The following is a 56,928-nucleotide window of genomic DNA, read 5'->3' as shown; positions in this document are numbered from 1 at the left end:
AACAACGCCGCTTACAACAACGTCGATATCAACGTGACCAAAGCCAACCACGCCCCCGCCGTACAACAGCACGGCCAGGTACTGGCCGCCGGCCAGACTCTGGTCGGGGAGAATGGCGCCGGCGCACTCAGTGTGTCTTCCAGCGGTGTGGGCGTGCAGCTCAACATCAATGCCAGCAACAACCAGGGCAGCAGCGTGCAACGCCTGGCCCAGGGTGGCTTGCTGCAGAACTCGACGCTGCTCGGCAACGGTAACCTGGTCAACAACGTCACCAGCCTGAACGTTGTCATGCGTGAGAGCGTGCCTACAGCGGCTTCGCTCAGCGGTAGCCTCGACCAGCTCAAAGGTCTTCGCACCTTCGGATACTGATCTACGCTCAGTCTCATCGAAAGTAGTTGGAAGGGACGGCAACTCCATGTACCGATCTTTTACGCTCAGAGCTTTTGTGTGCTTGACTGCCTTGGCCCCAGCCACAGCACTTTACGCAGCCGCCGACCCACAGGTCGAAGCGCTGAAACAGGAACTGATTGAACTCAAACGCCGCTATGAGGCACAACAACAGGCACTGATGGTGCTGGAGCAACGTGTGCGCCAGGTCGAGGAGACCCCTGCTGCAGCGCCGCCCAGACGCCTGGTCAGGTCTCCCGCCGAGGGGGTAAAAGGTGCGCAAACCGTCGCTTCTGGGGCTCCGGGCACTACAGGTAGCTCCTACGGCCAGGCGCTGACGGCCGACTCCCAGCCGGCGCAAAGCGTTACCAACCTGTATGACGAAGCCAGCGGATTCTTTGGCGGGGGCAAGTTCAGCTTCGAAACCGGCCTCACCTATACCCATTACGATACCCGTGCGCTGACCCTCAATGGCTTCCTGGCACTGGACTCGATCTTCCTCGGCAGCATCAACCTCGACCGGATCAAGGCTGACAACTGGACCCTGGACATGACCGCGCGCTATAACCTGGCGCAGCGCTGGCAGTTCGATATCAACGTCCCAGTGGTCTACCGCGAGTCCACCTATTCGTCTGGCGGTGCAGGGGGGGCCGGGGCAACCACTTCCGATGCCACCGTGACCCGCGACCCGGAAATCGGCGATATCAACGTCGGAGTGGCCTATAAATTCCTCGACGAGGACGAAACCTGGCCGGACGCTGTGGCTACCCTGCGAGTAAAGGCACCGACCGGCAAGGACCCCTATGGCATCAAACTGCGCGAAGTGGACGGCAACAACAACCTCGCGGTACCGGAAAGCCTACCGACGGGCAACGGTGTATGGTCGATCACACCGGGCATCTCACTGGTCAAGACCTTCGACCCGGCTGTGCTGTTCGGCAGCCTGTCCTACACCTACAACATGCAAGACTCGTTCAGCGACATCAGTCCACAGGTGAACAGCAAGGTGCCGGGTGACGTCAAGCTCGGCGACTCATGGCAGATCGGCGGCGGCATCGCCTTTGCCCTGAACGAAAAGATGAGCATGTCGTTCTCGGTGTCCGACCAGTTCGCCCGCAAGAGCAAGATCAAACCTGATGGCGGCGACTGGCAATCGATTTCCAACAGTGACTACAACGCCGCCAACTTCAACATTGGCATGACCTTCGCCGCCACCAACAACCTGACCATCGTACCCAACCTGTCCATTGGTCTGACCGATGATGCACCTGACTTTTCCTTCAGCCTGAAATTCCCTTATTACTTCTGATAGTTGCCATCGGCCGGGGCTGTGCGAACAACCCCGGCTTTGGTTACCAACCTTGTAATCGACCGCCTTCCCTGCCCTGGCCTGTTATCATCAAGCACAGATGCATGACGATTTAATGGCAAAAGGGAAGTTTTTGTGAAGAACCTGTCCGACCACCCACGCACCCGGTTTGCCGCTTTGGCGGCCCTGGTGTTGGTGATCCCACTGGGTACGCGCGCCATGCTGGGTTGGTCCAACCCGTTCGGTTACCTGTCCGACCTCGCCCTTGGCAGCCTGTTGATCGTGCTGCTACACCGCAGGCCGTGGTGGCTTGCGCTGCCCGTGCTGCTGGCCTGGGCGGCGCTGTGGGTGGCCTCGGCCGAACTGGTAAGCGCAGTGGGCCGACTGCCCACCAGCGCCGACCTGAACTACCTGTTCGACCCGCAATTCATGGAGAATTCAACCGGTGGCGGCCTGGCCCATGCCTGGCTGCCCTGGGCCCTGGGTGGCGGCTTGCTGGCTTGGCTGGCCTGTGCGTGGCGCAGCCGTGCACAGGCCAGCCAGCCACTGCCGCGCACGGCCTGGGCCATACCCGTACTGCTGTTTGGCGCGCATTGGGGCAGCCAGCAGTTGCTACCTTCCGATGCCGACCAGTGGCGGCAATACAACCTCCCCCACCAGTTGATGTCTGCCGGGGTCGGTAACCTGCAACGCCAGGTCGAAGGCTGGATGGGCCGCACACAAACCTTCACCCCGCTCGCCAGCAGCGGCCTGACTCAATCCGACCTGCATGGGCAAAGGCTGCTTGCCGGCCCGGGAAGCGCCCGCAACTTGCTGGTGATTACCATGGAAGGCATCCCCGGCGCCTACCTGCGGCCTAACCGCCAGGCGCTGAACAGTCGTTTCAATGAGGACTTGATGCCCAGGCTCAGCAAGTGGGCCGAGCGCGGCATGAACACCCCAGACTACGTGCTGCACACCCACCAGACCATCCGTGGCCTGTATGCGATGCTGTGCGGCGATTACGACAAGCTGGCCAATGGCACGCCCAAGGGCGTGGAACTGCTGACCCAGAACGAACGCAACCAGGCCTGTCTGCCGGCACAATTGCGCCAGGCCGGTTTCACCACCCACTACCTGCAAGGCGCGGGCCTGCGCTTCATGGCCAAAGACCGCATCATGCCGCACATCGGTTTCGATTCGGTGCATGGTCAGGAGTGGTTCAGCAACAAGAACTACCTGGACTTCCCATGGGGCAAGGATGACCGCGCCTTCTTCGAAGGCGCCCTGGGCTATGTGGGCCAGTTGCAGAAGCAGGACAAGCCATGGATGCTGACGCTGCTCACCGTGGGCACCCACCAGCCCTATTCGGCGCCGGCCGAGTACCTCAAGCGCTACGACACACCGAAACAGGCAGCGGTCGCCTACCTGGATGACGCGGTCGGGGCATTTCTAGACAATCTCGAGCGCCAGGGCGTCCTCAAGGACACACTGGTGGTGCTGACTTCCGACGAGTCCCACGGCATCGATGGCGTGCGCCTGGCCTCGTCCTGGGGCTTCAACCTTACCCTGGCGCCAGAGCAGGCCCAACTGCCAACCATCAAGCGCGGTACTTACGGTCACATCGACCTGGCCGCCTCGCTGCTCGACTACTTCGCACTGCCCATTCCTGTCGCGCTTGGCGGCCGCTCGTTGTACCGCGACTACGACAGCGGCCGAGAGATGATCTCTTACACCAACGGCATGCTGCGCTACCACAACGGCCAGGGCCTGTTCACCGAATGTGACTTCCAGCAGCGCTGCCGGCGTTATGCCAGTGAAGGCTTCATCGCCGACCAGGCCCGCTACCTCGGTCCGGCCGACAGCCTGCTGGGCCAGCAGATCAGCGCCCTGGCCGGGGTGCTCGACCAATCCTTGCTGCAAACCCCGCTCAACCTGCGTTACCAGTTCGGCGGCCCTTCACCGATCAAGTTGCGCAAGCGCATTCACGATGACTGGGCCGACAACCTGATTGGCGCCCAGTACCTGGAAATGCCTGAAGGCTCGCACACCCGCGTGCGGGTCAAGGTACGCTCGCTGGACCCCAAACGTGTGGCCTATATCCGGCTCAAGGCCAAGCAGTTGGAACAAGACGTGCCGCTGGGCCTGCCAGAAGAGGTGAAGGTCACCGCCGACGCGCCCCTGGAGATGGAGTTCAGCTTCGACAACCCGACCGAGCGCAAGGCGTTTTCCTTCCATTTGCTGGGCTATGGCGGCGGCAAGGTAGAAGTCAGCGACTTCAGCGTAATCACCGCCCTGCCTGGCGAGGATGACGGCGCCGATGAACTGGCCGAGGGGCATATCGCCCATTCGGGCTGAGCCGGTACCGCTCATCGCCCGGCCACCGGTGCCTGTCGATTCGACCCGGTCGTACTCGACCAAGGTGTGAATCCCCAGCGAGGAGACAGCACCATGAGCACCAGCGCAAGCAGGCACCCGGTGGTTTCCCGCAGCCAGTGGCTGGCGGCTCGCCAGCAACTGTGGCTGCACGAAAAAGCGTTTACCCACCACCGCGACGCGCTAGCTGCAGCCCGTCGCGCCTTGCCTTGGGTAAAGGTCGAGCAGGATTACCGCTTCTTCGGGCCAGACGGCGCGTTGAGCCTGGCCGACCTGTTCGCAGGCCGCAGCCAGTTGCTGCTTTACCACTTCATGTTCGCCGAGGGCTGGAGCGAGGGCTGCCCCGGCTGCTCTTTTCTGGCCGATCACTTTGACGGCGCCAACCTGCACCTGGCACACCACGATGTGTCGCTGGTGGCGGTGTCTCGGGCGCCGTATGCCGAATTCCAGGCATTTCGCCAGCGCATGGGCTGGCAGTTCCCGTGGTATTCGTCGAATGGCAGCGACTTCAACGAGGACTTTGGCGTCAGTGTCGGCCGTGAAGGCCAGCGGCAGTACAACTATGAGCCGTATGAGGGCAATGAAAGCGAGCTGCCCGGCTTGAGTGCATTTTTCCGCGAAGCCGACGGCAGCGTCTACCACACCTACTCAACCTACGCCCGCGGGCTGGACATACTGGTCAACACCTACAACTTCCTCGACATTGCGCCACTGGGGCGCAACGAAGGTGGGACCATGGACTGGGTGCGGCACCATGACCGCTATGAAGGGCACCCGGAAAAGCCTCACTGTTGTCACAGATGATGCAGGCAACACGCACCTGTGGAAACGGTTTTACCAGCGAACACCGGCAGAGCCGGTGCCATCCACCGCGTTGGTTTCTTCGTGGGCATGCCCGCAGGGTTGGCATTAACGCTGATGGTTGCCCGCAAAAACGCGTGCATATTTACCACATGTTGCACCGGGACGGGTTCGAGGGCGTACTGGCCGCAAGCGAACAGTTGCCGCTTCACGCTGAACTGGCGGGGGCCAAGAGCGGCGCTCTTCTCCCTCGCCAGTCAAACGCTGCTGGATACCTTGATGCAGGTGCACGCTGACGCGCCGCCAGCCGAATTTACCGGGAGGATAATCGGGCTGCCCTTACCCACCTGAGTGGTAGAACAATCAACGGAGCCACCAGTTGCTCGCCGAAAGTCAACACACTGCGTGTTTCGCGACAGCACAGAAAATAGACGTTGTATTATTCAGTATCCACTTTGCCGTATTGAAGCAGATGCAACCATCTTATTTTGGCATTGGTGCCTATCCATCGTATCTCCCGGACGCCTTTGGGTAGACTAGTAGGTACATCCGACAGCAACGGCACCTCAAAGCCATCACCTTCAAAGTCTTTAGTGATGATGTATTGCCTGAAGCACAGCAACCCCAACCCGCCAAAGGTAATCAACCTGTTACGATTGTAAGGCCGCGCCGCGAAACGCACGCTTCCGCCCTCGTTGCTGATGGCTGTTTCCCTCCAGAGTGGAATCAACGAACCGAAAGGTAGTTTTTTACGGACCGGGTCACCGTCAAATAGTGGCAGTGGATATATGTTCACGTTGACTCGCGCCCCAACGGGTGGTTCCACTTCATCGCCTTCGTCGCGCCGTGAAACATATGCGAGGTTTTGATTGACAATGGAGTTGACATACCCCGGCGTCACAAAATCCAGCAAAACCACCTGCGGGGCACTCCAGATAGCCGGGTAGCTGTTAAGATTGTGTGCCAGTTTTTCATTGATGACTTTCGCCATTTTTTCGACCGAATCCGCCCCGCTCTGCGGGGTGCGAGTCCAGTTGAGCATGAAGCCGACGCCATATTCACCCGGCACATGCCTTGCCCACTTACCCAACTGATCTTCTATCACAGCTTCTGTGTCTTTCGAATTAGCGTAATCATCCACAATTTGATACGCCCCCAAAGAGTTTGGACCCCTTGTTTTTCTATAAAAACCTGAGTCAGGCGCATCCATCAACCCTTCACTGACCACCAGCATTTTCCCGCGCAAATCCTCCAGGATAAATTGGTTCACCGGTTTGCGCTCACCCGGTTCGGCACTGACTTTGTGCAGACGATTCGCATGGCGATTAATCATCGTTTGAATGGCTGAGACGTCAGCGTCGGGTATATGCGTGAAGCTCAAGATCACGAACTCTCCGCGATTTTCTGTCAAGAACGTGTCAACGGAGGTGAGTACTTCGTCGAGCGTCGCGCCGTCGCATCCCGGCCCCGTGCCGGTGCCTGTCCGATGGTAACAAAGCAGTTGACCATCAGCGCGAGCGACCCGGATATCCAGGTAACGAACACCCATCCGGAGTTGCTCCGCAATGGAGGCGCGTTGCGCTCTAGATGCTGCCTCACCAAAGCCTCCCCCGGTGCAATTATGCAGTGGGCCATACATGCCAGCGTTATGGCTGCCGGGAAGCACCATATCTTGCACGCGAGTCGTACCTATCAATCTGGTCATCCACGCCTCGGTGGGCAGCGCATTTAGCGATCCCTCGTATACGAATATTTCGTCGTCCGTGAGCGGCTCTCCGCCGCGCTGAAAATACATCGAGGCATCAAACTCCCCGTACGGCGTCGGCGCCTTACCCTCCACTCGAACCCAACGCTTACCATCGTCCGGGTTGCGGGCACCAATGGCGCCGAACCACCAGTTATTTGATGTTCCTGTATGACCTTGAGCGATGAAAACGTCCTTGAATACCAGCGTTTGGTCCATGCCACTGAAACTACCGCCCGTCACGGTCAGCTTCAACGTGCCTTTGAAACCAAAATTGAGTTTATCGGGAGCATGCCCGAACGTATTCTCGGAATCACTGATGTAGCTACTGAACCAGTTCGCGACAGCGTCCGTACCGTGCCGCCCCACCTTGAAGCTCATAGTTCCATTGCTGGAGAAACTTCTTGTAAACGGTGGGTCGATATAGTTATCAGGATCTTGGCCACTGGAAACCTTCGCCGACGTAATTTCGTAGGAGCCGTAAACAATCTCGTTAGCCGTTCCAAAGGGTTGGCCATATTTGGACCGGAAATGCACCTTGTTATCGTGATACGTCTGCTCCACGTCTGCCTGCGGTTGAACTGCCTCGGCTCGCGCCTTTTTCCCGGCGCGCAGTACCAAAGGTCGAAATGCCCAGGTCGCGCCAAGCGTACTCAACTCTTCAAAATTACAAGCCCCGTGGACAATTCTATCCTCAGCATCCCTAATCCAATAGGGAAGAGCGAATTCATAGTCCGAAAGATCACCTGTAAAACCATCAGCGTACAGACTGAACCTGACACCTGACCCGTCGTGATATAAAATCTCCCAACCATCGGCGTATTGTGCTTCTGACTGACCGTCAGTCTGCAGACTGTGCTTCACGAAGGGTGAATTGGTATCGCTCAACGGAGCACTTTCACTAGCTGCGAAGGGTGCTGCATTCATTGTGGGCCTGGCCGTTCCAATCCTTCGCCTCCAACGGCCATCAGGGTTGGTAAGTGTCACTACCTCCATGTCAAACATACCAGGCCTGACAAGCATGGCCGGACGTTCAATTTCTTCGAATTCGCCCCAGTCCACCGGGTCTGTACATTGCTTAGGGGTGTAGACACGGATGAGCACGTCCCCGGAGGGGCTGATATAACTGATCTCTTCGAATTCGTCGCTCGCCAATTCAGTCATGACCATCCACCTGCTTCCGTTATAGGGGATGTCAGCATTGCACTCGGCAAGCACAGGCTGCTACTGGCAAAAATATCAGTTCTGGGGCTGGGAAATAGCAAACGCGAAGACGAAAAAAACCCCGGAAAGCCTTGAGCTACCGGGGCCCGTGCCCTTGGCCATCGACAAGCAACTGTTGCCAGCGTTGGCGCAGTTCAACAAACGCGCGTAATTCATTTACCACCGGTCCCTTCGCGGGACAAGCCCGCAGGGACCTCGATCTGTCAGGCTCGCGCACCCAGCATCCCGCGCTCGACGATAAAGTCGATCACCGCCTGCAACCCCTCGCCCTTCTTCAGGTTGCTAAAGGTCCAGGGCCGCTGCGGCCGCATGCGCTGGGTGTCGCGTTCCATCACTTCCAGTGAAGCCCCTACATAAGGGGCCAGATCGGTCTTGTTGATCACCAGGAAGTCGGACTTGGTAATGCCTGGGCCGCCCTTGCGCGGGATCTTCTCGCCCTCGGCCACGTCGATCACGTAGATGGTCAGGTCGGCCAGCTCCGGGCTGAACGTAGCGCTGAGGTTGTCACCGCCGCTTTCCACGAAAATGACTTCGAGGTTACCGAACTTGCGCGCCAGCGCTTCGACTGCCGCCAGGTTCATAGAGGCGTCTTCACGAATGGCCGTGTGCGGGCAGCCGCCGGTCTCCACGCCGACGATGCGCTCCGGCTCAAGGGCGCCGGCCTCGGTGAGAATACGCTGGTCTTCCTTGGTATAGATATCGTTGGTAACCACGGCAATCTGGTAGTGATCGCGCATGGCCTTGCACAGCGCTTCCAGCAGTGCGGTCTTGCCAGAGCCGACTGGGCCGCCGACACCGACGCGCAGGGGTTGTTGATAGCTTTGCATGCAGGCAGTCCTCAGGAACGGAACAAACGGGTGTATTGGGTTTCGTGACGCGATGAAGCGATGGCCAGCAGCGGCAGGCCGCCGCCAAGCTGGTCATCGCCCAGGGCCAGTGCCTGGTCCAGTGCAGCGGGCAAGTCGGCGCCGAGATCGCGCAGCAAGGTCTGGGCAGCCTGCTGGCCGAACGGCACCAGCTTGACCCCGGCCATGACTGCGCCCTCCAGCCAGGCAAAGCCATGGCCCAATGCCAGTTGGCGCAACGGGATGGCCCAGTGCGCGGCCAGCCAGGCCATGCCGCCCAACTGGGTCAGCTCAAGGCTGGTGCGCCAGGCCGGTGCCTGGCCCAGTTGCCAGCCGTCAAGCAACCGCGCCAGCGCCGCGCCGCGCTGCTGTTCTTCCAGGCGCAGCTCGGCGGTTTCGCGGTTGGCCAGCAAGAACCGGCTCCAGTGGCCGAACGCTTCGGCGTCCTCGGCCTGGCAGGCGTGATACAGACGCGCCAACACCGGCCAGTCAAGGCAAGCCAAGGTGTCGTGAAGCTGCTCACGCTGCCAGCCGGCAAAGCTGTCCACGCCGCGAACCCAGCCGGCCTCAACCGCCCACTCCAGGCCTTGCGAATAGGTAAAACCACCCACTGGCAAGCCGGGGCTGGCCAACTGCAGCAGGCGCAGCAGCGCCAGGTCGCTGTTCATCAACCGGCCAGCACCAGCGCGGCGCCGGCCAACAGGCCACCGCCAAAGGCCTTCTGCAGGCCGCTGTGGCGGCGCAGCAGGCAACCGATTGCAAAGCCTGCCGCCAGCAGCAAGCCGCTGACCGCGACAAACCCCGCGCTGAATTGCCAGAAAGCGCTCGGCGTGGCTTCCACGCCATGGGCCCAGCCATGGAACAAGGCGAACACCGGCATGGCCATGGCCAGCAGCAACTGGCGGCTCGGCAGCAGTACCGCCCCGGCAGCCACCAGCAGCGACACGGCAATCAGGGTCTCGATGCCCAGCACATCGCCGAACAGGTGACCGCACACGGCACCACCGAACATGGCCGCCAGAGTAGCCAGGGGCAACGTCAGGTTGCGCCGGGTCAACGCGGCGAGCACGCCGGTGCCCAGTAGCATCAGCAGGTGATCAAGCCCGGTCAGCGGGTGCAGCAGGCCGTCCTGCAGCGGGTTGCTGTCATGGCCTGGGTGGGCGAAGGCTGGCAGTGCCAGCATCAACAGAAACAGGGCGAAAGTCTTTTTCATCGGTTGCTCCAGGGCAGTTCAGGAATGGGCAGGCAGGCGAACGAACGGGTGATCGTGGCCATGGGCATGACTGTGGCTGTGGCCATGCGGTGCACTTTGGTAGGCGCCCGCTTCAGGCTCGAACGGGGCCTGTTCGGCCTCTACCGTCAGGCCCAGCCCCCGCAGCATGTCGTCCAGCACATGGTCGTGCTGGAAGCGCAACAGCCCGGGTTCGATCTGCAGCGGCACATGGCGGTTACCCAAGTGGTAGGCGGCGCGGGCCAAGAGGTGTGGATCGGTACAGCGCACCGTGGACACCGCTTCGGGCGCCGCCAACACGCGGATCAGCTGAGTGCCCTCGGCATCGGCCAGCAATTCACCTCCGCGCAGCAGGTGGCCGCGCTCCAGCATCAGCCCGGCTTCGCGGCCATCGTCCAGGGTTACTCGCAGGCGGCTCTTGATACGGCTGTCCACGTCGAGGGTGACAGTGCCACTGACAACCCGCGTGCCGGGTTCGGAGATACGGCGGTTCAAGACAATCATGGGTGCTCCTCAGAACAGGAAATAGCGCTGGGCCAGCGGCAGTTCGCTGGCCGGTTCGCAGACCAGCAGCTCGCCATCGGCACGCACCTGATAGGTCTGCGCATCGACTTCGATCAGCGGCTGCAGGGTGTTGTGGACCATGTCCGGCTTGCGTACCCGCCGGCAGCCGTTGACCACCCCAATCAGGCTGCGCAGGTTCAGCTCCTCGGCCAACCCGCGGTCCATTGCCGCCTGAGGCAGGAATGTCATGCGTGTGGCATGCCGCGCCGCACCCAGCGCGCCGAACATCGGCCGATAGTGCACCGGCTGGGGGGTGGGTATGGAGCCGTTGATGTCGCCCATGGGTGCGGTAACGATCATCCCGCCCTTGAGCACCAGGGCCGGCTTGACCGCAAAGAACGCTGGCGACCACAGCACCAGGTCAGCCAGCTTGCCGACCTCCACCGAGCCCACTTCGTGACCGATGCCGTGGGTGAGCGCCGGGTTGATGGTGTACTTGGCGATGTAGCGCTTGACCCGGAAGTTGTCGCTGTAAGGGGTGTCTGGTGCCAGCGGCCCGCGGCGCAACTTCATCTGGTGCGCCACCTGCCAGGTGCGCAGCACCACCTCGCCAACCCGGCCCATGGCCTGGGAGTCGGACGAGGTCATGGCAAAGGCGCCCATGTCGTGAAGGATGTCCTCGGCAGCGATGGTTTCGCGGCGAATGCGCGACTCGGCAAAGGCCACGTCCTCGGCGATGCTCGGGTCCAGGTGGTGGCAGACCATGAGCATGTCCAGGTGCTCGTCCACGGTGTTGATCGTGTAAGGCAAGGTCGGGTTGGTCGAGGATGGCAGCACGTTGGCCTGCCCCGCTGCACGGATGATGTCCGGGGCATGGCCGCCTCCTGCACCTTCGGTATGGAAGGTGTGGATGGTGCGGTCGCCGATGGCCGCCAACGTGTCTTCGATACAGCCCGACTCGTTGAGGGTGTCGGTGTGAATCGCTACCTGGATATCCATTTCCTCGGCCACGCCCAGGCAACAGTCGATGGCCGCTGGCGTAGAGCCCCAGTCTTCATGCAGTTTGAGCCCGACAGCACCTGCGGCAATTTGCTCGCGCAGTGCCTCAGGCCGTGAGGCATTGCCCTTGCCGAGCAACCCGATGTTGATCGGCAAGCTGTCGGCGGCCTGCAACATGCGCGCAAGGTACCAGGGGCCGGGCGTGCAGGTGGTGGCATTGGTGCCGGTAGCCGGCCCGGTTCCGCCGCCGATGAACGTGGTGACACCGCTGTTCAATGCCTCGTCCACCTGCTGCGGGCAAATGAAGTGGATATGCGAATCGACCCCCCCGGCGGTGACGATCTTGCCCTCGGCCGCGATTACCTCGGTCCCTGGCCCGACCGGCACGTTCACGCCCGGCTGCACATCGGGGTTGCCGGCCTTGCCGATCAGCGCGATACGTCCATGCTTGATACCGATGTCGGCTTTGACGATGCCCCAGTGATCGATGATCAGCGCATTGGTCAACACCAGGTCCATGGCCTCGGCCGCCAGCATCTGGCCCTGCCCCATGCCATCGCGAATGACCTTGCCGCCGCCGAACTTCACCTCTTCGCCGTAGATGGTGAAGTCTTTCTCGACCTCCACCCACAACGCAGTGTCGGCCAGGCGCACGCGGTCTCCAACCGTGGGCCCGAACATGTCGGCATAGGCCTGACGGGAAATACGGCTCATGCCCTGCCCTCCAGCGCGCCCATCACTTTGCCCTGAAAGCCATAGACCTCACGCTTGCCGGCGTAAGCCACCAGTTGCACGGTACGCGCCTGACCCGGTTCGAAGCGCACGGCAGTGCCGGCCGGAATGTCCAGGCGAAAGCCCAGGGTGGGCGCACGGTCGAACACCAGCGCGTCGTTGACCTCGTAAAAGTGGTAGTGCGAGCCGACCTGCACCGGCCGGTCGCCATGGTTGGCCACGCTGACGCTGACCGTTTCTCGGCCACTGTTCAACTCGATGTCGCCCGCGGCGACCTGGATTTCACCTGGGATCATGCAATGCTCCTTGGCGGTTTCAGACGATGGGGTCATGCACGGTCACCAACTTGGTGCCATCCGGGAAGGTCGCTTCGACCTGCACGTCGTGAAGCATCTCAGCGATACCGGGCATCACCTGCTCACGGGTCAACACTTCGCGCCCCAGGCTCATCAGTTCGGCGACTGTGCGGCCATCGCGGGCGCCTTCGAGCACTGCGGCGCTGATCAGCGCCACGGCCTCCGGGTAGTTGAGCTTCAGGCCACGGGCCAGACGCCGCTCCGCCAGCAGCGCAGCAGTGAACAGCAGCAGTTTGTCTTTCTCTCTCGGGGTAAGCTCCATGGCGCTCTCTCAGGTAGCCCAGATACGCGGCGGGCAGGCTGGCAGGCCGAGGATGGCCGGACGCAGCACATGCCACAGGCGTTGCAGGGTGCGTTGCAGGTGTTGGTTGTCATGGTCGAGCAGGCGGATCACCAGCAACGACCCAAGCAGGGTCGCACCGGCCGGGTTGCCCAGTTCATCGAGCAGCGGGCGAACCTGCTCCAGCACGGCCTGATCGGCCGGTGCGGCACAGAAGGTGGCGAGTAGCGGATGCCCACCAAGCTTGTCCAGGTGCCCGCCTTCGAGACGCAGGCGCTCATGCAGGCCTACCTCGTCAGGCAGTACGATGTGCAAAAGGCTGTCGAGGGCGCCGTGGTCGAAACGCTCGTGCATGACCGGGCGGCCCAGGCACAGGGTTTCCCAAGCCAACAGGCGGGCGCCCGGCTCGAGGGTAAAACGGCTGGCGAGGCTGGCGCGGGCGCCTGAGAAGAAGATGCTGTCCTGCGGCAGCCACTCCAGGGTGCTGCCCGCGGCCAGGTGAAAGCGCTGGGCCAACCGCGCGGTCGGGCCGATGCTGCGATAGAACTTGCTGGCGCCAGGCATGGTCAGCAGCGCATGGCTACCCGGCTCCAGGTGAATGTCCAGTTCCAGACGGTCGCCGGCGACGATGCCGCCCGGCGGGTGCAAGACATAGACATGGCATGGCGCACCCTCCGGATAAAAAGGCCGCTGCACCAAAAGAGGTCCAAAATGCCTCCACGCACCAAGGCGGGTCACGCTGTCACGCTGCACAAAGCGCAACTGCAGGTGAGCACTCCAGCCTGCATCGTCTTGTTGTTGTTCGATCTGCTCCGCGAGCGACATCCTGCGGCCCCTGAAATCCGTGGCCTGCTGGCCGTTTAGAGGGTCTGGCGCGGGCGGCTGCTAGCGCGCACGGCCTGACCACTCGATCAAATTCGCAGGCTGGATATAGCAGGTTGCGGGCCAACTCCGCAGGTGAAGGATGATGAAACTTATGCTGCGCCCGCTCTGGCATCGGGCATACGGGGGGATGGCGCACAAAGCAGGGGCGTGCGCCGGCCCTGTTTCGGTGCCGGCGCCCGTGAGAATGGGGCAGCTTTGCAGCCCCTGAAAATCAAACCTCAGTAATCGAAGCGGTCAACGGCACGCCGACGCTCGTTGTCATCACGCCGGTCATAGATGGCCGTGGTCTGGATATTGGCATGGTGCGCCAGCTTCTGCGCAATCGACAGGTCGTGCTCTTCGATCACCCGGGTGATAAATGCCCGGCGAAAATCGTGTGGCATGATCTTCACCCCCACCTGCGCGCCGCGCTGGCGGGCAATGTAGTAGATCGCATGCTTGGTAATGCGCGCACGGGTAATGTGGCTGCCGCGACGGATGCGGTTGAACAAAAACGGGTCGTCCTCCGCCCCGGCAGGCAGGTCCTGGCGGCGCAGTTCAAGCCACGCCTGCAGCTTCTCGAATGCCCACGGCGGTGCATACTTGACCAGCTGGTGGTTGCCCTTGCCCACCACTTGCAGGCTGCGCGCCTCGAAGTCGACCTGGTCGAGGTCGATGTCGACCGACTCCGACTTGCGCATGCCGGTGCCGTACAGCAAGGCAATGATCGCCGCATCACGTACCCCCTGTGGCCGCGGGTCGGCTGCGCACACATCCATCAGCTCGCGGATCAGGCTGCGGCGCAGGTTGCGCCCTGGCGGCAGACGGGAGCCTGTGGCCGGCTTGACCTCGCGAATGCGCAACAACTGCTCGTGGTCGATCAGGCCCTGACGCCAGGCCTCGTTCATCACCCCGCGAATCGCGTTGACGTACAGCGACGAGCTGTTGGGCGCGTAACCATCAGCACGCAGGGCTGCCACCAGTGCAATCACATGGCCCGGCTCAAGCCGATGCCAAGGCACATCGACGATGTTGCAGTCGACGAAACCTAGCCGGTCGGCGGCGTCCTGAAGAATGTAGCGCATGGTTTGCTGGCTGGATGGGGCCAGACGGGCCATGTACTGCAGCAGCGGATTTTTCGAGAGGTCGGACAAAACGTGAATCCTGTAGCGAAGCGTCAGCCGGCACTGAACCAGGCAAACCCTGAAGCAAGTCAAAACGACATACAAGCCAGTCCGAATGACTGCAAAACGCGCATGTCATTCGGACCCTGAGAAGTGCCATCACCTTGATATTCAAAGGCTTTGCAACTGGCACGGATCGTGATCTTACCCCAATTGAGGCCTACTGAACGAACCAAGGACCGCCCATGCTCTTGCAACCCACTGCTTCACGCCCGCGCCAAGCCATCTGGGGTTTGGGTTTTCGCCCGTTCTTCCTGGGTGGCAGTTTGTTTGCGCTGATCGCCCTGCTGTTGTGGGCCGGCGTACTGGCCGGGGCACTGGCCCCTGCACCGCCCGGCGGCATGCTCGCCTGGCACCGCCACGAGATGCTTTACGGCTTCGCCGCCGCCATTATCGCGGGTTTTCTGCTGACCGCCGTGCAGAACTGGAGCGGCATCCCAGGCTTGAGCGGGCGGGCGCTGCAGGGTTTGTTCCTGCTTTGGCTGCTGGGCCGGCTGAGCTGGTTTCTGCCACTACCGGGTAGCATGCTGATACTGGTCGAGGGCAGCTTCCTGCCATTGGTGGCACTGAGCCTGGCACGACCGATCGTGCAACGGCGCCTGCGCAACAACTACCCTATCGTGGTACTGGTGCTGTTGATTGCCGCCTGCCAGTGGTTGACCTTGGCAAGCTGGTTGCAGCAGGACGAACTGTGGCAGCGTCGTGGAATATTTGCCGGGCTGTGGCTGGTGACGGCGATGATGACCGTGCTCGGCGGCCGGGTCATACCATTTTTTACCCGGCGTGGCCTGGGTCACCTTGGCGCGGCCCCCGCCCGTCCATGGCTGGACCGTGCCTGCCTGTTGCTCAGCGTGGCAGTACCGCTGGCGTTTGCCACCGGCCTGGCCGATAAGCCCCGTGCCAGCCTGGCGGTGCTGTTTTTTGCCTTGTTCGCGCTGCACGCGGCCCGACTGCTGCTGTGGCACGACCGTGGCCTGTGGCGCGTACCGTTGCTGTGGTCGCTGCACCTGGCCTACGCCTGGCTCGCCCTGGCCTGCCTGGGCATGGCGCTGTGGCACAGTGGGGTGGCCCTGAGCCCAAGCCTGGTGACCCACGCGCTGACCGTTGGCGCCATGACCGGGCTGATCCTGGCCATGATGGCGCGGGTCGGCCTGGGCCACACCGGCAGGCCATTGCAGGTACCGACCAGCATTGCCTGGGCCTTTGCCCTGATGCAACTGGCGACCCTGGCCCGGGTGATTCTGCCGTCGTTTACATCCTTGGGGGTAAGTGTTTCGGCACTGTGCTGGAGCCTTGCATTGCTGCTGTTCCTGCGCCATTACCTGCCCATCCTGCTGCGGCCCCGGGCAGACGGAATGCCCGGTTGACGCGCTTGGGCCGCCTTGCGGCGGTGTGCCATGAGGGGAGCTGGGTGGGTGGTTTGCTCACCCTCCTGATTGCGACCGATCGCCAAAAGCGAAAGACCGCTAGACAGTAGCCGCCGCCCACCACCCTGGAAACATCTGCTGCACCCGCGTCTCGGCGAAGCGTTCGTCAATCAGCACCAGTACACCACGGTCCTGGTCACCCCGAATAACCCGGCCCGCCGCCTGGATCACCTTGCGTACGCCCGGGTAGAGGTATGCGTAATCGAAACCCGCACCAAATTGCCGCCCCAGGCGCTGTTTGAACTGCTCGTTGACCGGGTTGACCTGAGGCAGCCCCAGGGTGGCGACAAACGCGCCAATCAGCCGCGTGCCGGGCAAATCCACCCCTTCGCCGAAAGCGCCGCCCAATACGGCAAAGCCCACACCTCGGCCATCGGCGACAAAGCGATCGAGAAATGCCTGGCGGGCCGCCTCGTCCATGCCCGGCTCCTGTGACCACAGGGGAATCTGGCCATGCTGCTCGGCCAACAGCCCTGCCACCTGTTGCAGGTATTCGAAGCTGCTGAAGAACGCCAGATAGTTACCCGGCATGCGCTCATACTGCCGGGCAATCAGGTCAACGATCGGCGCCAGGGAGGCTTGGCGCTGCTGGTAACGGGTGGACACCTGGCTGGCAATGCGTACCTCCAGCTGTTCGGCACGGAACGGCGCGGCCACGTCCAGCCAGGCGGTATCGGCTGGCATGCCCAACAGGTCGCTGTAGAAGTGCCGTGGGCTCAACGTGGCGGAAAACAGCGTCGCACTGCGCGCCGCCTGCATGCGTGGTGCCAGCAGCCGCGCCGGGATGACATTGCGCAGGCACAGGGTGGCCAGGCGCCGTTTGCGCGGGCCCTGGCGTTGGCTGATGTCGAACAGAAAGTGCTCGTCGAACAGCTCGGCAACCCGACAGAACTGCAAGGCCTGATAGAAGAACTGCAACACCTGAGGGTCCATGTGCGTGGGCGCCTGGTTCATCTGCTCCTGAATCAGCCCGACGCACTGCTGCAGGGCACGCAGCAGCCCTTCAGGCAGCGACTCGCTGGCCTGGTACGGCGCGCGCTGCTCTTTATACAACGCGTTCCATTGCCTGTTGAGGCGGTCCAGCGCACTGACCAGCCCAGGCGGTTTGCTCTGGCGCAACGCCAGCAACTGGCCCTGGTCAAGGCTGGCGCTGTACATGCCGCGCCCACGCTCGACCAGGTTGTGCGCTTCGTCCACCAGCACTGCCACTCGCCACTGGTTGAGCTGGGTCAGGCCGAACAGCAAAGCATGCGCATCGAAGTAGTAGTTGTAGTCGGCGACCAGCACGTCGACCCAGCGCGCCATCTCCTGACCCAGGTAGTACGGGCACACCTGGTGCGCCAAGGCCACTTCACGCAGGTTGGCGCGGTCGAGCAACGGCACTGCTGCAGCAGCCTCGCGCGCAGCCGGCAAACGGTCATAGAAGCCTGCGGCCAAGGGGCAGGACTCACCATGACAGGCCTTGTCCGGGTATTCACAGGCTTTGTCGCGAGCGATCAGCTCCAGCGTGCGCAAGGCAGGTTGCGGCGTGGCATCGGTGATCTGGCGCACGGCGTCCAACGCAAGCGCCCGGCCCGGTGTCTTGGCGGTGAGAAAGAACAGCTTGTCCAGTTGCTGCGGCACCATCGCCTTCAGCAACGGGAACAAGGTACCGAGGGTCTTGCCAATGCCGGTGCTGGCCTGGGCCATCAGGCAACGGCCGGTGCTAACCGCCTTGTACAAGGTTTCAGCCAACTGCCGCTGGCCCTTTCGGAACTGTGGGTAAGGGAAACTCAGCGCCAGCAGGCCTTGGTCACGTTCGGCCAAGCGTTGTTGCTGCAATCGGGCCCAGCCCAGAAAGCGCTGGCACTGGGTTTCGAAGAAGGCCTGCAACTCGGCAGCCGAACAGTGCTCAGTGAACAGCGTCTGGCTGTCGCTGTCCACGTCGAGGTACACCAGCGCCACCTCGATGGCGGGCAGTTGTCGTGCCTGGCACATCAACCAGCCATAGACCTTGGCCTGCGCCCAGTGCAACTGACGGTGATTGGCCGGTTGACGCGCCAGATCGCCACGGTGCGTCTTGATTTCCTCCAGGCGATTGCTGCCAGGGTCATAACCATCGGCACGGCCCCGCACCGTCAGGGTTTCGAACTGGCCTTCAAGGGTGATTTCCGACTCGTAGCCAGCAGCCCGCCGTGCCACTACCCGCTGATGTCCCTCGATACCCTCCTGAGCGGAGGGCGACGGCGTGAAACGCAGGTCCAGGTCGCCAACCTTGGCGCTGAACTCACACAAGGCGCGCACCGCTACGCTGTAACTCAAGGCGATTCGCTCCAGCGCACGTGGCACACCGCGACCGGCAGGTCGTGTTGCCGGCAGAACTCCAACCAGCGCAGCTGATTGTCCTGCAGGCGATCACCGGGCCCCTTGACCTCGACCATGCGATAACGGCCCTGCTCGGGCCAGAACTGGATAAGGTCGGGCATGCCGGCACGGTTGCTGCGAATGTCCTGCAACAGGCGCAGGAAACATTGCTTGAGTGCAGCGGCCGGCAAGCAAGCCAAGGCCTGCTCCAGCAGTGCCTCGCTGAGCATGGACCAGAACACGAACGGCGACTGCAACCCCTGTTTGGCCACGTAGCAGTCGAGAATCGCCCGGCGATGGCTGCCATCGTCGAGCCTCCCGAGGCAGCGTTCGAACAGTGCACTGCGCCGTTGCTGGAAGTCGCTGTCGTGCAGGTCCTGTGGCGCGGCCTGGAACGGGTTGAAGAATGCGCCGGGCACCGGGGCGAAGATGGCCTCCCAGCACAACAGGCCAAACAGGCTGTTGAACAGCGTGTTTTCCACGTAATGCACCTGCCCCCCCTCTTGCATCAGGTGCTGACGCACGGCTTCTTCAACGCCCAGCGCAGCATGCCCGCGGGGCAGTTCGAGCTCGATCAGTTCCAGCGGCGTGGTGCGCTTGCGCCGCTGGGGCGGGCCGCCGAGTTTGCGCGCCAGGCGTGGCAGCATGCGCTGCAGCGCCTGCTCCTCCAGCGCGTTGGCGGGTGCCGCAGCCAGTTGCAATGCCAGTGCATGGGCCTGGTCCCACTGTTCGCTGCGCTCCAGCACCCTCACCTGGCGAATGCGCGCCTGGGGATGGTTGCACTGCGCATACACGGCCGTGGCCAGGTCCCATTCACCCAGGCGCTCGCATTGTTGGCCCACGGCGAATTGCAGCCGCGCATGGCGCCGGGCCAGCCAGGGGTTGTCGCTGTGCAGGCCCTGCAGGGTGGCAAGGATCGGCTGCGGGTCGCCGCCCTGCTCCAGGCGCTCGGCGCACTGGTGCAGGGCCATGGCCAGGTCGACATCGTCACGTTGCTGCAGGGCGCGAGAATCGGAGCTGAATGGTACCTGCTCGTAACGCAGCAAGCCCAGGTCGGCGAGGACAAAGTCTGACCAGTCCTGGTACAGGTTGCCGAAGAACAGCAGGCGCATGCGGTCGCACAGAGGTTGCAGGCACCACTGCAGAATGCGCACCTCGCTGTCGGGGAACCATTCGGCCAATGACCGCGCCGCCAGGGCCAGGGGTTGCAACTGTGCCAACAGCTCATGCTTGGCTGCGCGCGGGCGGCTCAGTTGCCGGGCGAAGCAGCGGGCCAGCTCTTCTTTGCGCAGCAACGCGAACAGCTGTTCAAGCTCCAGTTGCTCGGGCTCCCTTACCCAGCCAAGGGCCAGCAACGGCTGCAGCGCCAGCGCGGTATCGCCGATTTCGGCGTAGTCGAGCCGATCGCTGCGAAACAACTCGCCTTTGCGCATGACCATACGCACCATCAAGGCCTGGGCTGGCGCTTGCAACTGACTGAAGGCACGGATGAAGGCCAGTTCCTGGTCATCGAGCAGGTCCTGGTAGCGCTGTTCGACCCACGACACTACCTGGCGGAAGTTATGCAGGTAGTAGAACGGGTCGTCGACGGAATGGGCAATCACGGGATGGCATCAGGTAGCAAAAACAGATACTGGTTATACATACAGAAAAGCGTACCTGACAAGAGCCGCGGGTCAGCCCGTTGACTCGTTCATTTGACTTGTCGTCCCCTTCGCAGCAACTGTCAGCGCCTGCAAGCGTCTTGGTTTCAACTCGAGAAGCGGATATTTCGCCCGCAGTGCACCTCAAGCGCCTGCGCCAGTTGCCTTACCGCCCGCTGCAGTTCATCCGGGTGCCCGCCTAGCCAAATCAGCGCGAGGTGTTGGGGGTAATGCCCCTGCAGGCCGAACTGCTCGCCCGGTAGCGCATGCAATGCAGAGCCGGCCAATGCCAAGGCAATACCGTCCCACGCCAGCGGCTGGCGGAAACTCACCCACAGCATTTGCCCTCCTTGCGGCAGCTCAAAGACCACCCGCTGGCCGAATTGCGACTGCAGCACATGCGCCAGGTATTGCGTGCGCCTTTGCAGGTCTGTGCGCTGTTGAACCAGTTGCGTTTCGATTTCCCCCTTGCCGAGCATGTGAGCAAGCGCCTGCAAGCGTAGCGGCGCAAGCCGAAACGCTCGCTCGGCGAATGCCTTGGCCAACACGGTGTCACGACTCAGTAAATAGGCATACGGCGCCTCTGCCCCCACCGCGGCCTCGAACGTGCCCATCACCAACAGCCAGCGCGGGTCGATCCAGTCACGCAGGCGTGTGCTCGGCGGCCCGTCGTAACAAAGCTCGCTGTCCAGGTCGTTTTCCAGCAACCATACCGGGTGTTGGCCAAGCAACTGCCCAAGCTGCTGCTGAAAATACGGTGAAACCAGCCGCCCTTGTGGCATGCCCAGGCAAGACGGCATGACCAACAGGTTTATCGGCTCGCTAGCAAGCAGCTTGGCCAAAGCGTGCAGCTCGGGGTTGCCACGGGCATCCCGTGGTACCTCCAGCACGCGCATGCCGACACGCCCCAAGGCGCGCAACACTTGCCAGCAACAGGGTGAATGCACCAACGCGGTACCACCTTGCATGGCCAGTGCGGTCAGCAGCGTCTCCAGCAACGCCAGCACATCGGGGGCCAACTGGACATCATCGGCATGCCAGTACTGGTTGGAGCAGCGGGTGTATCGCTCAGCCACAGCATTGCGCAAACGGGCGCTACCAAGCGCTTCCCAGGACGCAACCCTGCGATCACGCTGACGGGCCAAACGCCGTTCATGACCAAGCAGAATGCGCTCCAACAGTGGCTGTGTCGGCAAGGGAGGCTGCCGGGCCACGGCCACAGTCTGATCTTTGCCACCGTTTTGTACGTAATAACCCGACCTCGGCAGACAATGTACACGGCCCTCCTCCTCCAGCAGGCTGTAGGCACTCTGTACCGTGGCCAACGACACCCGTAACCGCCGGGACAGCTCACGCAATGACGGCAAACGGCATGTGCCAACGCCTGCAGCCTGGTCGATCAACGCTTCCAGGTAGCGATACACCTTGCGATACGCGAACTCGCCTGGGGCCGCTCGCCCCATCAAGGCAGCCCCGCAGCACCACGCCGCCGCCCCACCGCCTGCTGCGGTAGCAACCTCAGGTGTACATCCCGACGGGCCAGGTGGTTAAGCAGGCGCCATCCCGTCAGCGGTAACTGCCCATCATAAATCTGCCGCAGTTGCCCCAACGGCAGGCCACTGGTGTTCACCAGCCAGGCTTTGACTGCATCAGGGCAGGGTTTGCCTTGCAAGGCCCTGTGCAGGTACGGCAACGCCACTACCATGTCGGCATGCCGGCACTGCAAGAACCGCTCGAGGTTTTTCCCCTGCCTGGCAAACGGGCTGAACAGCAGGCACACCAGTTGGGCCTGATTGATGCCGTAGACTTTGCCAAATAGCAACGGGGTGGCGTCACGCTGCTTGCTGTCACCCCCCTGCCCTGCCAGCGTCAGCGCTGGGCGCCCGGCCTGCGGCTCCAGGCTGCGGGCACGCAGTTCGTGCAACTGTGCCGTGGCTAGCGAGTCGACGAATTCAGACAGCGACAAAGCATCCGTAGCAGCCTCGAAGTGACAACCCAGCATCGCGTCAATCTGCTGGTCTTCAAGCAACTGCGGCAACAGGTCATCAATAGCAATCAGCCGCACTGGCGCACGCCCCGGTACGGCGCCCGGTACCGGCCCGTGCTGGCCAACCGGTGCGCCCCCAACAGCGCCGTGCAATCGGCTCAGACCTTGGGCCAGTGCCGCCAGGCACTGGTGCACTGCATGCGGGCCGCACTCGCTGGCCAGGCGCAGGCTACGCCGGGCCCAAGCCAGGTATCGGCGCCGGTGGAACCCGGGCACGGCAGTGACCAATGCATCGGGAGGCACCGCTGACTGCAGCGCATTATCCACGGCCCCCGCCAGCTCCAGGTGCAAGCGGCAACCCAGCAGGGCTTCAGGCCTGGCATCGATCATGTGGCCGAACATCAACAACGCATCCCTGGCGAGCCCCCAGCGCTCAGGCATTACCGATAGCCGACGACTGAACGGCACCACTGCGCGCCCCTCGATCATCTGCAATTGCACCCTCGGATCATCCTGCATGAACAGGGCGCTAAAACTGCGCTCATGAGCTTCCAGCGTGGCGCTGTCGGCAACCGGCAGGCTGACCACCAATACCCGCAGCTGAAAGGTTACCGGCGAACGCAGGGCAATGCTCAGTTGCGCGGCACGCAACATGGCCAGCAGCCGGCTGCTATGGCGGTCGCTACCTTGCAATAGCTGCAAGCTGAAAGTACCGATGTACTCGGGCCCGCCTGCAGCAACCAACAGGCGTTGTATCAACAACTGCAAGGAAGCGCGCTGCGCCTGGGACATGTGGTTCAACAAGCGCTCAAGTACTTGCTGGTAGATATAATGCATCGCCTGGTCGTGAATAGCAGTCACGCAATCACCTCATCAACTTCATGCAGCCAGCGCATGCCGTACCAACCATTTCAACTTATACATGCGCCAAACTTACCCAGAAGAAAATTCCTACAACTTAAATGAAAGTAATGACGTAACCCTTCACTGTCGCCAGGCCATCGAGAAAAAACCACCACTGCGATGGCCTGTCGCTTCCACATGCTGCTCTATACCAGGCATAGCCATGCTCATCCCACGTTCCTTGCACAAACTATCATTGGGCCATTATCGAGAGGGAGGCAGCGCGAATTGAAGACACAGTTCACGGTAAAAAAACCATTCAGCGGCCGTGTCAGCTCACAGTGGCTCGCTAGGGAAAAGCGTTCAAGGCTGAATATTTGGCGGGATATTTCTGAAACCCCAAAGACCGCTGACTTATATGTAGTCCGCGTCGCAACTTATTGTAGGAACAGTCCTACTTTAAAAGTTGAATCACTTTACCCCGCGCACAAAAAACCCGGGGCCTGCCCGGGTTTGCGGGTCATTTCAGTAACCGTCAGTGTTGCGCCATGTCCAGCACCACCCGCCCGCCGCACGGGCATTGGTCCATGTAACGATGCGCCTCGACCACCTGTTCGAACGGGTACACCTTGATGATTTGCGGCGTCAGCAGTTGGTCGGCGGTGAACTGGTTGATATCGCGCAAGGCACGCTGCAGTGCCACCTGGTCCTGGCTGATGCCAAGCTCTGGCTTGCCGGTGAAATTACCGATGCAGTGCACATAGAACTGAATGTTTTTCTGGAATGCCGCACAGGCCGGGAACGGTGTCTGGTTGCCACCTTGCAGGCCGTACAGCACCAGGCTGCCACGCGGCGCCAACACATCGCCCAACAGCGACATCTGCGGGCCACCCATGCCATCGAGCACCATGTCAACGCCGCGGCCATCGGTGTACTTGCCAATCTGCAACAGCAGGTCCTGCTCTTCAGTGACAATCACTTTGTCTGCGCCCAGACCCAGCAGGTACTCTCGCTGCGCCGCATCCTTGGTGGCGGCGAACACCTTCAGCCCCAGGGCCCTGCCCAGCTGCACGAAGGCAGGCCCGGCGCAATGGCTGGCATCGGTGACCAGTGCTGTCTGCCCGGCCTTGGCCCGTGCCAGGTCGACGTAGGCGAAATAGGCAATCAGCAGCGGGGTGTAGTGCACGCTGGCCTCAATCGGGGTGAGCACATTCGGATAGCGAGTAATGGCTGTACGCGGCAGTACGATGACATCGCCATATACCGGGTGGTCGTTGGCGCTGGTGGCCGGGAAACTTGCAACCCGGTCACCGACGGCAATGTCATCGACCCCTTCACCGACCGCCGTCACCACCCCGGCCATTTCGTGACCGATCCCTGCTGGCAGACGTGCCTGGGACGGTGCCAGATTCTGGCGCCAAAGCACGTCATACCAGCTGACGCCAACCGCTTCGACGCGGATCTGCACCTCGTCGGCAGCGGGTGACGGTTCGGCCTGCTCTTCGCAACGAAGCACGTCAGCAGCGCCGAACTTGTGGAAACGGATCATGCGGGACATCGCATACCTCGCCTTTGTGAACCTCTAATTACCACTGACTCTATCCGGGCTTTGCCCGTTAGACCATCAGTGGGCATTAATAGTCGACATGCTTGTCATCGATTGGGCACCTGACTTTCCCTGCGATTGGTCCCCCTAAACCCGTGCAGGGTAACAGCCTTTGGCCTTAAGATTCACCTCTGCCCCACATTAGGCGAAGCGCACCGATGAATCGAAACGACCTGCGTCGTGTAGACCTCAACCTGCTGATTGTGTTCGAGACGCTGATGCACGAGCGCAGCGTGACCCGCGCCGCAGAAAAACTGTTTCTCGGCCAACCGGCCATCAGCGCGGCGCTGTCGCGCCTGCGCAACCTGTTCGATGACCCGCTGTTCGTGCGCACAGGGCGCAGCATGGAGCCATCGGCACGGGCCCACGAGATCTTCGCCCTGCTGTCACCGGCACTGGATTCGATTTCCACTGCAGTCAGCCGCGCTGCCGAATTCGACCCGGCCACCAGCAATGCGGTGTTCCGCATCGGCTTGTCGGACGACGCCGAGTTCGCATTGCTGCCGCAACTGCTCAAGCGCATTCGCGCCGAGGCGCCCGGTATAGTGCTGGTGGTGCGACGAGTCAACTACTTGCTGATGCCAACCCTGCTGGCCTCGGGCGAGATTTCGGTGGGTGTCAGCTACACCAGCGAACTGCCGGCCAACGCCAAGCGCAAGGTGCTGCGCCGCAGCATGCCGAAACTGCTGCGCGCCGACAGCGTACCCGGCAGCATCACCCTGGATGACTTCTGCGCGCGGCCCCATGCGTTGGTGTCGTTTGCCGGGGACTTGTCCGGTTTCATCGACGAAGCCCTCGAGGAAATCGGCCGCAAGCGCCACGTGGTGCTGGCGGTACCGCAGTTCAACGGGCTGGGGAGCTTGCTGGCAGGCACCGATATCGTGGCTACGGTACCGGACTACACGGCGGATGCACTGACGGCCGCCGGCGGCTTGCGGGCCGAGGACCTGCCGATACCCGTGCGCAGTTTCGAACTGCACATGGCCTGGCGCGGGGCACAGGACAATGACCCGGCGGAGCGGTGGTTGCGGTCGCGGATACAGATGTTCTTTGGGGATCCTGACAGTCTTTAGAAGATCGTGTCCCGAGAGGTGGTGTAACTCATCCTGCGACGCTGTTTAGCGTCCTCCCCGCCTATGCTTGATCAGCAGAAAACCAAGATTGACCGTGTAAGGATTATTCCTTGCCATTCAATCAATACATCCGGGAGAACGCTCATGCCTGCCATCCACGAAATCGCCACGTTGACCTCGAAGGGGCAGGTCACAGTGCCCAAGTCCGTTCGCCAGCTTTTAGGCCTCGGCACGGGTGGCAAGATCGCATTCGACGTACGCGCCGGGGAAGTCGTGGTCAGCCGCGTAGAAGCCATCCATGAGGACCCTGCCATCGGTGCGTTCCTGGGTTTGCTGGAGGCTGATATCCGAAGCGGGCGCAACCTCACCACCCTGCCGGAAAACCTGGCCCAAACCATGCTCGCCAATGCGGGCCACGATGTAAATCTGGACGAAGATATCGACGGTGAGGTCGCGATCTGATGCTGCGACATGGCTGGACACTGTTGTTCCATGAAGGTGTGACTTTACAGCTACGCAAATTGCAAGAAGCCGCCGCCCAGGCCGCGCAGAACGACCCACAAGGTTTTGAAAGCAACGCCAACGTCAAGCTGTTTCGGGCATTGAGCCATCTGATCATGGAGGCTGTGCCTGCCGACCCGGGCCGTGACGAGCTCCGCCAAGGCAACACGCTAGGCACCGCCTACCGACATTGGCGGCGGGCGAAAATCGGTAGGCGCTTTCGGCTGTTCTTTCGCTACGACTCAAGGTCCAAGGTCATCGTCTACGCATGGGGCAACGACGAAAATACTCTGCAGTCCGCAGGCAGAAAATCCGATCCCTACGCCGTATTCGAGAAGATGCTGGACCGCGGTAACCCTCCTGATGACTGGGACGAGCCCAAAGCATAAGCTGCGCGACTGGGTGAGGGATTGCACGTTCGACTCCCCCCCTTGGTGCTTCCACTGTAATCCACTCGTAACGCACATTGCGTTTCTGCGCCCCCTCATTCGACGGTTTGCCGGGCGACACCCGAGCGCTGCTGGACTGTCTGTCTCTACCACTAACCGGCAAGGCTTGACTCTACCGTAAGGGGCAGACTTTACCCTTGGCACTTCATTACCCGGAGTTTGTCATGAAGCGCAAACGCATGCTCGTAATCCTCGGCCACCCTTCGAACAACAGCTTTTGCGGCGCTGTGTCCGAACGTTATGTCGAGGCCGCCACGCAAGCAGGCCATGAGGTGCGCCTGCTGCGCCTGGACACCCTGGATTTCGATCCGGTCTTGCACGATGGCTATAACCAGATCCAGTTGCTTGAGCCCGATTTGATCGACGCACAGAACGACATTACCTGGGCCGAACACCTGACATTGGTGTACCCGATCTGGTGGGGCGGCATTCCGGCGTTGCTCAAGGGGTTCTTCGACCGCGTGTTTCTGCCCGGTTTTGCCTTCAAGTACCGCAAGGGCTCGCCCTTCCCGGATAAGCTGCTCAAGGGCCGCACGGCTCATCTTTTGGTGACCATGGACACGCCGCCGTGGTACTACCGGTGGGTGTATCGCATGCCGGGCCTGCACCAAATGCGCAAGACCACCCTGGAGTTCTGCGGCATAAAACCCCTGAAAACCCTGACCTTCGGTCCGGTATTGGGCTCCAAGCCGCAACAGCGCGAAGCCTGGCTCAAACAAGTCCAGGCAGTCGCCAGCCGCTGATCGGCCCCGGTCGGGCCGTGCCCCCGCGCTGCCCAGCCGAGCCTCCCTGCTGTGGCACCTTGTCCAGGCTTCCCACACCCTGATGCTCGTGCAAAGATGTCGCGCGCCTGTACGAACACGCGACATCTTTTCGCTTCTGATGCGTCAAAAAAGGGATTTTCATGTACATCGGCAAAGCGGCCCAACTGTCGGGCACCACCGTCAAAAGCATTCGACATTACGAAGAAATCGGCCTGCTGCCCCCACCGCAGCGCGAAGGCAAGTACCGCATCTACAGCCAGCAAAGCGTAGAGCTGCTGACCTTCATCAAATGCGCTCAGCAACTCGGTTTCAAACTTAAGGAAATGCGGGCCATTCTGCAGGATCATCACGGCCAGGAGCTGCCCTGGGATCTGGCCATGCAGGCCATCGATAACAAAAAGCAGGAATTGATGGGGCAGATCCAGACATTGCAGCAAGTGCATGACGGCTTGGTTGAGTTTGAGCTGAGCCTCAAAGATGCTCAGATGCAATGCCAGTTCGAACACCTGGAAAGAGCCCGCTGAATCCGCTCCGCTGCCCCTGAACGGCCATGGCGCACGGTGCCGTTTTCAGCACGCAGGCGCCACGGCGATTTAGCCTGGCACAGCCCCACCCCCCGGCTGCTCACCCTCTTGCACTGCTGGCTGCGGCACAATCGCGGCAAAGAACCACGGCGAAATCAGTGTGACCAGCAAAATGCTAATGAAGCCGCCGGATGACAGCGCCAGTATCACCAATACACCCAGGTCAATGACGGGTTTGTAGGCGCAGAACAGTAGCGCGACAAAGCCCATCGAGAAGATCACGACGTTGACCACCGTCGAGCGCCCGACGCCCTGCATGGCCGCCAGGATAGCCTCGTCGATCTCGATGCCCTTCTGCACCAGCATCCTGATCCGTGACAGCAGGTGAACGGCGTAATCCACGACGCCCACCACCAGGAACGTCACCAGTGTGGTACCGATGCTCAACTCGATGTCCAACAGGTACATGCTGCCGTACACCGTCACCGACGTGGTCAGCAACGTCAGCATGCCGAGGATGGGCAGACACGGCGTATTCCGGCAAGTCGCCGGCTATCAGCCCGCACTTGATCGCAGTCTGCGTGAACAGACGGTCGTCCAGCGCGACGTTGTACTGCAACTGGTTGAAGCGCAGCCGAGAGCGAGTACCGGCGGTGAAGTCCTCGGTTTCGCTGTGGGTAATGCTGTCGATCTGGTCGAGGTCGGCATAGGAGTAGTCGCTACCCATGAACGCCCCGCGTTTGTCGGTGGTGGAAACCCTGCGGGTCTGTCGGCTGACCGGCAAATACATCCATTGGCTGTATTCGAGGCCCAGGACCTCGCGCGGGTTTTCGATGTGGAAGGCGACGTCACGCACATCACTAGGCGCGGAGAAATACAGGGTGAAGTTGTCGCTGTCCGGGTAATCCTTTTGCAGGTAGCTGAACTCGCGGATGCGGCTGTTACCTTGGGATCCTGACAGTCTTTAGGCGTCGTCGGGCGGGCTGCTCATCTGACACTCTCATTTAGCCAGCCGTACATGCGCTTGATGCAGCCGCACTACAGCGCCTAGAACTCCACCTTGCCCCGCCCCATCTTGATAGTGCTGCGTCTGGCTTTTCCTTCGAGCCGGCGGGTCTTCGAGCCGAGGGTCGGCTTGGTGGGGCGGCGTTTTTTCTCGGTCTTGCCGGCAGCGATGATCAACTCGGCAAGACGCGCCAGTGCGTCAGCGCGGTTCTGCTCCTGGGTGCGGTACTGCTGGGCCTTGATGATCAACACGCCGTCACCGGTAATGCGACTGTCACGCAACCCTAACAGCCGCTCCTTGTAAAACTCGGGCAGCGACGAGGCCGGGATGTCGAAGCGCAGGTGCACCGCGCTGGACACCTTGTTGACATTCTGCCCACCCGCGCCTTGCGCGCGAATGTATGTCAGTTCGATGTCGGCATCCGGCAGATGCACGTTATTGGTGATGGTCAGCATGACATGGCCCTTGTGATTACCCACATTATTACAGCCTGCGCCGCTATCCCATAGCACCACACACAATTCCTTGAATCAGCGCCGAAGTCTACCATTGCTGACCTCATGCACTTGTCTGGTTGCCATCCTCGGTACGTATCGAGGCATTCTTGAAATGCTGCCCTACAACGCGCTGAACTTTCAGACGGCAATACTGGAAAATACGCGCAAGGACCAATACCCTGCCAAGGATCCAACCTAGACGAGTTGATCATGTCAGGGACTACACCGTTTCAAACCCCGCGCTGGATGCGTGACCTCGTCCGCTTCCTGCCACTGAAAAGCCAATTCGTCCTGTCGGGCAACATCCGCGACCTCCAGGCTTGTGAGGTCGTTCCTGGCACGGTCACGGCCCAGAGCTTCAACCAGACCCTGTGCAACGCCTTGCTCGACACCGGCTATGGCCATGTGCTGGCTTGGGACCCGGTGGCTGGTTTTCGTGTGCTTGGCAAACCTGGCAGCGACCCGGCACCGGGCCAAGCCCTGCTCCAGGAACTCGGCCTGACCCCGGTGAACGGCGCCGCGCCTGCGGGTATCGACCTGCTGGCCGCCACCATGCAGCGGCTGCTGGCACGCACCGATACGCCTGTCGCCCTGATCATCGACTTCGCCTCGCGCCTGGCGGTACGTAGCGATTCCTTGAGTGCGGCCGAGCATCAGCTGTTCACTCAGGCCTTGGTGCATGCCCACCAGGCGCGCAGCAGGCCCCAGCCACAAACGCGCAAGCCATTCTTCAATACGCTGCTGTGGCTGGTGGAGAAAGAAGGCGACCTGCCGGACTGGCTGCTGGTCGACAACCCCCGGATTCGCCACATTCCCGTCTCCAAACCTGACCAACTGGCCCGCCGCGCCCTGGCGCCGGCGCTGCTCAAGGGGCTCGCCGGTAGCCAGGAGGCGAGTCAGGACGCGCTCGCCCAGGCTGCGGACGCCTTCGTACAGAATACCGAGGGCCTGCTGCTGCTCGACCTCAGCGCCATCGCGCAACTCGCACGGGTCGAAGGTGTGCCCATGGTGCAGATCGCTGATGCCGTGCGCCGGTATAAAGTGGGTGTCACCGAAGACCCCTGGCTGCGCATCGATCGCCAGCGCATCCGCCAGGGCGATGAGCTGGTGCACCAGCGAGTGAAAGGCCAGGACCACGCCGTGACCCACATGCTCGACATCGTCAAGCGGGCAATGACCGGCGTCGGCGCCAGCCGCAAGGGTAACCGTCCGCGTGGCGTAGCCTTCCTGGCTGGGCCGACCGGGGTGGGCAAGACCGAGCTGGCCAAAACCATGACCAGCCTGCTGTTCGGCGACGAAAGCGCTTATATCCGTTTCGACATGTCGGAATTCAGCGCAGAGCATGCCGACCAGCGCCTCATCGGTGCACCACCCGGCTATGTCGGCTACGACGTCGGTGGCGAACTGACCAATGCGATTCGCGAGAAACCCTTCAGTGTGGTGCTGTTCGACGAAATCGAAAAAGCCCACCCGCGCATCCTCGACAAGTTCCTGCAAATTCTTGACGACGGCGTACTGACCTCCGGTCGCGGTGACCGGGTGTACTTTTCCGAGGCACTGATCGTGTTCACCTCCAACCTGGGCATCTACCGCCTGGGCGAGAATGGCGAGCGCGTTGCCAACGTGCTGCCGGGCGAGCCCTACGAGCAGGTTCGGGAGAAAGTCCACAGCGAGATCGACCGGCATTTCAAGCAGGTGCTCAATCGTCCGGAGATCCTCAACCGTATCGGCGAGAACGTCATCGTGTTCGACTTCATTCGTGAAGAGGTCGGCCAGCAGATCTTCGAACAGATGGTCGACGGCACCTTCAAGGACCTGCAGCAGCAGAAACTGCACGTGGCCATCGCCCCTGAGGCGCGCCAGGCATTGCACGCTTTGTGTCTGCACGACCTGTCCAACGGCGGCCGTGGCATCCGCAACCAGCTCGAGGCGCATCTGCTCAACCCGCTGGCGCGGGCCTTGTTCGACCAGGACGCTCAACCTGGCGAGCATTTCACCATCAGCCGTCTGGGTGTCGGCGGATTGACCCTGGAACGTCGCTGACCATGGAACTGAGCCTGTCCCGTGTGCACTTCCCGGTCACCACCCTCGGCCCAGGTCGTCGCCTGGGCATCTGGTTTCAGGGCTGCAGCATCCGCTGCCCCGGCTGTATTTCCGCCGACACCTGGGGGCCAGGCAAGCGCCGTGTGGGCATCGCACAGTTGCTGAAACAACTGATGCCCTGGCTGGCCGAGGCTGAGGGCATCACCGTCTCCGGCGGCGAACCCTTCGACCAGTTCCCTGCCCTGCTTGCCATGCTCCAGGGGCTTCGCCAGTCGAGCCCACTGGACATTCTGGTGTACAGCGGCTACTCGCTGGAGCAACTGCAACCCCATCTGCAACAAGCCGAAGGCCTGATCGATGCGTTGATCAGCGACCCCTTCGACCAGCGCAGCGAACAATCCCTGGCCTTGCGTGGCAGCGACAATCAGCGCCTGAACCTGCTGACCCCGCTCGGCCATGAACGCCTTGCCAGCTACCAGCGCCCCCTGCAACCCACTGACCAGGCCCTTGACCTGATGTTCGACGAGAACGGCAGCGTGTGGATGGCAGGGATCCCTCGGCGTGACGACGTACTGCGTCTGCGCGACCTTTTGAACGCGCAAGGCCACCAGGTTAGCACCAGCGCGCACCGCCCCTGACCGGAATTCGCCCAATGATTCGCTATTGCCCAAACTGCAACACCGCACGCCCGGTACAGGAAATGTTCTGCGAGGGCACCGTCGACCAGCACCCTTGCAACTGGGACCTGGCCGGGGAGCCGATCCACGCTGACGGCTGGCGCCCGCAGATCATCCATACCGTGGACAATCTCCCGCCGACGGACACTTCTCCGGCGCCCGGCCTCGTCTGTGAAAACGGCCATGCCATGGACCCCGGCGACCTGATGTGCCTGCTGTGCGATGCTTCGCCGGCCCAGTCTGCAGCAGCCAACGGTGTGCCGGCTGGCCCGGTCGACGATGCGCGCGCAGCCAGCGAAACCTTGATCGACGGCTGGTCGCTGATCCGCCAGATCAGCAATACCGACGGGGTCCGCGAGCGTTACCTTGCAGTGCACCAGGAAACCGCTCGCCAGGCGGTGCTCACCCTCTATCGACCAGGCGCGGAGCCGGACCCTGCGGTCTATGACGTGATCCGCCGTCTTCCCCGCGACCATGTGCCCGAGATCATCGCCACCGGCCGCTGGGATGGCCGCGCATTCGAAGTGGTCGAGGAACTGACCGGCGGCAGCCTGGCCGACCTCGGCGGCGTGATCCGTGAAGCCCACAGCGTGCGTCATATGCTGCGGGAGCTGGGCCAGGCACTGCATGCCTTCAACGAGGCCGGCTTGCGCCACCGAGACCTGCGCCCGAGCAGCCTGCTGGTACGTGCCCACGAGCCACTGGACCTGGTGATCAGCGGCTTTGGTTCGGCGCGCCTGTCGGAGTTCGACCTGGACATCGTCTCGCCGTTGGAAACCAGCCGCTACATGGCCCCTGAAGCCATCGCCGGCGGTGTGGCGGCCGCCTCGGACTGGTGGAGCCTCGGCATGATCCTGCTCGAGCAACTGACCGCAGGGGCCTGCTTCGAGGGCATCCATGCCAATGCCTTCCTCATCCATGTACTGGCCAATGGTGTCCCGATTCCCGACGACCTCGACCCACAGCTGAACCTGCTGTTGCGCGGCCTGCTGGCCCGCGACCGGCACCAGCGCTGGCAATGGCCCGAGGTCGAGGCCTGGCTCGACGGGCGCCCGGTGCAGGCGCCGGCTTCAGCCTTCACCGAACGCGACGACGGTGAAGGTGCTGCCTTGCAACTGGGCGATACGCGCTACCACAAGCCGGCGGTCTTCGCCCTCGCCGCCGCGCACGCCGAGCACTGGCAGCAGGCGCTCGACCATCTGTTGCGCGGCGTCATCGTCACCTGGGCCGAGCAGCTCGGCCTTTCCCCTTCATTGCTCGCCGGCCTGCGCCAAGTGGTGCAGCATGACGGGCTGGAGGACGATTTCCGTTTGATGCTCGCGCTGAAACTGCTCAACCCGGAAATCCCGCTGATCCACCGCGGTGAGATCGTTACCCCGGGCTGGTTGCTGGAGCATCCGCTGGAAGGCTACCGACTGATCAGTGGCTCGGTGCCCGACCTGCTGGAGCAATTGCAGACCGACAACTGGCTTTCTCGCCTCAAACTGCGCGCCGAGCAGGTGCGTCAGCGTGCCCTGCATCAGCAGATCGAACTGGTCGAAGAGACGTTGAGGGTATACCTGCTGTCAACCTCGCGGGCAAAGCTGGCCAGCGAATGGCAGGCGCGCCAACGCCTACTGCCGGATACCACGCACCCCGGCCTGCTGGCGTTGGCGGAACGACGGATCATCGCCGAGGAAGACCTGATTGTGTTGCTCAGCGCTTCGATCGGCCAGTTCCGCTCGGTGGAGGCGATCATCCAGGAAGCGGCTGAGCTGGCGAACAGCGTCGAAGTCGGCTGGTTCGACAACGACGCTGCCACAGCGCTGCTTCAGTCCCCGCGCCAGGATCTTTACCACAGCGTCGATGAGCGCATACGCGGGTTCGCCCGCTGCGGCGTTGCCGAAGTGGATGCATGGGCCGAGCAGTTCCGCCTGGAACGGCGCATGCCGCTGGCCCAGGTCTTGGTGCTGCTGGCCATTCCGGCAAGCCAGTGGCTTGAGCCGCAAAAGCAGCAGTATGTGTCACAGATTCTCGAGTTCTTCGAGAAGAAGGTGGTAACCGCAGTGATGCGCGGCCCGCTGGTGCGCATGACCATCGGCAAGACAACCGCCCGGATCGATCTCAACGAACTGCACAGCGAGCGCCACCCTGCGGCAGCCTTGCTCGACCACCTGCTGCTGCGCAACGAACGGCCCGTGAACCTGGACCCGGAATGCTTCCAGGCCATGCCGCAGATTGCCTCGCGCCTGCACGCGCTGCACCGGCAGAGCGCATTGTACAAACGCGACACCGGCATCGACGGCCTGTACCTGGGCTTCCCTTTCCTGCTCAGTCGCGACCCGCGCGGCAACACGCGTACACGCATCATTCCGCTGCTGTTGTGGCCGGTGAAGCTGCTGCTGGAAGTGGGCAACCGCGGCCTTGCGGCCCTGGCCTTCGACAGCGAACGCGAAGAAGTGCGCCTGAACCCGGCGCTGGAAAGCGTCCTCGGGGCCGAGGCCTGCAAGCGCTGGCGCAAGACGGCCGATGAGTTGCTTGGCCGCTCTTCGATCCGCGCCAGCGATGTGATGGATGCGTTCGGCATGCTTGCCACCGCGCGCTCGCGCAGCATCGTCGGACTGCCGGCCAGCAGCGTGGAAGTGGTGCCTTACCAGGACGAACTGGCATGTGCTGGCGTGTTGTTTCACGTCACCTTCATGGGCCAGGCCATCGGCGAGGACCTGCGCCAGCTGAAGTCACTCTCGCCTGCCGGCAGCGGGCTCGAGACCGCACTGCGGCTCAGGACCGACGAGGAGGACGAGGCCGTGGCCCCGCCGGCCGAACTGCACCGCTACTTCACCGTCGCCAGCGACCCCTCCCAGGAGGCGGCCGTGCTGCAAGCGCGCCAAGGCCCGGGTTTGCTGGTGGAGGGGCCACCGGGCACAGGCAAGAGCCAGACCATCGTCAACATGGTCGCCGATGCCATCGGCCGCCAACGCAGCCTGCTCATCGTCTGCCAGAAGCACGCGGCGCTGGAGGTGGTGTACAAGCGCCTGGTAGCCGAAGGGTTGGGGCAGCGTATCGTCATGCTCAACGACGTCAATCGCGACCGCGAACCGATCATCCGCGGTATTCGCGAACAGCTGGAAACCCTGTTCATCGGTGGCGATGAAGGCCAGGGCCTGCTCCGCCAGCGCGAACAAGTGGCGGCGCGTATCGAGACACTCGAAGGCGAGCTGGACCGCTTCCACCAGAGCCTGCACCGCCCGGACCCGGCAACCGGTTTGAGCTACCGGCGCCTGCTGGGCGAACTGATCGAGCTCGAAGACGGGCCGCCACCGCTCGAATTCCCGGCGTTGCGCCAGCGCCTGGCCGTGCTTGACGTTGCCAGCCTGACACGCCTGGAAGAAAACTGTGCGCCGCTGATACGCCTGTGGCTGCCTGCCCGCTACGAAGGCAGCCCTCTGGTGCAGTTGCAGCCGTTCGCCACTGACCGCTCCACTCTGCTGGCCTTTACCGACAGCCTGCAAGCCTTCAGCCAGGCTGAGCTACAGCGTCAAACGACCCTGCAAGCACACCCGGCCAGCTTCGAGATCGACGACCCTGCGCCGTACCGGGCATGGATGGCCACCCATGTGGCGACCTTGCTCGGGCTGAGCCAGGACCAGCGACTGCGCCTGGCCCGCTGGCTCCCCCTGTTCCGCAGCAAGGACGGCGAGCAGCTGCCGCGTGGCGAAGCGATGCTGAATGAGCTGCGGCAACTGCAGCAGCAGCTCGACCAACTGCCCGAAGGCGATTACCTGACAGCACTGTCGCCTGCCTTGAGCCTGGTGGACAGCAAGCCGCTGCGCGGCCTGGAAAGCGATTGCGCCAAGGTCATGGCCGCTCGCTCCTGGCTGACGCGCATGAACCCCATGCACCTGCTCAGGCGCAAGCGACTGCGCGATTTCCTCGTAGCTCAGGGTAATGACCGTGTGGATGAAGCCCTGCCAGGGCTGCACGCGGCCATCGAACTGGAACAGCGATGGCGCCCCCTGCGCGCCGAACTGGCTGCACTTCACCAGGCCCTGGCCCTGGACAGCGTTGCCCCGCAGGCAGGCCTGGAGCTGGCGGCCTTGGTAAAGGCTGATATCCATCAGCTCGTCGAGATCCAGGTTTTGGCGCAGGCACTGGCACAGTCGCCCCGCGCACGCCAGGCAGACGACGCCGTGCTTACCGGCGACAAACAACACCTGGAGGCCTTGCTCGGAGACCTGGATGCCTCGCTGCTGCGCCAAGGCGTGCGCCAGTCCAGCCTTGACCAGCTAAAGCGGCTCGAAGACTGGCTCGGCAACGAACTGGCTCAACAGCTGCGGCATGCCGTGGAACACAACCTGAGCAACGAACTGGCGCTCAGCCGCCTGCACGACGCCTTGCCCCACCTGGCGGCCTACCAAGGCTTCCGCGCCCGCGCCGGGCAGCTCGCCGAGGCTGACCTGGAGCTGCTCGCCCTGCTGCGCCAGCGCCAGGCGCAACTCGACCTGCTGCCCTCAGAGCAGCTCGACGCCGCCGTGCGCCGCCTGCTCAACCGCGAAGCGCGGCTGGGCTGGAAACACCGTATCGAACAGGCCAACCCGGAGCTGCTGTTCAGCCAAGAAGAGGCCCAGGCCAAGGTTGCCAGCCTGGCTCAAGCCGATACACAGATGCGTGAGCTCAACCGCCAACTACTGGCCACCGGTATCGACCCCACGCGCCTGGGCAGCCGCAAGCAGTGGGAGGATGTGACCCGGCTGACCGGCAAGCGCTCGCGCCGGCTGCGTGAATTCCTAGAACTGGGTGCTCCGCTGGGGCTGATGACATTGCGCCCGGTATGGCTGATGAACCCGGACGTGGCCAGTCGGGTGCTGCCACTGAAGAACGGCCTGTTCGACACGGTTATCTACGACGAGGCATCACAGATGCCGGTGGAGTTTGCCCTGCCGACGCTGTTCCGCGGCCAGGTCACCGTGGTCAGTGGCGACGAGAAGCAGATGCCGCCGACGGCGTTCTTCTCCAGCCGGGTCGAAAGTGACGAGGCCGAACTGTTCGATGGCGATGAGCCTGACGAGGACGCTGACGAGGAACAACGCGAAGCCTTCGAAGACACCTGGAACCGCCGCGAGATCAAGGACTGCCCAGACCTGCTGCAACTGGCGCGCAACGCCCTGCCCAGCACCACGCTGCAGATCCACTACCGTTCGGCCTACCGCGAACTGATCGGTTTTTCCAATGCCTCGTTCTACGGCAACCGCCTGAATGTGCCGGTGCGCCACCCCCAGGCGAGCATTCGTCAGCTCAAGCCACTGGAACTGATCCAGGTCGAGGGCCTGTACCAGAACCAGAGCAACGCGACCGAAGCCGCGCGTGTCGTGCAGTACCTGGAGGCGCTCTGGCAGCTGCCTTACGCGCAGCGCCCGTCAGTGGGCGTGGTGACCTTCAACCGCAAGCAGGCCGAGCTGATCGAGGAGCACCTGGAAGCCCATGCCGCCGAAAACGAAGCCTTCCGCGCCGCGTACGCCCAGGAGCGCGAACGCAGCGAGGGCGGTGAAGACATGTCGGTGTTCGTCAAGAACGTCGAGAACGTGCAGGGTGACGAGCGCGACGTGATCGTGTTTTCCTCCACCTTCGGCCGCAACAGCCAGGGCACCTTCCGCCGTCACTTCGGGGTGCTCGGACAGACCGGTGGCGAACGCCGCCTGAACGTGGCGGTGACCCGTGCTCGGCGCAAGGTGGTGATGATCACCTCGATGCCCATCGCCGACATTTCGGACATGCTCAACACCCAGCGCGCGCCGGCCAGCCCGCGCGACTACCTGCAAGGCTACCTGGAATATGCACGCGCGCTGTGTGCCGGCGAGTTCGACTACAGCGGCAAGCTGCTGGGCCGCCTGCAGACGGACCGCAGCACGCAGGTGCATGGGCACGACCAGGGCCACGACGGCTTCGCCAGGATCGTTGGCGCGTTCATCGCGTCCCTGGGCTGGAATGCCGCCCCGGCCAGCGAAGGCGACGCGTTTGGCCTGGACTTCGCCATCGCAAGCCCACAGACCGGAACCTATGCCATCGGCATCGAATGCGACGCGCCCAGCCACGCCCTGCTCGAGCGCGCCCGGGCCCGGGAAATCTGGCGGCCCTCGGTACTGCGCCGGGCGATTCCGCAGATCCACCGCGTCTCGTCCCAGGCCTGGTATCACGATGGCGACAACGAGCGCGCCCGCTTGCGCGCGGCCATCGAGGACGCCATGCAGGCAGGGCAGCCGGTGGCCGCATCCAACGACAAGGAGACCTGCCAATGAGTGGCCCAAAGGTGGTGCGCATCGTCACCCGTGAAGAAATCATCGCCCTTTGCGAAGGCCATCTGCGCCGCCTTGATCAGGCTGTGGCCCGCTGGGAAGCCCAGGCTGAAAAGCTTGGCCAGCTGAGCGAGCAGGAACGCGCGGCCACGCGGGCACGGCAAGCGCGGTTGCGCGCCTTGCTCACTGAGGACCAGTACCAGGCATTGCAGAAAGCCGTCCCCATCGAAATCGAACACCTGCGGCGCGACCAGCTTGCCCGCGAAGAGCGCGCTATTGAGCAAGCGACCGAGCAGCGCCAGCATCAACGCCGCATGAAGGAAAATGCAGCGTTTCTGCTCAAGGCCCTGGTCAGCCGCACCGACGCCGACCCGCAGGTGGTGCAAGCCCTGACAAAACTGGCCGATGGCGCCCAACTGGACAATGCCGAGCAACTGCTTGCCCAAGGCTTCGCCCAATTGAGCAGCAGCAACGAAGCGCAAACTCTGGACGAACAGCAACGCGCGCTGGCTCGGCGGCTCATGGATGACGCCCCTACGCCCAACCTCACCACGTGGCTGGCCGAGCGAGCACAAGCGACCCGCGACCCACGCCTGCAGCATATCGACCGGCACATCGCCGAGCTGCATCTGTTGCAAGGCACAGCCTGTGCTGAGCCCTTCGTACAAGCGTTGGCCCGGGCCGAGGCGCAGCCCCAGGCGCAACAGCGCAACTTGCTGCTCGACAGCCTGGTGATCGAGTTGGCTGACAAAAGCCGCGACTTCCAACTGAGTCGCGATTCGCTCGCCAAGCTCCACGAACTGGCAAACGAAGTACAAACCCGCCTGGGCGCTGGGAACGAGGCCTTGCTCGAGCAGGTCCGCCTTTGCACGACCACCAGCCCGCAAGCCACGGTGAGCGAGCTGACGAGCCGCTGCGAAGCATTGCTCGCCATGCATGTGCAAGCGCAAGCCGCCCTCGCCCGTCGCGAAGCCATGCTCAAGGGCCTGGCCGAACTCGGTTACGAAGTGCGCGAAGGCATGACCACCGCCTGGGCTGACGCGGGCAAGATAGTACTGCGCAAGTCGGCCACGCCAGGCTATGGCGTGGAGCTGGGCGGCAAGGCCGAGAATGGCCGCATGCAGGTGCGTGCGGTGGCATTGAGCCGTGATCGCGACACGCAGCGCGACAAGGACATCGAGACGATCTGGTGCAACGAGTTCGGGCGCCTGCAGGCGATGCTTCACGGTAATGGAAGCGAACTGCTGATCGAGCGAGCGATGGGGGTGGGAGAGACGCCACTCAAGGAAGTGCTTGGCGCTGAAGACGAAGACATGGCTGCTGCCGGACAGCTACGGACGACGTCATCATGAATGGGCACGATCTGTATGCCGATCTCAAGGATGTGCTGAGTCGTTACCGAATGAGCGGGTAACTAGCCTGGGCTAATCCTGGAGCCGTTTTTCCGCTAGGTAGTCTCTCCATGAGGGCATCACCATCCCGCCCTTCGATCTCCCTTGCCAAAAATCGGCCCGCCGACTGAGCGCCCGCTCCTCCCTGCTTCAATGGCAACCGCTGCCCTGTAACCGAGCTACGTTCTGATCGATGCGGCCTTGGATCGTGCGCAAGGTGTCTGGCGTAATGACCTGTGGGTACAGGTTCTCGGCGATGCTTGAAAACCGGCTAGCCACCTCACAAATGCCGTCAATCATTCTGCCTGCAACCTCCGGGGGCACCTCGGCTTCCTCGGCAAGCCGAAGCATTTGTGTGCGGGTAATCGACAGGGCCTCCCCCATTACATCCATCTGGTGATATCCACCTGGCCCCTCGCAAAAGGTCACATCGTAGGCCGGCGACAGTCTCCAATGACCGTCCTGCGACATGACGTAGGCAAAGTTCTTGGGATGATCATCTCTGTTGTTGAACGCTACATTGAAGACGGCACGTTCGAAGGCCACCGCCATCTCTCGCACGTCGTTGGTACACATTTGGGTTGCCCGCAGGAAATTGACGTAGTCCAACACGCCTGGAGACCGGTAACTCGCCCCCGTGAAGGCCGCGAGGCTTTGCATGGGCACGCGCAGGCCATCCTGACGATCAAATCGCTTGCTGGCAAACGCCGCCAACCCATCAGGCAGGCTGAAGTACTGCGTGTCAGGGGTCTCGATACCGCACATGCGCAGGCATTCGGCGTAGACCATTTCGACAGCGCACACCTCGGCATGCTCTTCCTTGGCCGGGAACTTGACCAGCCAGGCCTCAAAGCCCGCCGTCACGGCAGTTGTAAACCGGCCAGTTTCGGGATCACGATAGACGAGGGCCTTAGGCCTTGCACCTTGAGGCGAGCCACCCACCAGCAGCAACCTCTGCAGGAACTCACCGCCGTCTCCATGGAGCACTTCCTGCACTTCGGCGGCTAGCTGCTCCAGCGGGATGTGGACTTCAGACGCCTGCCCTTCGGGCGCCACGGGTTCAAACGTCATGGCCCCCATGGCATTACCACCGATATAGGCCAGCCGTTCCAGTGAGCCGATGCGCGCTGTGGTGAGCCCGCGGCGCCTGAACATACGGTCCATCAGCAACATGCCCCATCCGTCCGGCAAGGCGTCGTAAACAGGCCCTGGCAAGTACAGTTGGTGGTCTGGAAAGTCTCGGCGCAGTTGAGCCCCCTCCAGCGGCAGCGTGTAGGACGACAGCTCCAAGCCCCTTTGCCTGGCTTCATTGCTGTACTCGAACACAATCAGTGGACGACCGGTCAGGGCAGTCGTGGAGACCAGCGTGCCCCATTGCCATCGCTCCCCCCACCCTTCGTAGAAGACGTTCACCTGCTCAAGCATTGCCGGGCTTCCTCTTGGTACGAAGACGATTGGCGCTGTTTTCGTAGCGCCGGATATCCTCGATACTGTCCAGTTTTGGCAGGAACAGGCCTTCCAGTTCCTTGGTCCGGCCAAGCGCCATCGCCACCCGAACAACGTTCTCGAATCCGACATTGCGCCCGGCTTCAAGGTTGGACACTGTGTTTGTAGCGATGCCGGCACGCCCGGCCAAGTCCGCCTGTGTCATGTCCCGCGCCAAGCGCTCTGTGCGCAAGCGATCGCAGAGGCGCTTCACGACCTCACTCGGCTTGCTGAAGCTTAAATCCAACATAGTGTATACCTAGCCCGCTCTGTGCCAGTTAATCCACAAAATTATAGAATTAACGCCCGGCCCTATCAAGCGAGCTAATTCCCTTAATTTGCGTCTTATCGCTTGGTTTCTACATTTACCCACAATTTAGTGGATTTACGGACGCTTTGCACAGAGGCTTCGTCGGCGGTTTGAAATGGTTTGCACGATCCATTACCCAAGCCAACCCGAACCTTTTATAGCGCCACGTGCATGTGGGCATGAGGGCAGTGTCGCACGCCGTGTTGATGGTGTTCGCGCAGAGCATCATGGGAACCGCTGAAACCGTCTACCCTGCCCCGCAGCCAAAGGCTTAAGCCTTGCAAACTGACCACGCGGCCCCTTGGGAGCACTGTACATGTCTATCGACTTCAGACCCGCTCGAGTCTCGGACGCGCATGATATTGCGCGCTTCTTTCAACTGACATCGGAGGGCATGGCCGATTACATATGGAGCAAGCTCGCTGCCCCCGGAGAAGCACTGCTGAGTGTCGGTGCGTCTCGCTATGCCAGAGAACAGGGCGACTTTTCATGCAAGAACTGCCTGATGGCCACTTTCGAAGGGCGCGTCATCGGCATGATGCATAGCTATGTCTTGCGCGCGACGCCTGACAGGCCAGCCGAGACCGACCCCGTCCTCGCGCCTTATTCCGACATGGAAATACCCGATACCTTGTACATATCCAGCCTGGCACTGGATGAGGCCTGGCGGAGCCAGGGGCTGGGCGCCCAGTTTCTTCGCCACGCCCAGCAGCGCGCTGACGACGCTGGCCTCGATGGGTTGTGCCTGATCGATTACGCAGAAAACCACGGTGCACGCCGCTTCTACGAACGTCATGGATTTCAGATCGTGAAAACCTGCCAGATCGTTCCGCACCCGATGCTCGGTGTAACCGGTGAAGCCTATTTAATGTATCGCCCTACTCACAACGTGCTCGAGAAACAGCCATGAACCAGAAACTGACCGTGTTCCGCGAACTGGATATCCAACCGCTGCGCGACCTGCCCTTCTTTGAAGAAGTTTTGGAAGGTACTCCTCACACGCTGACGTCCAAGTACTATCACGATGAACAGCAAGGTCGCATTTCCGGAGAATGGGAAGCCAGCACCGGGGCGTGGCGCATTGACTACAAAGTCTGGGAGTTCTGCCACGTTTTGAGTGGATGCTGCATCATCGAGCTTGAGGGTTGCGCCCCGGTCAAACTGGCCGCTGGCGACACGTTCATTATCGAACCGGGCGCCAAGGGCAAATGGACCGTAGTGGAAGACATGAAGAAGAACTTCGTGATCCTCTTGCCCGCGAACTAAGCCACTGAATGCTGGCTGAAGCCGACTATGCTGGTAGCAATCCACACGCCGGCACAGGGGCTGTCAAATGGGCAAGAAGCGCAGGTTCGGACGGGCTGCTTGGCTATTGCTACTGACCCACTTGCTGTTCTCGCCCCTGCTCCATGCGGACACCCCTCAGTCCGGGCCAGAGGTCGAGGGTGTGATTGCCGAGCCCGCTCCGCTGACCGTCATCAACCGCACGGTGCTGGTCTTTCGTGCGACGCTGCTGGGCGAAACACCCAAGGTGCGCGCCCAGCGCGCCAAGAAGGTCATCGAGGAAACACTCCAGGAAACAAACGACCTGGAGGTTCGCGTAGACCCTATTCTGCACAGCTACTTGGTGCTGCTGGGCGGGCGCCGTGCATTCATCGTGACGCCGCTGGATGCTGCGGCCGATAGCATTACAGCAGGCGAAGCTGCCGAGCAGGCCGCCGAGAACCTGCGCCTTGTCGTCGAGGAAACCCGTCAGGCGCGTAGCCTGCGCTTTTTGCTCACTGCGATAGGCTACAGCGCTGCGGCAACCCTGGTGTTCTTCATGCTGGTAAAGGCCGCAGGCTACTGTCGACGCAAGCTCTTGGGACTGCTGCCCAAACTGATGGGCAAACACTCCGAGCGCCTCAAGGTCGGCCATACGCAACTGTTCGACCTGCAGAACCTGTACTACCTGATCGACCGCTCACTCTGGCTGCTGTACTGGTTGGTCGTGTTGTTGTTCTGCTACCAGTGGCTGGGCTTCGTGCTGTCTCAGTTCCCCTACACAAGGTCTTGGGGTGAAAGCCTCAATATCCACCTGATGGAACTGCTCAACTACCTGATCAGCGGCATTTTACGTGCCATGCCCGGCCTGGTAGTTGCGCTGTCGATCTTCTTCATCGCCCGTGGTATCAGCGCCTTCTCCAAACGTGTGCTAAGGCGCATGGCACGCCCGGGCACGTTGAAATGGCTGACCGCCGAAACCTTGCAACCGACCATGCGCCTGACGTCGCTGGCGATCTGGCTATTCGCCCTGGTGATGGCCTACCCCTATCTACCCGGCTCGGGTACCGATGCCTTCAAGGGGCTCTCGGTGTTGCTCGGTCTGATGATTTCACTGGGGGCGACCAGTGTCATCGGCCAAGGGGCCGCCGGATTGATCCTTACCTACACACGCACGATGCGCGTCGGTGAGTTTGTACGTGTGGGCGATTACGAGGGCACGGTGACCGAAGTGGGCATCTTCACCACAACCATACGCACCGGGCTTGGCGAAGTGCTGACACTTCCCAATTCAATGATTACCGGCTCGGTGACCAAGAACTACTCGCGTATCGTGGAAGGGCCAGGCTATGTGGTCGATACCGTGGTGACCATCGGCTACGACACCCCCTGGCGTCAGGTCGAGGCGATGTTGCTGGAAGCGGCTCGGCGCACCGAAGGCGTGCTGCAAACGCCCGCGCCCCAGGTATTCCAGACGGCGCTGTCAGACTTCTACCCCGAGTATCGATTAGTGGCCCAGGCCATTCCGTCTGAGCCCAGGCCACGCGCGCAGCTACTGAGCCTGTTGCACGCCAATATCCAGGACGTGTTCAACGAGTATGGCGTGCAAATCATGTCGCCTCACTACCTGGGCGATCCCGAGCAACCTAAATGGGTGCCCAAGGAGCAGTGGTACGCGGTCCCGTCCAAACCTGAAAACCCCGCGTGAGCAATGAGGCCTCGGGTGCCGGTCGATCACCGGCCTATAGAGCGCCACCAGGGCATTGGAGACGGTGAAACCGATAGGGGTCCAAAGCGTGCCGAGCAGCGCCCCCATCACCAACCCGCTATGCACCCAACCACTTTGAGCACGGCGCAGAACCAAACTCAAAGGTCCAGCGCCCCTCGGAGCAAGGCGTCAAGCACGCGCGCGACGTCAGCACCATGCTCGTCCAGCAGGCACACCGGCAGCCCGTGCAAGGCAGCCTGCACACCGGCCAGCCCCTCGCCTGTCAAGGCCAGCGGACAAGCAATTTCCATCTGCAGCGAGCGCAAGCGCTTGGCCAAGGCAGGGCTCACCGGTGGCTGCAGCGCGATCACCAGTGCCGCAGGCTGCATCGCCGCACACAGCAGCGGGAGCTCTTCCAGGGGCTGCCCGCAGCCGAGCACTTCAATGCGTTGTTGCTCACTGCTCAACAGCAGCCCGGCGCACAACACCTGGCATTCGGCTTGCCCCTCGGTACCTGCCAGCAGCACCCGTGGCGCATCGGCCTGGTTCATCTGCAAGCGCAGCAGCAGGCGGGCGCGCAAGAACGTATCGAGAAACAGCCATTGGCTACGCTGGCCTGGCGCAGTGCCTGAAGCCAGCTCATGCCAAACCGGCATCAGCACGTCCTGCAGCACAGTGGCCTTTGGCAAAAGTGTGAACAGCTGTCCATGTATAGCTTCCAGCGCCTGCGCATCGAATGCCTTGGAGGCACGCGCAACGGCGGCGCGCCAGTCGTCAAAGGCCGAGGGCTGCTGCACAGGCGCCACAGGCTGGCCGGCGAGCCTGTCGCCAACCTTGCTGATGGGCAGGCCGTTGGCGGTCCAGCGCAAGATGTCGCGTATGCGCTGCACATCCTGGGCCGTGTACAAGCGATGGCCGCCCTCGGTGCGCTGCGGGTGTATCAACCCATGACGCCGCTCCCAGGCACGCAAGGTCACCGGATTGATGCCGGTCAGGCTGACCACATCGCGCATGGGTAGCAATTCGGGTGGGGTGGCGTCGGTCATAACGAGGGGTCATCCAGGTGGTTGCATATTCTAAACCCAGATGCACCTTCTGCGGCGAGCCTCCTTGGTTCATCATGCAACAAACAGCGCCAAAAGCTTCTGCACTGAAGCCTTCGGCGCACATCGCATACGAAATGTCTGTAGGTGAGCCCCATGATCAACGCAAAACTCCTGCAACTGATGGTCGAGCATTCCAACGATGGCATCGTCGTCGCCGAACAGGAAGGCAATGAGAGCATCCTTATCTACGTCAACCCGGCCTTCGAGCGCCTGACCGGCTATAGCGCCGACGATATCCTTTATCAGGACTGCCGTTTTCTTCAGGGCGAGGATCACGACCAGCCGGGCATCGCAATCATCCGCGAAGCGATTCGCGAAGGCCGCCCCTGCTGCCAGGTGCTGCGCAACTACCGCAAGGACGGCAGCCTGTTCTGGAATGAGTTGTCCATCACACCCGTGCACAACGAGGCGGACCAGCTGACCTACTACATCGGCATCCAGCGCGATGTCACAGCGCAAGTATTCGCCGAGGAAAGGGTTCGCGAGCTGGAGGCTGAAGTGACGGAACTGCGCCGGCAACAGGGCCAGGCCAAGCGCTGACAAAAAAACCTATACAAGAACGTTGACTTGTATAGATTAAGGCTTAGGCTTCAGTTATACCTGTACAGCAATACGATTTTGTACAGGATTGTCTGGAGCCCAGTATGTCAGCGTACTTACAGCAATTCGCCGAGCGCTTCGCCCGCCTTGATGGGGCTAACCTCGACACGCTGGAAAAACTGTACAGCGAAGATGTCACCTTTCGTGACCCCCTGCACCAGATACAGGGGCTGCAGGCCCTGCGCGCCTACTTCGAGCAGTTGTACGCCAACGCCAACGATATCCGCTACGCCTTCACCAGCGCTGACGAGGTAAGGCCCGGGCAGGGCTACCTGCGTTGGACGCTACAGTTTTGCCACCCGCGCCTGGCTGGCGGCCAGCCGATCACGTTGCAGGGGTGCAGCTGCCTGCATTGGCGCGACCGTGTGCATTTTCACCAGGACTATTTCGACGCCGGTGCCCTGCTTTATGAGCACCTTCCCGTCATGGGCACTGCGATCCGCTGGCTCAAAGGCAGGCTGGCATGAGCCGCTGCTGGCTGACCGGCGCCAGCAGCGGGATCGGTGCCGCGCTCGCGCAAATCCTCCTGGAGCAAGGCCACCAGGTGGCCTTGGGCGGGCGCAACGCCGACCGCCTTGCCCCGCTGGCCGAACGGTTTCCCGGGCAGGTATTGCTGGCGATTGGCGATCTTGACAACCCGGAGCAGGTCGCCGGCATCGCTGCGCATATCGAGCAGGCCTGGGGAGGCCTGGACATGGCCATTTTCAATGCCGGCACCTGCGAATACCTGGAGCCGGGGCATTTCGATCCGGCGTTGGTCGAGCGCGTCATGCGCACCAACCTGCTGGGCGTCAGCTACTGCCTGGCGGCGGCACTGCCCTTGCTTCGCGCCGGCCAACGCCCCCACCTGGTGGTGATGGGCAGTTCGGTAACCTGGCTGGCCTTGCCCCGTGCTGGCGCCTATGGCGCGTCCAAGGCCGCGGTGCGCTATCTGGTGGAGTCGCAGCGAATCGACCTGGCTCGCGAAGGCATCGCGGTCACCCTGGTAAGCCCAGGTTTCGTAGACACACCACTGACCCGCCGCAACGATTTCCCCATGCCACAGCTGTGGTCTGCGCAGCGTGCCGCCCGGCATATCGCCAGGCGCCTGCCCCGCCGTCCCCTGGAAATCAACTTCCCCGGTCTTTTCACCTTGGTGTTGCGCCTGCTCGGGGCGCTGCCCGCGCGCCTGCGCCTGGCGCTGGGCCAACGCCTCGCCCGTCATGAACAGGAATGATGATCCATGCGTATAGCAATCATCGGCAGTGGCATCGCGGGGCTGACCTGCGCCCATTTGCTGTCACGCAAGCACGAAGTCACGGTTTTCGAGGCCGAGCAATGGATTGGGGGGCACACACACACCCTTGATGTGGTCTGGAAAGGCCAGCGCCATGCAATAGATACCGGTTTCATCGTCTTCAACGACTGGACGTACCCGAACTTCATCCGCTTGCTCGACCAGCTTCAGGTGCCATCGCAGCCGACCGAGATGAGCTTTTCCGTGCATGACCCGATCACGGGCCTGGAATATAACGGCCACGACGTGAACACACTGTTCGCCCAACGCTGCAACCTGGTGTCCCCAGGGTTCTGGGGGATGATCCGGGACATTCTGCGTTTCAACCGTCAGGCACTGGCCGACCTGGACAGCCAGCGTATCGATGCCAGCACCACGCTGGGCGCCTACCTTCAGGCGAATCACTATGGGCAGCGCTTCATCGATCATTACATCGTGCCGATGGGGTCGGCGATCTGGTCGATGTCTCGCGCAGACATGCTCCACTTCCCGCTTGAGTTCTTCGTGCGCTTCTGCCGCAACCACGGCTTGCTGTCGGTCAACCAACGCCCACAGTGGCGGGTGATCAAAGGCGGCTCGCGCAGCTATGTCGCGCCGCTGTGCCGACCGTTCGCCGAGCGCATTCGCCTCAACTGCAAGGTTTACCGGGTCGGCCGCGACGAAGGTGGGGTGACCCTTGTGAGCGCGGCCGGCACCGAACGTTTCGACAATGTGGTGTTCGCCTGCCACAGCGATCAGGCCCTGGCACTGCTGGAAAGCCCCAGCAACCAGGAGCGCGCCGTACTCGGCGCCATCGGTTACGCCAGCAACGACGTGGTGCTGCACACCGATACCCGGCTGCTGCCACGTCGCCAGCGCGCCTGGGCCAGCTGGAACTACCGCCTGGGCGGCCCAGAGCAGGCTCCTGCCGCGCTGACCTACAACATGAACATTCTGCAAGGTATCCAGGCACCGACAACCTTCTGCGTGAGCCTCAACCAGACCGCACTGATAGACCCGGCGCAGGTCATCGCCCGCTTCCAGTACGCCCATCCCCAGTACAGCGTTGCAGCGTCCGCCGCGCAAGCGTGCCAGGAGCAACTGCAAGGGCAACAGCACAGTTATTTCTGCGGTGCCTACTGGGGCAATGGCTTTCATGAAGACGGGGTGGTCAGCGCACTGAAAGTGGCCGCGCATTTCGGAGAGCAACTGTGAACAGCAGCCTCTGCCTGGGCTGGATCAGCCACCGTCGGCTGACGCCGCGGGTCCACGCGTTTCGCTACCGGATCGGCATGTTCTACCTGGACCTGGACGAACAAACCTGGCTGATGGGCCTGTCACGCTGGCTGGGGCGCTGGCGCCTGGCGCCGTTGTGCTGGCGCGAGACCGACTACCTGCCCGCCCTAACCCGCCAAGGCGAATCGCTGGCCCAGGCTGCACGCTTGCTGGTCGGGCAGGCGACGGGGCACCTGCCCGAAGGCCGGGTACAGCTGCTCACGCAACTGCGTTGCTGGGGGCTGTCGTTCAACCCGGTGAGTTTCTATTTCTGCCATGACCGCGACGGGTGCCTGACCGCGATCCTGATGGAAGTGCGCAACACGCCCTGGCGTGAACGCTTTCATTACGTGCTACCGGTGCAAGGCAACCTTGCCAGGCCCTTCAGCGTCGGCAAGGCCTTCCATGTGTCGCCGTTCATGCCGCTGGACATGGACTATCGCCTGCGCTTTTTCCTGGACGCGGACCATGTGCGCATTCACATGCAGAACTGGCAAGGCGGCACAAAGGTGTTCGAAGCCGACCTCGCCTTGCGCCGCACGCCACTGGATGGAACCGCGCTGCGTCGGTATGTCCTGAACTTCCCGTGGATGAGCCTGCGCACCGTCTCGGCCATCTACTGGCAAGCGCTCCGTCTGTTACTCAAACGCACGCCCGTGCATGACCACACCGCCTGCCAGGGTGACCTGGCACTCGGCCAACCTTGCGAGGACCTTGATGATGTCGAATCCCACCCTGAGCGTTAGCAAGTTCGCAGGCCTTGCGCCACTGCTCGGCGGGCTGGCACGAAGCGCCGTGCTCGCCCAGTTGGGCAAGCTGCGTCACGGCCACCTGCGCCTGCTCAGCCACGGGCAGCAGTGGAGTTTCGGTGATGCCGACAGCCCGTTGCAGGCCGAGGTGGAAATCCTAGATGACGCCACCTGGAGCCTGATCGCCGGCAATGGCTCGATCGGTGCGGGCGAAGCCTACATTCACGGCTATTGGCGCAGCCCCGACCTGGCGCTGGTGACCCGCCTGTTCGTCGCCAACCTTGAAGTGCTCGACGCGCTCGAGGGCGGCCTGGCCCGCTTGGGGCGCCCTGCCCTGCGCCTGCTGCACCGGCTCAACCGCAACGACAAACGCGGTGCCCGGCGCAACATTCTGGCGCACTACGACCTGGGCAATGCCCTGTTCGAGCGGCTGCTGGACCCCACCATGATGTATTCGGCTGCGCAGTTCGAACACCCTGACCAATCACTGGAGCAGGCCCAGTTGCACAAGCTGGAGCGCATCTGCCAAAAACTCGAGCTGAGCCCTGACGATCACCTGCTGGAAATTGGCAGCGGCTGGGGCAGCCTCGCTATCCACGCAGCCACCCGTTACGGCTGCAAGGTCACCACCACGACGCTCTCCGAGGCGCAGTACAGCCATACCCTGAAGCGCGTTCAGGCCCTGGGGCTGGAGCCGCGTGTGCAAGTGCTCCGCGAAGACTACCGCGACCTTCAAGGCACGTTCGACAAACTGGTTTCGATCGAGATGATTGAAGCGGTCGGTCATCGCTACCTGCCGGTGTATTTCCGCCAGTGTGCTTCGCTGCTCAAGCCTGAAGGCCTGATGCTATTGCAGGCGATCACCATCCGCGACCAGCGCTATGCCCAGGCGCAACGCTCGGTCGACTTTATCCAGCGCTACATCTTCCCCGGTGGCGCCCTGCCTTCGCTGAGCGTGTTGCTCGACACCGCCAGCCGGCACACTGGCCTGAACCTTGTGCACATGGAAGATTTTGGCCTGGACTACGCCCACACCCTGCGGCACTGGCGCGAAAACCTGCGTCAGGCTCGCACCGCGCTGACGGACCTTGGCTACGACGACATGTTCCAGCGCCTGTGGGAGTTTTACCTTTGCTACTGCCAAGGCGGTTTCGAGGAGCGCGCCATTGGCGTAGCACACCTACTCTGGGCAGCGCCCCAGGCACGCCGCGCGCCCTTGCCTGGCGGTGCCTGATGCCCAGCCGCTGGCTGATCGGCAATGCCCTCTGGCTGCAAGCCGGCTGGTGGATCTGCGTGCTGGGCGCCGAGCGGCCCTTGCTGTTGCTGCTGGTGATTCCGGGCGTGGCTGTGCACCTGCGCCTGTGCCCGGACATCGATGCCGAGGTCAAGGCTCTGTTGCGCGTCACCTTTATCGGCTGCGTGCTCGACAGCGCGCTGGGAGCACTGGGTGTGTTCAGTTTCGACGCCAGGCCCCTGCCGTTGTGGCTAGCGCTGCTGTGGTTGGTGCTGGCCAGCGGTATGCGTCACAGCCTGGCATGGGCCGGCAGGCACTGGCGAAGCGGTGCACTGCTGGGGGCGATTGGCGGCCCTCTGGCCTATGTAGGCGGCGCCAGGCTGGCAGATGTCGCCTTGCCATTGGGCGCGCTGGAAACCGGCCTGCTACTGATGCCGATATGGGCTTTGGCCTTGCCGCTGCTGGTGCGGGTCGCGGCGAGGCGCTGACCGGCGGCATCGCTCGGAACAGTAGCGCACCTGCTCCCAGCAACGTGCCCAACGCTTGCGCCAGTTGAATGGCCGGCCACACACCACGCAAACCTTGCTGGGCAGAAAGCTCTTTTTCATAACGCCTGCCCCGCATCGAGCCGCGCCAACAATGACTGGCCACGTAGCCACACGGCATCGCGACGGCCAGGGGGCATGCCATCGAGGCTGCGATAGACCAGGGTTAGGCGCGGGTTAGCCGAGAGCTGGGGGCGATGGCGAATGAGAAAATGCCAATACAAGGCATTGAACGGGCAGGCATCCTCTTCGGTCACCTGGTCAACCTTGTAACTGCAAGCCTTGCAATGATCGGACATACGCTGGATATAACGACCACTGGCGCAATACGGCTTGGACCCCAGGTAGCCGCCGTCGGCGTGCATCACCATGCCAAGCGTGTTGGGCAGTTCGACCCACTCGAAGGCATCCATGTAGACCGCCAGGTACCACTCACAAATTGCGGTTGGCACGATACCGGCCAGCAAGGCGAAGTTGCCGGTAACCATCAACCGCTGAATATGGTGAGCGTAGCCCAACCGCAGGGTTTGCCCGATGGCTTGCGCCATGCAGCGCATGCGGGTGCGCCCGGTCCAGTAGAATTTTGGCAGCGCCCGGTCGTTGTTCAGGTGATTGAGCCCGGCATACGCCGGCATGCGCTGCCAATAGATGCCTCGCACATACTCACGCCAGCCGATCAGCTGGCGAATGAAGCCTTCAGCTGCATTGAGCGGCACCCGCCCCTCGCGCCAGGCTTTGTCGACGTCGTCGCACAGACGACGCACATCCAGAAGCCCGATATTGAGCGCCGCACTGATGCGCGCATGAAACAGGTACGGCTCGCCTTCGGCCATCGCGTCCTGGTAGTCACCGAAAGCCGCCAGGCCGAAATCCAGAAAATGCTGCCACAACTGTTGTGCCTCGGCGTGGGTCACCGGGTAGTCGAAACCGTCGACGCCCCCGTAGTGGTCGCTGAAGCGCTGACGCACCAAGGCCACCACCGCTGCCGTGATGTCGTCCTGCGCGAAATGCGCAGCGAACGGGCCACGCAGGTGCCGTGGCAATGGCTTGCGATTGTCGCCATCGAAATTCCAGGCCCCACCTGCCGGGCTGCCGTCAGGCTCCATGAGCAGGCCGGTCCGCTTGCGCATGCCACGGTAGAAGTGCTCCATACGCAGCTGGCGACGTTCTGTGGCCCAGCGCCCGAAGGCTTCACGGGAGCACAGAAAACGCGTGTCGCGAAACCACACAAGCGGCAGTGCGGCATCACGCAAGGCCTGCTCCAGGCGCCACTCCCCGCACTCGGTCAGGTGGATGTGGGTGGCGCCCAAGGTTTGTTGCCAACGACGCAACTCACCCACGATGCTGCCGCTGTTACCCTCGGCGTCCAGCTTGACATAGTGCACCTGCCAACCCCGTTCACGCAGGGCCTGGGCAAAATGGCGCATGGCGCTGAAGATGAGAACGATCTTCAGCGGATGATGCGGTACGTATCTGGCCTCCCCCTCCACTTCCGCCATCAGGACCGCATCGCGAGCAGGGTCAAGGGACGCCAGGCTTGCCAGGTCGAACGACAGTTGGTCACCCAGCACCAGGCCCAGGCGCATCGTCCGGGCTACCACTGGCTGGTGAGCGTTACCGGTACGCGCAGCGGCGCGATGGGGCCGTCGCGCTGCCCGCACATCTCATCGTGCACCACCTGCTGCACCAGCATGCACGGCACCGGCGGCAGGTCGGCCAGCAACTGCCGCAGTTCGGTCGTGGAGCGCACGCGCACGGGCTGCCCCTGGGCATCGCTCAATGTCACGGGGCCGGCGTCGGTCAGGGCACGCAGGAGGTAGAAGCCCCCCTCCAGCGACAGCAGTTCAAGTTCCTTGGCTTCGCCGGTCGAAACCAGCTGGGTCAGCGCGTTCAGGTTCATGGTGTGCCCTCTGGCAGGCGGCGGAAGAACAAGGTGATCTGACCAATCTCCACGCCCAGTTTGCTCATGCTCGAGCGGTTGATCAGGGTGTCGTCATCCATGAGGTACATCCAGTCGTCCAGGTCTACCTGCCAGTGCCGCCCATCGACCGGCAGGTCCAGTTGGTAACGCCATCGCAGCGCGTTGCCCGCCACTTCGCCACGCGCCTCGCCGATCACGTCCCCCGCTGTTCCCCGCCAGCGCCCGGGGCCGTCCGGCACCAGCGTCCAGGTCCGCTGCTGGCGTGTACCATCGCTATAGAGAAAATGTTCGTCGAGGATCAGCCGCTCACCCTCGCGGCGGCTGTCGATGCGCACATGGAAGCGCTTGACCACCTCCCCGGAACGCTTCTGGAACATCCCCCACGCCTGAACCGGGCGCGAGAAGAACGCCGCCAGGTCCAGCTTCGGCTGCTCCTGGGCATAGTGCTCGACACCGACATTGCCACAACTGCCCAGAAGCAGGCAGGCAGCCAGCAACAGCGCTTTGTACATGTTCAGGCTCCTCGGTCATCGCCAGCCAGCCCAAGCAGCCGCTGACGCAATTGGGGGTCTCTGGCCCGCGGGTCGAGCCAGATGGCGAAGAAGGCCCGGGCGAACACCGGATCGTTGATCGCGTGGCTCAGTTTGCCGTCGACGTAAAAGCGGCAACCCTTCCCCGGCAGGTACAAGCCCGTGATGCGCATGCCAGGGCTCACGTCCACGAATGCCTGCTCTATCGCCTTGGTCCATGCCGCGCGTTGCTGTGCCGTCATGCTGCCGCCATCCAGGCGTTGCATTTCCTCGAGGCTGGCCTTGACCAGCGTGTCCCTGGACAATGACCGGTGATAGAGCAGTTCAAGGGCGAACGGCTGGTTCCAGCCCTGAACCGGGCCAACTGCCCATAACCGGGCGGTGTACAGCCGCAGGCCAAACCAGGTGAAATCACCGGCGCCCAGCCGTTGCGCCGCAGGCAGCTCCGCTCGCCAGTCTGCCGCCGACGACATGGCGGCTAGCAGCAGGCACAAACAGGTCCAACGTGCAGGGTGCGCCATTCTGACCTCGAGCACTTCGAGAAATACTATACAATAGTAGACACGTGTACAGATATTTGATGGGAAATGTACAGAATTTAATGCCTGGCATGCACGTTTCTGCAAGCCTCGCGCTCCGTTATCGAAAAACCATGAACGTCGAGATAGAAGGAATTGCTCATGCTGTACGTCGTCATGCTCGGTGGACGCCACCCACGGGCCAATATCGAGGTCCACGACGTGGTGTTCGCGCAGGCGGACTCACTTGAACAGGCACACCCACATCTGCGCCAAGCCTGGTTCGGGAGCCGAACGGGCCTGCACATCGACGCATGGATGGAAGTCGACGGTATTGACCGCTACCGCGTCGCGTTCAGCCAGGTAGCGCCTGGCCCACACGATCCCAGGCTGTTCTTCATCAACCTTGGCGGCTACGAGCCCAGGGTGTTTGGCGAGGCACACCGCTACCTGCTAGTGGTGGCGAAGGACAAGGCCGAGGCCAGGCAACTGGGCAAACAGCGCCTGCAGGCAGACTGGCTCAAGCCGCATACCGACGCGGTACTGGACGTCGACGATTGCCTGCCGATCGACTGGGTGAACGACCGTTACGTGCACTTGATCGAAGGGTCCCATGACGGCTTACGGCAGTACAGCGACTATATCCTGCTGTGAGCTCGCCCCTGCCATGTGCAAGAACGTTGGCAGGCATCACAGGACGAAGCGCCAGCGCCCAGCCAAGAGGACACGCCGATGAGCCTGATAAACGACCTTCACACACCCGCCAACGTGCTGGTCTGCGGGGCCAGTGAAGGGATTGGCCTGGCATTGTGCACGCAGTTGCTGGCGCGCGATGACATCGGGCTGGTGTTCGCCGTTTCGCGACGAGCCACCACCAGCCCTGCGCTGGATACCTTGTTCACAGAGCACGGACGACGGTTGGTTCGCCTCGACTGCGACGCCCGATCCGAGCAGGCACTGCACACTCTGGCAGCACAGGTTGGCGCCTGCTGCGACCAGCTGAACCTGGTCTTCAGCACGCTTGGCGTGCTGCAAGAAGGCCCGGCACGGGCTGAAAAAGCGCTGAACCAGCTTGATATGGCGGGGTTGCTGAGCAGTTTCACCACCAACTGTTTCGCCCCTGTTCTGCTGCTCAAGCATTTGCTGCCGCTGCTGCGTCGGCAACCGATGGCCTTCGTCGCCTTGTCGGCGCGGGTCGGGTCGATCGGCGACAATCATTTGGGGGGCTGGTACAGCTACCGTGCCAGCAAAGCCGCGCTCAACCAGCTTCTGCGCACTGCAAGCATAGAGCTGAAGCGACTGAACCCCGCGTCAACGGTACTTGCATTGCATCCCGGCACCACCGACACCCAGCTTTCCCGACCCTTTCAGGGCAACGTGGCGCCAGACAAACTGTTCTCGCCCGCGTTTGCCGCCACCTGCATCCTGGCACTTGTGAGCCGTCACGGCCCGGCGCAGAGCGGAACGTTCTGGGCGTGGGATGGCACGCCGATTCCCTGGTGACGCGCGCGGAGAGTTCCAGGCAAAGTCGATGAACCAGCTCTGAGCGAGAGGGGTCAACCCTTTATCTGACAACGGCAGAAGGAAGGGTGGAACGAATGGTTTCGTTTGATCTGCAACGGATGCTGATAGGCGACTTCCCTTTTACCTTTCTGCTGGAAGTTGCTGTTCGTGTTTCAGCGGCCTTCCTGGCCGTGTTCTTTTTTCTGAAGTTCAGTGGTCGGCGCGGTATCAGACAGCTGTCCCGGTTCGAGCTCGTGGTCATTCTCACTCTAGGCTCAGCGGCCGGCGATGTAACCTTTTATGAAGATGTACCGCTGCTGCCGGTGGCCTTGGTTTTCCTCACACTGTTCATGCTTTACCGAGGAACGGTCTACCTCATGAGGCGAAACAGAACCTGCGAGGCCTGGATCGACGGGCTGCCAGTCACGGTAGTGAAAGATGGCATGTACGAAATCCATTCGCTGCGTCACATGAACATTTCACCGAATGAGCTGTTCATGGAGCTACGCCAGCAAGGTGTCGAGCACCTGGGCCAGGTTCGACTGGGCCTTCTGGAAACCGATGGTGATCTCAGTTTGTATTTCTACGATCAGCAAGACACACGTCCAGGCCTCTCAGTGCTGCCGTTCGAGCATCGCCCAGAGTACAGATCACCGCCCGGCGCCGGGTTGCATTGCTGCGTGAACTGCGGTTTTCCGGCCTACCATGAGCCTCACGACACCCTGGCGTGTTCACGTTGCGGTCATACGGTCTGGTCGCCTGCATTGGATACCGTGCGCAACCGTTAGCCTGTTCTCCCCATACCGCCAAGCATCGAGCAGGAACTTTGCTCGCTGTTTGCAGGCCCTTATGAAAGGCCTATCAGCACGAGGAGAGAATGATGAGTGCACAATTGAACGGCAAGCGCGTGGCCTTTCTGGTCACCGATGGCTTTGAACAGGTGGAACTGACCGGCCCGCGTGAAGCGTTGGAAAACAGCGGCGCAGTGGTCGATATCCTGAGCGAGAAAGAAGGCACGGTACGTGGCTGGAACCATGACGAACCTGCCGACGCGTTCAGCGTGGA

At 62.1% G+C, this 56,928-nt stretch carries 52 protein-coding genes and 3 pseudogenes (2 of these 55 cut by a window edge); 29 read left to right on the top strand and 26 right to left on the bottom strand.

The window, feature by feature from the left end; genetic code table 11:
• From QCL51_RS11270 to QCL51_RS11250, 5 genes and pseudogenes are all read left to right on the top strand, one after another.
• Positions 1–369 carry the end of a hypothetical protein gene (locus QCL51_RS11270; RefSeq protein WP_021782346.1) on the top strand. It extends 384 nt beyond the left edge of the window, so 369 of the gene's 753 nt are visible here — the last part of the coding sequence; its start codon lies beyond the left edge, outside the window; the stop codon is at positions 367–369.
• Between the two features lie 46 nt (positions 370–415).
• Positions 416–1,696, top strand: coding sequence for a hypothetical protein (locus QCL51_RS11265; RefSeq protein ID WP_028697226.1), 1,281 nt, complete (start codon positions 416–418; stop codon positions 1,694–1,696).
• A 135-nt stretch (positions 1,697–1,831) separates the two neighbouring features.
• On the top strand, positions 1,832–4,033 hold the full coding sequence (locus QCL51_RS11260) for an LTA synthase family protein (protein WP_084850765.1): 2,202 nt from the start codon (positions 1,832–1,834) through the stop codon (positions 4,031–4,033).
• 93 nt (positions 4,034–4,126) lie between these two features.
• Positions 4,127–4,855: a thioredoxin family protein gene (locus tag QCL51_RS11255; RefSeq protein ID WP_021782344.1), complete on the top strand. Its 729-nt coding sequence runs from the start codon at positions 4,127–4,129 to the stop codon at positions 4,853–4,855.
• A gap of 125 nt (positions 4,856–4,980) precedes the next feature.
• Positions 4,981–5,089 (top strand): annotated as a pseudogene (locus QCL51_RS11250) (thioesterase); the annotation flags it as partial.
• Positions 5,090–5,291: 202 nt separating this feature from the next.
• Here QCL51_RS11250 and QCL51_RS11245 read toward each other — a convergent pair.
• The 10 genes from QCL51_RS11245 to QCL51_RS11200 all read right to left on the bottom strand — a co-directional run bounded on the left by QCL51_RS11245 (position 5,292) and on the right by QCL51_RS11200 (position 14,785).
• On the bottom strand, positions 5,292–7,760 hold the full coding sequence (locus QCL51_RS11245) for a phosphatidylinositol-specific phospholipase C domain-containing protein (protein WP_258035625.1): 2,469 nt from the start codon (positions 7,758–7,760) through the stop codon (positions 5,292–5,294).
• A 263-nt stretch (positions 7,761–8,023) separates the two neighbouring features.
• Entirely contained in the window at positions 8,024–8,647 is a 624-nt protein-coding gene (gene ureG, locus QCL51_RS11240) for an urease accessory protein UreG (RefSeq protein WP_012052571.1), read from the bottom strand.
• A gap of 11 nt (positions 8,648–8,658) precedes the next feature.
• Positions 8,659–9,333: an urease accessory UreF family protein gene (locus tag QCL51_RS11235; RefSeq protein ID WP_021782342.1), complete on the bottom strand. Its 675-nt coding sequence runs from the start codon at positions 9,331–9,333 to the stop codon at positions 8,659–8,661.
• Positions 9,333–9,878 (bottom strand): HupE/UreJ family protein, encoded by a 546-nt coding sequence (locus QCL51_RS11230; protein WP_028697228.1) that lies wholly within the window; start codon positions 9,876–9,878, stop codon positions 9,333–9,335. The genes QCL51_RS11235 and QCL51_RS11230 overlap by 1 nt, the downstream gene beginning before the upstream one ends.
• An 18-nt stretch (positions 9,879–9,896) precedes the next feature.
• A complete protein-coding gene (ureE, locus tag QCL51_RS11225; RefSeq protein ID WP_021782340.1) occupies positions 9,897–10,400 on the bottom strand; it encodes an urease accessory protein UreE in 504 nt (167 codons plus the stop codon).
• Positions 10,401–10,409: 9 nt separating this feature from the next.
• The gene (gene ureC / locus QCL51_RS11220; protein ID WP_053870397.1) at positions 10,410–12,113 is read right to left on the bottom strand and encodes an urease subunit alpha; all 1,704 of its coding nucleotides are present in this window, start codon (positions 12,111–12,113) and stop codon (positions 10,410–10,412) included.
• The gene (locus QCL51_RS11215) at positions 12,110–12,427 is read right to left on the bottom strand and encodes an urease subunit beta (protein WP_010953752.1); all 318 of its coding nucleotides are present in this window, start codon (positions 12,425–12,427) and stop codon (positions 12,110–12,112) included. Before QCL51_RS11215 ends, ureC begins: the two co-directional genes overlap by 4 nt.
• Before the next feature lie 19 nt (positions 12,428–12,446).
• Complete coding sequence (locus QCL51_RS11210) at positions 12,447–12,749, bottom strand: urease subunit gamma (RefSeq protein ID WP_003253929.1); 303 nt, start codon at positions 12,747–12,749, stop codon at positions 12,447–12,449.
• Between the two features lie 9 nt (positions 12,750–12,758).
• On the bottom strand, positions 12,759–13,592 hold the full coding sequence (locus QCL51_RS11205) for an urease accessory protein UreD (RefSeq protein WP_021782338.1): 834 nt from the start codon (positions 13,590–13,592) through the stop codon (positions 12,759–12,761).
• A 278-nt stretch (positions 13,593–13,870) separates the two neighbouring features.
• On the bottom strand, positions 13,871–14,785 hold the full coding sequence (locus QCL51_RS11200) for a tyrosine-type recombinase/integrase (protein WP_021782337.1): 915 nt from the start codon (positions 14,783–14,785) through the stop codon (positions 13,871–13,873).
• Positions 14,786–15,000: 215 nt separating this feature from the next.
• Here QCL51_RS11200 and QCL51_RS11195 point away from each other — a divergent pair, with 215 nt between their 5' ends.
• Positions 15,001–16,182: an NnrS family protein gene (locus QCL51_RS11195; protein ID WP_338444854.1), complete on the top strand. Its 1,182-nt coding sequence runs from the start codon at positions 15,001–15,003 to the stop codon at positions 16,180–16,182.
• 99 nt (positions 16,183–16,281) lie between these two features.
• On the opposite strand, the gene QCL51_RS11190 is transcribed toward QCL51_RS11195, so the two are convergent.
• The 5 genes from QCL51_RS11190 to QCL51_RS11170 all read right to left on the bottom strand — a co-directional run bounded on the left by QCL51_RS11190 (position 16,282) and on the right by QCL51_RS11170 (position 24,616).
• Complete coding sequence (locus QCL51_RS11190; protein WP_028697231.1) at positions 16,282–18,543, bottom strand: ATP-dependent DNA helicase; 2,262 nt, start codon at positions 18,541–18,543, stop codon at positions 16,282–16,284.
• Positions 18,540–20,189: a VRR-NUC domain-containing protein gene (locus tag QCL51_RS11185; RefSeq protein ID WP_338444853.1), complete on the bottom strand. Its 1,650-nt coding sequence runs from the start codon at positions 20,187–20,189 to the stop codon at positions 18,540–18,542. Before QCL51_RS11185 ends, QCL51_RS11190 begins: the two co-directional genes overlap by 4 nt.
• 146 nt (positions 20,190–20,335) lie before the next feature.
• The gene (locus tag QCL51_RS11180) at positions 20,336–21,691 is read right to left on the bottom strand and encodes a GntR family transcriptional regulator (RefSeq protein WP_274119362.1); all 1,356 of its coding nucleotides are present in this window, start codon (positions 21,689–21,691) and stop codon (positions 20,336–20,338) included.
• Positions 21,691–23,076, bottom strand: coding sequence for a hypothetical protein (locus QCL51_RS11175; RefSeq protein WP_021782332.1), 1,386 nt, complete (start codon positions 23,074–23,076; stop codon positions 21,691–21,693). Before QCL51_RS11175 ends, QCL51_RS11180 begins: the two co-directional genes overlap by 1 nt.
• A 517-nt stretch (positions 23,077–23,593) precedes the next feature.
• Positions 23,594–24,616: a zinc-dependent alcohol dehydrogenase family protein gene (locus tag QCL51_RS11170; RefSeq protein WP_103444521.1), complete on the bottom strand. Its 1,023-nt coding sequence runs from the start codon at positions 24,614–24,616 to the stop codon at positions 23,594–23,596.
• A 206-nt stretch (positions 24,617–24,822) separates the two neighbouring features.
• On the opposite strand from QCL51_RS11170, the gene QCL51_RS11165 reads away from it, so the two are divergent.
• The 5 genes from QCL51_RS11165 (at position 24,823) to QCL51_RS11145 (ending at position 27,975) form a co-directional block, all read left to right on the top strand.
• Positions 24,823–25,737, top strand: a complete 915-nt coding sequence (locus QCL51_RS11165) for a LysR family transcriptional regulator (RefSeq protein WP_003253946.1) — start codon at positions 24,823–24,825, stop codon at positions 25,735–25,737.
• Between the two features lie 144 nt (positions 25,738–25,881).
• On the top strand, positions 25,882–26,199 hold the full coding sequence (locus QCL51_RS11160) for a type II toxin-antitoxin system PrlF family antitoxin (RefSeq protein ID WP_275966648.1): 318 nt from the start codon (positions 25,882–25,884) through the stop codon (positions 26,197–26,199).
• Entirely contained in the window at positions 26,199–26,627 is a 429-nt protein-coding gene (locus QCL51_RS11155; RefSeq protein WP_028697233.1) for a type II toxin-antitoxin system YhaV family toxin, read from the top strand. Before QCL51_RS11160 ends, QCL51_RS11155 begins: the two co-directional genes overlap by 1 nt.
• 224 nt (positions 26,628–26,851) lie before the next feature.
• Positions 26,852–27,430, top strand: a complete 579-nt coding sequence (locus tag QCL51_RS11150; protein WP_209966493.1) for an NAD(P)H-dependent oxidoreductase — start codon at positions 26,852–26,854, stop codon at positions 27,428–27,430.
• Positions 27,431–27,591: 161 nt separating this feature from the next.
• The gene (locus QCL51_RS11145; protein WP_021782327.1) at positions 27,592–27,975 is read left to right on the top strand and encodes a MerR family transcriptional regulator; all 384 of its coding nucleotides are present in this window, start codon (positions 27,592–27,594) and stop codon (positions 27,973–27,975) included.
• A 69-nt stretch (positions 27,976–28,044) separates the two neighbouring features.
• Here QCL51_RS11145 and QCL51_RS11140 read toward each other — a convergent pair.
• The 3 genes and pseudogenes from QCL51_RS11140 to arfB form a co-directional block, all read right to left on the bottom strand.
• A pseudogene (locus QCL51_RS11140) lies at positions 28,045–28,494 on the bottom strand (MMPL family transporter); the annotation flags it as partial.
• A gap of 1 nt (position 28,495) precedes the next feature.
• Positions 28,496–28,924: pseudogene (locus tag QCL51_RS11135) on the bottom strand (outer membrane lipoprotein-sorting protein); the annotation flags it as partial.
• A gap of 98 nt (positions 28,925–29,022) precedes the next feature.
• A complete protein-coding gene (arfB, locus tag QCL51_RS11130; protein WP_021782324.1) occupies positions 29,023–29,436 on the bottom strand; it encodes an alternative ribosome rescue aminoacyl-tRNA hydrolase ArfB in 414 nt (137 codons plus the stop codon).
• Positions 29,437–29,688: 252 nt separating this feature from the next.
• Between arfB and QCL51_RS11125 the strand changes: the two genes are divergently transcribed.
• The 4 genes from QCL51_RS11125 to QCL51_RS11110 are packed head-to-tail and all read left to right on the top strand — an operon-like array spanning position 29,689 to position 39,822.
• On the top strand, positions 29,689–31,521 hold the full coding sequence (locus tag QCL51_RS11125; RefSeq protein ID WP_338444852.1) for an AAA family ATPase: 1,833 nt from the start codon (positions 29,689–29,691) through the stop codon (positions 31,519–31,521).
• Between the two features lie 2 nt (positions 31,522–31,523).
• Entirely contained in the window at positions 31,524–32,159 is a 636-nt protein-coding gene (locus tag QCL51_RS11120; RefSeq protein WP_319297982.1) for a 4Fe-4S single cluster domain-containing protein, read from the top strand.
• Between the two features lie 14 nt (positions 32,160–32,173).
• Positions 32,174–38,473: an AAA domain-containing protein gene (locus QCL51_RS11115; protein ID WP_338444851.1), complete on the top strand. Its 6,300-nt coding sequence runs from the start codon at positions 32,174–32,176 to the stop codon at positions 38,471–38,473.
• Positions 38,470–39,822 (top strand): hypothetical protein, encoded by a 1,353-nt coding sequence (locus tag QCL51_RS11110; RefSeq protein ID WP_274101570.1) that lies wholly within the window; start codon positions 38,470–38,472, stop codon positions 39,820–39,822. The genes QCL51_RS11115 and QCL51_RS11110 overlap by 4 nt, the downstream gene beginning before the upstream one ends.
• 189 nt (positions 39,823–40,011) lie before the next feature.
• Here the strand turns inward: QCL51_RS11110 and QCL51_RS11105 are convergent, their stop codons facing one another.
• Both QCL51_RS11105 and QCL51_RS11100 read right to left on the bottom strand, forming a co-directional pair.
• Entirely contained in the window at positions 40,012–41,286 is a 1,275-nt protein-coding gene (locus tag QCL51_RS11105) for a type II toxin-antitoxin system HipA family toxin (protein WP_274101568.1), read from the bottom strand.
• On the bottom strand, positions 41,279–41,596 hold the full coding sequence (locus QCL51_RS11100) for a helix-turn-helix transcriptional regulator (RefSeq protein WP_021782301.1): 318 nt from the start codon (positions 41,594–41,596) through the stop codon (positions 41,279–41,281). The genes QCL51_RS11105 and QCL51_RS11100 overlap by 8 nt, the downstream gene beginning before the upstream one ends.
• A gap of 376 nt (positions 41,597–41,972) precedes the next feature.
• On the opposite strand from QCL51_RS11100, the gene QCL51_RS11095 reads away from it, so the two are divergent.
• The 3 genes from QCL51_RS11095 to QCL51_RS11085 all read left to right on the top strand — a co-directional run bounded on the left by QCL51_RS11095 (position 41,973) and on the right by QCL51_RS11085 (position 44,627).
• Positions 41,973–42,566, top strand: coding sequence for an N-acetyltransferase (locus QCL51_RS11095; protein ID WP_338444850.1), 594 nt, complete (start codon positions 41,973–41,975; stop codon positions 42,564–42,566).
• The gene (locus QCL51_RS11090) at positions 42,563–42,922 is read left to right on the top strand and encodes a cupin domain-containing protein (protein WP_021782298.1); all 360 of its coding nucleotides are present in this window, start codon (positions 42,563–42,565) and stop codon (positions 42,920–42,922) included. Before QCL51_RS11095 ends, QCL51_RS11090 begins: the two co-directional genes overlap by 4 nt.
• A 67-nt stretch (positions 42,923–42,989) precedes the next feature.
• The gene (locus QCL51_RS11085) at positions 42,990–44,627 is read left to right on the top strand and encodes a mechanosensitive ion channel family protein (RefSeq protein ID WP_338444849.1); all 1,638 of its coding nucleotides are present in this window, start codon (positions 42,990–42,992) and stop codon (positions 44,625–44,627) included.
• Between the two features lie 158 nt (positions 44,628–44,785).
• Here the strand turns inward: QCL51_RS11085 and QCL51_RS11080 are convergent, their stop codons facing one another.
• A complete protein-coding gene (locus tag QCL51_RS11080) occupies positions 44,786–45,673 on the bottom strand; it encodes a MerR family transcriptional regulator (RefSeq protein ID WP_338444848.1) in 888 nt (295 codons plus the stop codon).
• 153 nt (positions 45,674–45,826) lie between these two features.
• On the opposite strand from QCL51_RS11080, the gene QCL51_RS11075 reads away from it, so the two are divergent.
• From QCL51_RS11075 to QCL51_RS11045, 7 genes are all read left to right on the top strand, one after another.
• Positions 45,827–46,273 (top strand): PAS domain S-box protein, encoded by a 447-nt coding sequence (locus QCL51_RS11075; RefSeq protein WP_021782295.1) that lies wholly within the window; start codon positions 45,827–45,829, stop codon positions 46,271–46,273.
• Between the two features lie 104 nt (positions 46,274–46,377).
• Positions 46,378–46,800 (top strand): nuclear transport factor 2 family protein, encoded by a 423-nt coding sequence (locus tag QCL51_RS11070; RefSeq protein WP_338444847.1) that lies wholly within the window; start codon positions 46,378–46,380, stop codon positions 46,798–46,800.
• Positions 46,797–47,549, top strand: coding sequence for an SDR family NAD(P)-dependent oxidoreductase (locus QCL51_RS11065; protein WP_275966644.1), 753 nt, complete (start codon positions 46,797–46,799; stop codon positions 47,547–47,549). Before QCL51_RS11070 ends, QCL51_RS11065 begins: the two co-directional genes overlap by 4 nt.
• A gap of 6 nt (positions 47,550–47,555) precedes the next feature.
• Positions 47,556–48,803: an FAD-dependent oxidoreductase gene (locus tag QCL51_RS11060; protein ID WP_338444846.1), complete on the top strand. Its 1,248-nt coding sequence runs from the start codon at positions 47,556–47,558 to the stop codon at positions 48,801–48,803.
• A complete protein-coding gene (locus QCL51_RS11055) occupies positions 48,800–49,609 on the top strand; it encodes a DUF1365 domain-containing protein (protein WP_338444845.1) in 810 nt (269 codons plus the stop codon). Before QCL51_RS11060 ends, QCL51_RS11055 begins: the two co-directional genes overlap by 4 nt.
• The gene (locus QCL51_RS11050) at positions 49,584–50,846 is read left to right on the top strand and encodes a cyclopropane-fatty-acyl-phospholipid synthase family protein (RefSeq protein WP_338444844.1); all 1,263 of its coding nucleotides are present in this window, start codon (positions 49,584–49,586) and stop codon (positions 50,844–50,846) included. Before QCL51_RS11055 ends, QCL51_RS11050 begins: the two co-directional genes overlap by 26 nt.
• Positions 50,846–51,334 carry a DUF2878 domain-containing protein gene (locus tag QCL51_RS11045; protein WP_274101555.1) on the top strand — a complete coding sequence of 163 codons (489 nt, stop codon included), beginning with the start codon at positions 50,846–50,848 and terminating at the stop codon, positions 51,332–51,334. The genes QCL51_RS11050 and QCL51_RS11045 overlap by 1 nt, the downstream gene beginning before the upstream one ends.
• Here the strand turns inward: QCL51_RS11045 and QCL51_RS11040 are convergent.
• The 5 genes from QCL51_RS11040 to QCL51_RS11020 are packed head-to-tail and all read right to left on the bottom strand — an operon-like array spanning position 51,272 to position 54,363.
• Positions 51,272–51,454, bottom strand: coding sequence for a DUF2256 domain-containing protein (locus QCL51_RS11040; protein ID WP_080671086.1), 183 nt, complete (start codon positions 51,452–51,454; stop codon positions 51,272–51,274). The two genes, QCL51_RS11045 and QCL51_RS11040, sit on opposite strands and share 63 nt — an antisense overlap.
• Entirely contained in the window at positions 51,451–52,977 is a 1,527-nt protein-coding gene (locus tag QCL51_RS11035; protein ID WP_338444843.1) for a cryptochrome/photolyase family protein, read from the bottom strand. Before QCL51_RS11035 ends, QCL51_RS11040 begins: the two co-directional genes overlap by 4 nt.
• Positions 52,978–52,985: 8 nt before the next feature.
• Positions 52,986–53,291 carry a DUF6482 family protein gene (locus tag QCL51_RS11030; protein WP_021782287.1) on the bottom strand — a complete coding sequence of 102 codons (306 nt, stop codon included), beginning with the start codon at positions 53,289–53,291 and terminating at the stop codon, positions 52,986–52,988.
• Positions 53,288–53,824, bottom strand: coding sequence for a DUF3833 domain-containing protein (locus tag QCL51_RS11025; protein WP_019751189.1), 537 nt, complete (start codon positions 53,822–53,824; stop codon positions 53,288–53,290). The genes QCL51_RS11030 and QCL51_RS11025 overlap by 4 nt, the downstream gene beginning before the upstream one ends.
• A 2-nt stretch (positions 53,825–53,826) precedes the next feature.
• Positions 53,827–54,363, bottom strand: a complete 537-nt coding sequence (locus QCL51_RS11020; protein WP_323600683.1) for a chalcone isomerase family protein — start codon at positions 54,361–54,363, stop codon at positions 53,827–53,829.
• A gap of 159 nt (positions 54,364–54,522) precedes the next feature.
• Here QCL51_RS11020 and QCL51_RS11015 point away from each other — a divergent pair, with 159 nt between their 5' ends.
• From QCL51_RS11015 to QCL51_RS11000, 4 genes are all read left to right on the top strand, one after another.
• Complete coding sequence (locus tag QCL51_RS11015) at positions 54,523–55,014, top strand: DUF1543 domain-containing protein (RefSeq protein ID WP_338444842.1); 492 nt, start codon at positions 54,523–54,525, stop codon at positions 55,012–55,014.
• Positions 55,015–55,092: 78 nt separating this feature from the next.
• Positions 55,093–55,863: an SDR family NAD(P)-dependent oxidoreductase gene (locus QCL51_RS11010; protein ID WP_021782284.1), complete on the top strand. Its 771-nt coding sequence runs from the start codon at positions 55,093–55,095 to the stop codon at positions 55,861–55,863.
• A gap of 95 nt (positions 55,864–55,958) precedes the next feature.
• Positions 55,959–56,651, top strand: coding sequence for a DUF421 domain-containing protein (locus QCL51_RS11005; protein WP_021782283.1), 693 nt, complete (start codon positions 55,959–55,961; stop codon positions 56,649–56,651).
• A gap of 92 nt (positions 56,652–56,743) precedes the next feature.
• Positions 56,744–56,928 carry the 5' end (the start) of a type 1 glutamine amidotransferase domain-containing protein gene (locus tag QCL51_RS11000; protein WP_028697242.1) on the top strand. It continues 355 nt past the right edge of the window, so 185 of the gene's 540 nt are visible here — the first part of the coding sequence; the start codon lies at positions 56,744–56,746; its stop codon lies off the right edge, out of view.

The sequence above is a fragment of the Pseudomonas sp. LTR0 genome (genome assembly GCF_036630035.1).
In the GTDB taxonomy this organism is placed as follows: domain Bacteria; phylum Pseudomonadota; class Gammaproteobacteria; order Pseudomonadales; family Pseudomonadaceae; genus Aquipseudomonas; species Aquipseudomonas putida_Y.
Note: the sequence above shows the minus strand (reverse complement) of the source record. Positions and strands in the feature narration are given on the sequence as shown.

Coding starts and splice junctions, on each gene's coding strand:
- QCL51_RS11080 (WP_338444848.1), bottom strand. CDS start 45,673: ATGACCGACGCCACCCCACCCGAATTGCTACCCATGCGCGATGTGGTC.
- QCL51_RS11165 (WP_003253946.1), top strand. CDS start 24,823: ATGAATCGAAACGACCTGCGTCGTGTAGACCTCAACCTGCTGATTGTG.
- QCL51_RS11105 (WP_274101568.1), bottom strand. CDS start 41,286: ATGCTTGAGCAGGTGAACGTCTTCTACGAAGGGTGGGGGGAGCGATGG.
- QCL51_RS11120 (WP_319297982.1), top strand. CDS start 31,524: ATGGAACTGAGCCTGTCCCGTGTGCACTTCCCGGTCACCACCCTCGGC.
- QCL51_RS11020 (WP_323600683.1), bottom strand. CDS start 54,363: ATGGCGCACCCTGCACGTTGGACCTGTTTGTGCCTGCTGCTAGCCGCC.
- ureE (WP_021782340.1), bottom strand. CDS start 10,400: ATGATTGTCTTGAACCGCCGTATCTCCGAACCCGGCACGCGGGTTGTC.
- arfB (WP_021782324.1), bottom strand. CDS start 29,436: ATGCTGACCATCACCAATAACGTGCATCTGCCGGATGCCGACATCGAA.
- QCL51_RS11195 (WP_338444854.1), top strand. CDS start 15,001: ATGCTCTTGCAACCCACTGCTTCACGCCCGCGCCAAGCCATCTGGGGT.
- QCL51_RS11075 (WP_021782295.1), top strand. CDS start 45,827: ATGATCAACGCAAAACTCCTGCAACTGATGGTCGAGCATTCCAACGAT.
- QCL51_RS11085 (WP_338444849.1), top strand. CDS start 42,990: ATGGGCAAGAAGCGCAGGTTCGGACGGGCTGCTTGGCTATTGCTACTG.
- QCL51_RS11090 (WP_021782298.1), top strand. CDS start 42,563: ATGAACCAGAAACTGACCGTGTTCCGCGAACTGGATATCCAACCGCTG.
- QCL51_RS11050 (WP_338444844.1), top strand. CDS start 49,584: ATGTCGAATCCCACCCTGAGCGTTAGCAAGTTCGCAGGCCTTGCGCCA.
- QCL51_RS11180 (WP_274119362.1), bottom strand. CDS start 21,691: ATGGGGCGAGCGGCCCCAGGCGAGTTCGCGTATCGCAAGGTGTATCGC.
- QCL51_RS11015 (WP_338444842.1), top strand. CDS start 54,523: ATGCTGTACGTCGTCATGCTCGGTGGACGCCACCCACGGGCCAATATC.
- QCL51_RS11040 (WP_080671086.1), bottom strand. CDS start 51,454: ATGAAAAAGAGCTTTCTGCCCAGCAAGGTTTGCGTGGTGTGTGGCCGG.
- QCL51_RS11070 (WP_338444847.1), top strand. CDS start 46,378: ATGTCAGCGTACTTACAGCAATTCGCCGAGCGCTTCGCCCGCCTTGAT.
- QCL51_RS11115 (WP_338444851.1), top strand. CDS start 32,174: ATGATTCGCTATTGCCCAAACTGCAACACCGCACGCCCGGTACAGGAA.
- QCL51_RS11145 (WP_021782327.1), top strand. CDS start 27,592: ATGTACATCGGCAAAGCGGCCCAACTGTCGGGCACCACCGTCAAAAGC.
- QCL51_RS11010 (WP_021782284.1), top strand. CDS start 55,093: ATGAGCCTGATAAACGACCTTCACACACCCGCCAACGTGCTGGTCTGC.
- QCL51_RS11160 (WP_275966648.1), top strand. CDS start 25,882: ATGCCTGCCATCCACGAAATCGCCACGTTGACCTCGAAGGGGCAGGTC.
- QCL51_RS11095 (WP_338444850.1), top strand. CDS start 41,973: ATGTCTATCGACTTCAGACCCGCTCGAGTCTCGGACGCGCATGATATT.
- QCL51_RS11060 (WP_338444846.1), top strand. CDS start 47,556: ATGCGTATAGCAATCATCGGCAGTGGCATCGCGGGGCTGACCTGCGCC.
- QCL51_RS11205 (WP_021782338.1), bottom strand. CDS start 13,592: ATGTCGCTCGCGGAGCAGATCGAACAACAACAAGACGATGCAGGCTGG.
- QCL51_RS11150 (WP_209966493.1), top strand. CDS start 26,852: ATGAAGCGCAAACGCATGCTCGTAATCCTCGGCCACCCTTCGAACAAC.
- QCL51_RS11265 (WP_028697226.1), top strand. CDS start 416: ATGTACCGATCTTTTACGCTCAGAGCTTTTGTGTGCTTGACTGCCTTG.
- ureG (WP_012052571.1), bottom strand. CDS start 8,647: ATGCAAAGCTATCAACAACCCCTGCGCGTCGGTGTCGGCGGCCCAGTC.
- QCL51_RS11065 (WP_275966644.1), top strand. CDS start 46,797: ATGAGCCGCTGCTGGCTGACCGGCGCCAGCAGCGGGATCGGTGCCGCG.
- QCL51_RS11215 (WP_010953752.1), bottom strand. CDS start 12,427: ATGATCCCAGGTGAAATCCAGGTCGCCGCGGGCGACATCGAGTTGAAC.
- QCL51_RS11045 (WP_274101555.1), top strand. CDS start 50,846: ATGCCCAGCCGCTGGCTGATCGGCAATGCCCTCTGGCTGCAAGCCGGC.
- QCL51_RS11125 (WP_338444852.1), top strand. CDS start 29,689: ATGTCAGGGACTACACCGTTTCAAACCCCGCGCTGGATGCGTGACCTC.
- QCL51_RS11035 (WP_338444843.1), bottom strand. CDS start 52,977: ATGCGCCTGGGCCTGGTGCTGGGTGACCAACTGTCGTTCGACCTGGCA.
- QCL51_RS11210 (WP_003253929.1), bottom strand. CDS start 12,749: ATGGAGCTTACCCCGAGAGAGAAAGACAAACTGCTGCTGTTCACTGCT.
- QCL51_RS11100 (WP_021782301.1), bottom strand. CDS start 41,596: ATGTTGGATTTAAGCTTCAGCAAGCCGAGTGAGGTCGTGAAGCGCCTC.
- QCL51_RS11110 (WP_274101570.1), top strand. CDS start 38,470: ATGAGTGGCCCAAAGGTGGTGCGCATCGTCACCCGTGAAGAAATCATC.
- QCL51_RS11255 (WP_021782344.1), top strand. CDS start 4,127: ATGAGCACCAGCGCAAGCAGGCACCCGGTGGTTTCCCGCAGCCAGTGG.
- QCL51_RS11030 (WP_021782287.1), bottom strand. CDS start 53,291: ATGAACCTGAACGCGCTGACCCAGCTGGTTTCGACCGGCGAAGCCAAG.
- QCL51_RS11025 (WP_019751189.1), bottom strand. CDS start 53,824: ATGTACAAAGCGCTGTTGCTGGCTGCCTGCCTGCTTCTGGGCAGTTGT.
- QCL51_RS11230 (WP_028697228.1), bottom strand. CDS start 9,878: ATGAAAAAGACTTTCGCCCTGTTTCTGTTGATGCTGGCACTGCCAGCC.
- ureC (WP_053870397.1), bottom strand. CDS start 12,113: ATGAGCCGTATTTCCCGTCAGGCCTATGCCGACATGTTCGGGCCCACG.
- QCL51_RS11235 (WP_021782342.1), bottom strand. CDS start 9,333: ATGAACAGCGACCTGGCGCTGCTGCGCCTGCTGCAGTTGGCCAGCCCC.
- QCL51_RS11170 (WP_103444521.1), bottom strand. CDS start 24,616: ATGTCCCGCATGATCCGTTTCCACAAGTTCGGCGCTGCTGACGTGCTT.
- QCL51_RS11005 (WP_021782283.1), top strand. CDS start 55,959: ATGGTTTCGTTTGATCTGCAACGGATGCTGATAGGCGACTTCCCTTTT.
- QCL51_RS11245 (WP_258035625.1), bottom strand. CDS start 7,760: ATGACTGAATTGGCGAGCGACGAATTCGAAGAGATCAGTTATATCAGC.
- QCL51_RS11155 (WP_028697233.1), top strand. CDS start 26,199: ATGCTGCGACATGGCTGGACACTGTTGTTCCATGAAGGTGTGACTTTA.